This window comes from Actinomyces capricornis (assembly GCF_019974135.1).
Classification (GTDB): domain Bacteria; phylum Actinomycetota; class Actinomycetes; order Actinomycetales; family Actinomycetaceae; genus Actinomyces; species Actinomyces capricornis.
In genome coordinates this window covers 230,686-288,356 of record NZ_AP025017.1, presented here as the reverse complement: position 1 = coordinate 288,356, position 57,671 = coordinate 230,686, and the positions used below count along the sequence as shown (strand labels likewise).

The window sequence follows — 57,671 nt, the reverse complement described above, 5'->3', positions numbered from 1 at the left end:
GCCGACCCCGTGGCGGCCGTCAGGCAGGTCTCCCGCGACACCGCCCTGGCCACCACCCTGGAGCTGGCCGACGGCGGGCGCATCAGCCCCCTGGAGATCCTGGAGGCCTACCTCGACCGGGTCCGCTCCCACCTGGAGCGGGGCGGGATCGCCGCACCCCCGCCCACCGGCGACCCCCTGAGCCCCGACCTGGCCGCCCTGGCCGACGGCCTGGACACCCAGGGCCGGGAGACCGGGGCGATCATGGCCTTCTGGGAGGCGAGCCTGGAGACTCTGCGCGCCCGGCGCCGGGGCGATGCCGGCGCCGCGGGCCACCTGGAGTGGGTGGCCAAGGAGCAGCTCATCACCGCCACCGCCGCCCGCCACCCCGGCGCGCAGGGCCACGCCGTCCTGCACGCCGTGGACCTGTCCTGGTCCGAGCTGGGCCGCGCCCTGGCCGAGCGCGTCCCGGCGGGCGCGCTCGCCCGCTCCCGCCTGGGCCGCGAGCGCGTGGCCGCCGCCCTGGGCGAGCCGCCCGCCACCACCCGGGCCTGGCTGCGCGGGCGTCTCGTGGGATCCTTCGGGGCGCAGGTGGTGGCCGCCGGCTGGCACTCCATGGTCCTGGAAACCGGTGAGCGGCACCACCGCCGCCTGCCCCTGACCGACCCGCTGGCCTTCACCCGCCTCCAGGCCGGCCCCGCCCTGGAGGGGGCTCAGGACGTCCGCCAGGTCCTGGCCGCCCTCACCGGCGAGCCGGGCCTCGGCGATCCTGACCGCCCCGACCGCCCTGCGCACGAGCACGCAGGAACCATCTCATCCCAGGAGAGCACGCATGAGTGAGTTCGCCCAGCCATCCCGCAGCCGCCACGAGGACCCCGCCCCCGACGACGCCCCCGAGCCCGGTCCGGCCGGCCCGGCCCGCGGCCAGGGCCTGGAATCCGTGCTGGACATGATCGACGACGTCCTGGCCGTCGACGCCCAGGAGTTCGTGCGCGGATTCGTGCAGAAGGGCGGCCAGTGAGGACCCCGGCGCCCCGCGTCACCGGCCTGGAGACCGAGTTCGCCATCCTCTGCGCGCCCACGGGCCGCCAGTCCTGCGATGCGCCCCCGCCTCCTGATATCGAGGCCGCCGCCGCCCTGCTCTTCCGCCACCGGCCGGCGGGCTACCGCAGCAACAACCTCTTCCTGCCCAACGGCGGGCGCCTCTACCTCGACGTCGGCTCACACCCCGAGTACGCCACCGCCGAGTGCCTGGCCGTGCGCGACCTCGTGGCCCAGGACCAGGCGGGCAAGGCGATCCTGGCGACCATGGCCACCAGCGCCGAGGAGGACCTGCGCTCCCGCGGCCTGAGCGCCCGTCTCCACCTCCTGGCCAACAACACCGACTCGGCCGGTCACACCTACGGCTGCCACGAGAGCTACTCCGTTCCCCGCGACCTCGATGAGGGGGCGGTCCTGCCGGTCCTGGCCGCCTTCCTGGCCACCCGCCCCCTCCTGGTGGGCTCGGGCACCCCCCTGGCGGGCCCCGCCGAGGGCGGCCAGCAGGACCGGGCCGGTGCGGATCATGCGGATCAGGAGGATGAGGACCTGGCCTGGGCGCTGTCCCCGCGCGCCCCCCACCTGCGCGCCCTGACCTCCGCCGACACCACCGGCCAGCGGGCCCTCATCAATACCCGCGACGAGCCCCACGCCGACCCCGCCCGCCTGCGCCGGCTCCACGTCACCTGCGCTGACACCACCATCGCCGAGCCCACCACCGGACTGCGCTCCGCCCTGACCCTGGCCCTCCTCGACGCCCTGGAGGCCGGCCAGGACTTCTCCGACCTCGTCCTCGCCGACCCCCTGGAGGTGCTGGCGGCCCTGGGCGCCAGCTCCTGGGGGCAGGAGCCCGTGCGCACCCGTGATGGGCGCCTCCTGAGCGCCGTTGATATCCAGGAGTCCTTCCTCGAGCGCATCCTGGCCTTCGTGCAGCGCCACGACCCGCCCGCGGCCCTGGAGGGCGCCGGGCACCTCCTGAGCGACCTGGCTCCGCGGGTCATCACCGCCCTGCGCCGCCGTGACATCAGTGGCATTGACACCGAGATCGACTGGGCCATCAAGCGCCGCCTGCTGCGGGCCCAGCGCGAGCGCCACGGTGGGCTGGGCGGTGAGGCCCTGGCGGTCCTGCGCTCCCGGATCGACCTGGCCTACCACGACCTGCACCCGCAGACGGGCCTGGCCGGGCGCCTGGAGGCGCAGGGCGCCATGGCCCGGCTGTGCTCCCCCCAGGAGCGTCAGCGCGCCCAGACCGAGCCCCCCGCCACCCGCGCCCAGCTGCGGGGCGCCTTCATCCAGGCCTGCCTGGACAGGGGCGCCGACTTCTCCGTGACCTGGGAGGGCCTGCGGCTGGACTCCCCGCCGACCACCCCCGTGGACCTGCCCGATCCCCTGAGGGTCCAGGATCCGGGGGCCGAGAGCCTCATCGGGAAGGTCCGGTCCCTGCGGCCCGAGCAGATGCGCCAGATCGACCTGGTGGGCCGAGGCGGCCTGGGCGCACCGGGCTGAGGGCGGCACTGCCCCTCCCTGCGCCGAGCCCGAGCATTCCTCACCGGACCAGGCGGTAGCGCCGTCTGCCTCGGTGAGGAATGCTCGGGCTCGGCGTGGTTTGGTCGTGGCGCGCTTGACGATCTTGACGATAACGATCATCAGTACTAGTAAGTGTGCTGAGGGATCGTCGCCCCGCCGACGAGGTGCCGGGGTTCGGTGAGCGCCAGTGGGTGCGGCGGTCCCTTGTGGTGCTGTGGTGCCCGCAAGAGCCCTCCCGCCCTGGCGGATTCCCGGCGAAGAGGAGTATGCTTAGGCTGCCCTAACTAATTGGGGTCGCCACGGATCCTGCCCGCTCAGCACCGCCGCTCACGGACCATGCAAGGAAGTGCAAGGAAGAAGGACTCATGACCTCACAGGACTCCATCGGTGCCGTTCCCGCACCCGGCGAGGGCAGGGCGGTGCACTCCTCGGCCCGCGGGGGCCTGGCGGACTCCGCCCTGGGCACCCGCAATCTCATGAGGATCGCGGCCCTGGCCGTGGTGGGCATGATCCTCCTGCTCCCCCTGAACTACCTGGCGCCCACCGCCGTGGCCGACCCCAGGGCCCTGCTCATCGGCTGCTCCATCATGGGGCTGTGGGTGGTGCCCTACCTCCTTCCCGCAACCGTCGTGCGTCGCCCCGGGGCGGTCATGATCGCGGCCCTCATCATGGGCATCATCTCCGTGTTCACCACTCCGGCAGGGCCCAGCGCCATCATCGGCAACCTCCTGGGCGGCGCCTTCATCGAGATCCCCCTGGCCCTCATGCTCTACCGCGCCTGGACCTGGTGGTCCTACCTCATCGGCGCCGCCTGCTTCGGCCTCCTCAACGGCCTGCTCTACGTCTCGGTGCTCGGTGCCATCGGAGGCGTCGGGACCCCGGCACTCCTGGTGGCCGTCGCCGTCGGCTCGGCCCTGGCCGGAGGCGGGCTGACGATCCTGCTGACCCGCCTGCTCCACCAGGCCGGCGTCGCCATCGACCACCGTGCCTGAGGCACCCGCCCCCGCGGCGCCGGCACTCCTCGATACCGCCCCCGCCGCGCAGGGGGGACCGGCCCTCCCTGCCCCGCAGGCCCCGGGACCGCGCGTCCTGGTCCAGGCCGAGGCCCTCTCGGTGCACTACCTGGGCACCGGCAGGTGGGTGCTGGACGCGGTGACCATGGAGCACCTCAGCGGCGGGGTGACGGCGGTCGTCGGGCCCTCCGGATGCGGCAAGACCACCCTGGTGCGCGCCCTGTGCGGGCTCATCCCCCACAGCCTGCCCTCCCAGTACGCCGGCAGCCTGCGCCTGGCCGGCACCGAGATGGCCCAGGCGGGCATCGACTTCCTGTCCGAGCACGTGGGCTACGTGGGGCAGAGCCCGGATGCCGCTGTCGTCACCCGCACCGTCTACGACGACGTCGCCTTCCCCCTGCAGAACCTCTGCCTGGAGCGCGAGGAGATCGACCGGCGCGTGCGCGAGGCGCTGGCGCTGGTGGGGCTGAGCGCGCGCGCCTGGGACAGCCCCTGGCGCCTGTCGGGCGGCCAGCGCCAGCGCCTGGCCCTGGCCGTGGCACTGGCGATGCGCCCCGAGCTGCTCATCCTCGATGAGCCCACCAGCACCATCGACCCCGACGGCCGCCGGGATCTCTACACCCTCATCGCCGCCGTGGTGGGGCGGGGCACCGGCGTGGTCGTCATCGACCACGACCTCGACCCCATCCTGCCGGTGGTCGACCAGGTCCTGGTTCTGGACGCCCAGGGCCGCACCATCGCCCTGGGCCCGCCGCGCGAGGCGTTCCTGACCCATCGCCGCGAGCTCCAGGAAGTCGGGGTGTGGATGCCCCGGGCCCTGCGCGGTTCCGAGAGCGGCCGCTGCCCCGGCCAGGCGCGCCCAGGGGCCCCAGACCCTCAGGCACAGGATGCGGGTGCCACAGCGCTGACCTGCCAGGAGGCGGGCATCACCATGCCGGGCCTCGAGCGCTTCTGCGAGTCCGACCAGGTCGCCTACTACCGGCGCGGCCCGCGAGGCTGGGAGCGGGTCCCCCGCCTCGACACCCTGGCGGGGCGGGGCCCCACCCCGGCGCCGACGGACCGCGAGGGCGCCGCTGCCCCGGCCGGCACCACTGGGCCCGACGGCGGTGCCGCCCCCGGTCAGAGCCCTACTGCCGCTACGGCCACGGATCGGAGGGCCGGCCCCGGGACGGCGGAGGACCAGGAGGAGCCCGCCGCCGCCCAGAGCCCGGAGCCGGGCCCGGCCCTGGTGGACCTGGAGGCCCTGGAGGTCGAGGGGCGCTGCCCACCTGTATCCATGCGCCTGGGAGGCGGCGAGCTCGTGGCCGTCGTCGGCCCCAACGGGGCGGGCAAGTCCTCCCTCCTCTCAGCACTGGCCGGCCTGATCCCCTCGCGCTCGGCGCGGGCGGCCGTGCGCGGCAGGCCGGTGCGGCGCGGGCGCCACGAGGTGGGCTACGTCTTCCAGAACCCCGAGCACCAGTTCGTCACCTCCAGCGTTAGCAAGGAGCTCGCGCTGGGTGGCACCGGGGCGCAGCGGGTCGAGCGGCTCATGGAGCAGTTCCACCTCGCCGGGCACCGCGACCAGCACCCCATGACCCTCTCAGGGGGCCAGGCCCGGCGCCTGTCCGTGGCCACCATGGTCAGCGAGGAGCGCGAGGTGATCGTCCTGGACGAGCCCACCTATGGCCAGGACTGGGCCTGCACGCGCGAGCTCATGGCCTTCATCGCGCACCTGCGCTCCCAGGGCCGTACCGTCATCATGGCCACCCACGACCTCGAGCTCGCCATGGAGCACTGCAGCGCCATCGTGGCCCTGCCCCACGGCCACGGGCCCACCACGAGAACCCCCGGCGCCGAGGCCGCGCGGCGCACCGCCCCGGACCCGGGGCCGCGCCCCACCGGGCGTCGCGGCCTGCTCACCGGACTCAACCCCCTGACGCCCCTCATCGCGCTCCTGCCCGCCATGGGCCTGGTCCTGGCGCTCAAGAGCACCGGCGTCAACCTCGCCCTCCTGGTGGCCACCAGTGTGCTCATCGTGGGGGCGCGGGCCGAGCGTCGCCGCACCCTGGCGGCCCTGATCGGCCCCTGGGCTCTGAGCGCCCTCCTGGTGCAGCTGCTCTCGCGGACCAACGCCATGGCCTCCGCCGAACGGGTGATCGACCTGGGATCGGCCAGCGCCACCGGTACCGCGATCGGGGCACTGGTGGGCATCGCCCTGGCCAGCGGCATCGCCACCGCGCCCGAGGCCCTCATCCGCGCCCTGACCGGTACCCTGCGCATGCCCTACCGGCTGGGCGCTGCCGGCACCGCGGCCGTCGCCTTCATCACCCGCTTCCACGAGGACCTCCGCCTGCTGCGCACCGCACGCGCCCTGCGCGGGGTGGGACGGCGCTGGGGGCCACTGGCGCCCCTGGTGCGCTGGGCCGGCTCCATCGTGCCCCTGATGATCCTGGCGATCCAGCACGCCGAGCGCGTCTCGCTGTCCATGGACTCGCGCGCCTTCGGCGCCCACCGCCGCCGCACCGAGATGGTCCAGGAGGCCTGGTGCCTGCGCGACTGGCTGGTGGTGGGCCTGACCTGGGCGGTCCTGGCCGCCGTGTGGAGGGCGGTGCCATGAGACGCAGCGCCCACGGCGTCGTCGACGGGCCGGCCGGTGCCCCCGCCGGGCGGGCGCCGCACGGCCCACCGGGTGGGCGCCAGGCCCCTGCACGCCATGGCCGCCATCCGGCTGGGGGACAGCGGTTTCACCGCCGCCCGCACCGAGTTCTCGCGCCTGTCCTACCGGTGGGCCTCGGGTCGGGGTGGGCCATGAGCCTGCTGGGCGCCCTACTGCGCCCCTCCACCGTCCTCGCCTGCGTGGCGCCCCTGGCGGTGCTCTTCACCTCCCAGGGCTGGACGCAGCTGTCGGCCACCCTGCCCTAACCTCCTGCTGGCGCCCGGGCTGCCCCGTGCTGCGGGACGTGTCCCTGGTGGCCCGGCCCGGGACCGTCACCGCCCTGGTGGGGCCCTCCGGGAGAGGCAAGTCCACCCTGGCCCGCCTCATCATGCGCTTCTACGACGTCGATGAGGGCGCGGTGGGGGTCAGCGGCGTGGATGTGCGCGAGGCCGGCCTGCCCTGGCTGCTCTCGCGCGTGGCCATCGCCCGGGCCGCCCAGCGCGGCAGGCCCGAGGCCCTGGCTCAGGTGGAGGGATCCTTCCGCAACGTCATCGAGGCCTTGACGGGCTCCTCCTGATGGCATCTGTTAGGCCTGTGATACTTCGATACTTCCTGTCTCCTCGCAACAGGCCCGGTACTCCTGACCGAGGCTGGTAGTCCCGCGGTCATGCCGTCGGGCCCGGCGGGAGCCTGGTGGGGTAGGGCTCAGGAGCCCAGCTCGCGGTCCCGGGCCACAGTCGCCTCGAAGGCGCGCACGACGGCGTCGGAGAAGCCCGCCCGCTGCAGGGCCACCACCCCGGCCACGGTCGTGCCGCCCGGTGAGCAGACGGCGTCGATGAGATCGGCGGGCGTGCGGGGGCGGCCCTGGGCCGCATTGGAATCGGCCTCGGCCTGGAGGAGGCGTGCCGTGCCCAGCACCGCCTGGGTGACGATCTCCACCGCCTGGGCCCGGGGGATGCCCCCCAGGACGCCGGCGCGGGCCAGGGCGTCGATGAAGGTCAGCACGAAGGCGGGGGAGGAGCCCGCCAGGCCCACGAAGGCGGGGAAGTCCTTGTCGGCCAGGACCACCGTGCGCCCCACCGCCCCCATGAGGTCCTCGACCGCCGCCAGATCCTCGGGGCTCACCGGGGCGCCGGCGGCCAGCGCCGTCATGGACTGCCCGACGCCGGCGGCGATATTCGGCATCGCCCGCACGATCCGGGTGCCGGAGGGGGCCAGGCCCTCCAACCGGGCCAGCGACAGGCCCGCGGCCAGGGACACCACCAGGGGGGAGTGCTCGGCCAGGGGGACGGCCAGCTCATCCAGAAGGCCGGGGAGCGTGTAGGGCTTGACCCCCAGGACCACCATGTCCGCATTGGCGACGAGCTCGTCATTGCTCTGGCAGGAGGCCGCCCCGACCTCCTGGGCCAGGGCGCGTGCGCTGGCCCCGCCAGCGCTGGTCAGTAGGAAGCCGGAGGTCTCCCGCCCGGCTGCGGCCGCACCCCGGACGATGGCCCCCACCATCGATCCCGCCCCGATGAACCCGATGCGCAGTCCCGGCATCTCTCCTCCTGAAGCACTCGCTGAAGCACTCGGCCCCGGCGGCCAGGTGCCACCGGCCCTGGCCAATCTACCCGTCGACCCGGTCGCCGCCCAGGCGATCCTCGGGCGCGGCCCCGATTCCGGCTCTGGCGGGTGTCCTTCGTCGAGGGTGGTGGCCGGGGCCGGTGGGTGGCGCCCCTTCTGACCCGGGGCGGTCCGATGTCGTTTCGCGGAAGAGGCGTCACTTCGCGGAATGGACGTACCTTGCAGGCGTCGCCTTGGTCGCGAAGTGACGCCTGCGTCGCGAAGCGACGTCCCATCGCATCGCCGCCCACTGCCGGCCCCTGCCCGCGGAGCTGCCGCCGTACTGGGCCCCGAGGAAGTGAAGCGCCCCGAGGATCGTGCTAGAGCACCATGGCGGCGATCCACCCGGCGATGAGCAGGGGGATGTTGAAGTGCAGGAAGGTCGGGATGACCGAGTCGCGCATGTGGTCGTGCTGGCCGTCGGCATTGAGGCCCGCCGTGGGGCCGAGCGTGGAGTCCGAGGCCGGCGAGCCGGCGTCGCCCAGGGCCCCGGCCGTGCCGATGAGCGCCACCGTCGCGGTGGGGGAGAAGCCCAGGGCCATGCACAGGGGCACGTAGATCGCCGAGATGATCGGCAGGGTGGAGAAGGACGAGCCGATGCCCATGGTGATGACCAGCCCCACCAGCAGCATGATGACGGCGGCCGCCGCGCGGTTGCCGGAGAACAGCCCGGCGGCGGACTCCACCAGGGATGGGATCTGGCCGGTGGTCTGGAGCACCTGGGCGAATCCCTGGGCGGTGATCATGATGAGGCCGATGAGGGCCATCATTCGCATGCCGCCGGTGAAGACGTCGTCGGCCTCCCTCCAGCCCACCACCCGGGTGGCCATGAACAGGAGCAGGCCCGCCAGGGTGCCGATGAGCAGCGGGTCGGCCTTGGAGTCCAGCATCGTCAGGGCGGTCTGGATGGCGAAGCAGGCCACCACGGCCACCAGCGCCACGGCGATCCTGCGCCGATCGATCTGCGCGGGGGCTGCGGTATCGATCCGAGCCTCGACGTCGTAGGCCCGGGGGCGCCGGTAGGTCACCAGCAGGGCGATGAGCAGGCCGACCGCCATGCCCAGGGCCGGCAGCCACATGGCCCCGATGGGCGAGATGCGCGAGACGTCCAGGCCGGCGCTCTCGATATTGGCGTAGAGGATGTCGTGCAGGAAGACCCGTCCGAAGCCCAGGGGCAGGAACATGTAGGTGGTCACCAGGCCGAAGGTGATGGCGCAGGCCACTGCCCGGCGGTCCATGCCCAGGCGGCTCATGACCACCAGCAGGGGCGGGATCACCAGGGGGATGAAGGCGATATGCACCGGGATGAGATTCTGGCTCATGATCGCCATGGCGACCACCCCGCCCAGCAGTGTCCAGGAGGTGGTGCGCACGATCCTCTCCGAGGTGCTGGCATCCCCGGCGTCCAGGCGGGTGATGAGCCGGTTGGCCAGCAGCTGGGGCAGGCCCGAGTGCGCCACGGACATGGCGAAGGCCCCCAGCAGCGCGTAGGACAGGGCGATCTTGGCGCCGTTGGCCAGCCCCTCCTGGAAGGCGACCATGGTGCCCTCGATCCCCAGGCCGGCGCTCAGCCCGCCCACGAGCGCCCCCACGAACAGGGCGAGGACGACGTGCACGCGCAGTGTCGCCAGGAGGAGCATGACCAGGACGGCGAGGAGAACGGCGTTCATCGGTGGCCTTCTTCCGCTGGGGGAGGCTCGGCAGGAGCCGGGGTGGGCGCGACAACCCTAGAGGCATGCACGGAAGCGGCGTCAAGCCGTCTCTGCCGCCGCTCAACCGGCCTGCCGCACCGCGGGGGCAGGAGGCGCGGGGGCCTCGGCCGCGGGGGCGCCTGCGGCCAGTGGGTCTGGGCGCCGCCTCAGACGAGCACGCTGCGCAGCAGCAGGGAGGTCTCGGAGCGGTAGACCCCGTCCAGGGCGCGGATCCGGGTCAGGACGTGGTCGACCTCGGCCAGGGTGGCCACTGTGATCTCGGCGATGAGGTCCCACTCGCCGTTGGTGGCGTGCAGGCCCGTGATCGCCGGCAGTCCGCGCAGCGCCACGATGGCGGCGTCGGTGTTGTGCCCCTCGATCGCCAGGTGGCAGATGGCGCGGATGGCGGAGTCGTCGGCGTCCTGGGCCACGATGATGGTGAAGCCCTGGATGATGCCGCGGGCCTCCAGGCGCTCGATGCGCTTGGTGATGGTGGCCCGGGTGGTGCCCAGGTCTCGCGCCAGTTCAGCCACTGGTTTGCGGGCGTTCTTGCGCAGGGCTGCGATGAGCCCACGGTCCAGATCATCAAGCACATCTGTGGGGGACATGGGCACATTGTGCACGATATGTACCCTGACTGTCATGAAGTCGTGTGCAAAATGCGCAGCATGTCTCTTGAAGGCGTACAGGCCCGGGGCGTACCTTGAAGGTGTGGAATCTGGGTCCTTGTGCCCTGGAATCCCTCATCCTCACCCGTTAAGGCCCTGCATGGGCCTAGATCTCTTAAGGAGGCAGCCATGCGTTTCGTCGATGTCCCCCACATGGTCCGGTGGATCGAGCACACCGGCCCTCAGGCCATCATCTCCGGCATGATCGACGCCATGGAGCTGGACTTCGCCCGCTGGCACTCCTTCGAGCTCGCCCCCCGCGTGCCCTCCCACTCCGAGCTCGGCGTCATCGAGCTCATGCCCACCTCCGACGGGCGCACCTACAGCGTCAAGTACGTCAACGGCCACCCCTCCAACCCGACCCGCGGCTACCAGACCGTCGTCGCCTTCGGCGTGCTCTCCGACGTCGACAACGGCTACCCCAGGCTGCTGACCGAGATGACCCTCCTGACCGCCCTGCGCACCGCCGCCGCCTCGGGCATGGTCACCCGCCTGCTCGCCCCCGCCGACGCCCGGTGCCTGGGGATGATCGGCGCCGGCTCGCAGTCCGAGTTCCAGGTGCTGGCCAACATGGCGGTCCGCCCCATCGAGCAGGTCCGTGTCTTCGACGTCGACCCCGCCGCCAGCGAGAAGCTCGCCGCCAACCTGGCTCCCCTGGGCATCGAGGTGCGCATCGCCTCCAGCGTCGCCCAGGCCGTGGCCGACGCCGACATCATCACCACCTGCACCGCGGACAAGCGCAATGCCACCGTCCTGCGCCGTGAGGACGTGCGCGAGGGCGTGCACATCAATGCCATCGGAGGGGACTGCCCGGGCAAGACCGAGCTCGACCCCGCCATCCTGGACATGGGGCCGGTCTTCGTGGAGTACAGCCGCCAGACCCGGATCGAGGGCGAGATCCAGGCCAAGCCCCCCTACTTCCCGGTCACCGAGCTGTGGGAGGTCATTACCGGGGCCCGGCCCGGCCGCACCAGCCAGGACCAGACGACGATCTTCGACTCCGTGGGCTTCGCCGTCGAGGACTTCTCCGCCCTGACCTACCTCGACCGCTGCCTGACCGCCCCCGGCGGCGAGCGCTTCTTCACCGGGATCGACCTGCTGGCCGACCCGGCCGACCCCAAGGACCTCTTCGGCATGCTGCGGGGCGGCTCGGTCATGCACGAGCCCCGGATCGCCGAGGACCTCGTCGGCCTCGTCCGCTCCGCCTGAGCCCGCCCCCGGCCCGGGCGCGCCCGAGTGAGGCGCGCCCGGGCGGGTGCTCGCGGCCGCACCGGTGCGGTGGGAGGATTGAGCAATGAGCCTTTCTGCATCCACCAATCCTCCTCGCGCCCTGGTCACCGGTGCCTCCACCGGGATCGGCGCCGCCACCGTCAGACTCCTGCGCACCCACGGCTGGCGGGTCGTGGCCACGGCCCGTCGCCAGGAGCGGCTGGAGGCCCTGGCCGAGGAGACCGGGTGCACCTGGGTGGTCGCCGACCTGCAGAGGGACGACGACGTCGCCCGGCTCGCTGAGGAGGTCCTGGCGGAGGGGCCCGTGGATGCGGTGGTCAATAACGCCGGCGGCGCCCTGGGTGCCGATCCGGTGGCCCAGGGCCGGGTCGAGGAGTGGGCCACCATGTACGAGCGCAACGTCCTGGCGGCGCTGCGCGTCAGCCAGGCTTTCCTGCCCCAGATGCGCGAGCGCGGGGGCGACCTGGTCTTCCTCACCTCGACGGCCGCCCATGCCGCCTACCCCGGAGGGGGCGGGTACGTGGCCGCCAAGCACGCCGAGCGCATCATCGCCGGCACGCTGCGCCTGGAGCTCGTGGGCGAGCCGGTGCGGGTCATCGAGATCGCCCCGGGCATGGTCGCCACCGAGGAGTTCGCCCTCAACCGCTTCCATGGCGATGCCCAGGCCGCCAAGAGGGTCTACGACGGCGTCGCCGAGCCGCTGAGCGCGGAGGATGTGGCCGAGTGCATCGCCTGGGCGCTGGAGCGGCCCGCCCACGTCAACATCGACTCCATGATCGTGCGCCCCCGCGCCCAGGCCTCCAACACGCTCATCGCACGCGACTCCTGAGTGCTGCGCCCGGCGCCGTGATGCCGCAGGCCTCGGGGAGGTCACTGGCTCCACAGGCCTTGCTCTCTGGCCGCACTCCTGCCCTTGACGAGGCAGACCTCCCCCTCTACCCCCGGCGATCCGCGTCGTCGAGGGCGCGGCAGGCGCGGGGGAGGGACGGGGCGCCGGGCGGGCCGAGGGCTTGAGAGGCCCGAGGGGGCCGGCGAGGCGGCGCCGGGGGCTGCCGAGGCTCCCCATCATCACAGGTGGGGCACAGTCGGTGCCTGCCTGGGCCATAGGGGTCCTTCATAGCCTCGGGGCAGCGCCCGGTCAGCCCGGGAGCCTAGAGCATGAGAGGACCGACATGAACGAGCCCACCACGCCCACCCCTGCGGACAGCCCCCGCAGCGCTCCCGGCGACGCCGCCATGGCCGCCCAGGCCCCCGAGGTGATCCCGGCCCAGACCACTGCCGCGAAGGACACCGAGGTCCTCGTGGGCCAGGGCTCCCCGGACACCGAGGTGATCGCCGCCCGGGCCGCCCCGCCCCAGTCGGCCGACCAGGCCGGCCCGCAGGCCGGCGCCTTCGCGGCGGGCCCGGCGATGAGCGCCGCAGCAGGGCCCTTAGGCCCGGCCCGCTCCGACGCCGTCGGCGCCGCAGGCGGGCATCAAGCCCCGGCATGGACCCACCCCGCCGCCGATGCGGAGTCCGCCCCCGGGGGCGATGGCCATTCCGCGCACCCTCTCGGGGCGGCCGATCGGGCGGCTGGCCGGGGATCCGGGAGGAGGGGGCCCAAGTGGCCCAGCCTGGGGCGCCGGGTGGTCGGTGCCGCCGTTGCCGGGATCCTCGCAGTGGGTGTCTTCGGGCTCGGCTGGGCGGCCCACGGACTCCACGACTCCCATGAGGGCTGGTCCCGGGAGGCCGGCACGCGGTCCCAGGGCGGCGATGCCCCGGCGGAGGACGGTATGCGTGCCCCCGGCCCGGGCGGCCCCGCTGACCCCCAGGGATCGGAGCGCTCCGGGCAACGCTCAGGGGGGCCATCAGGGGGCTGACGCACTCCCGCCCTTGACGGCGCAGACCTCCCCCTCCGCCCCCGGCGATCCGCGTCGTCAAGGGCAGGACCGCGGCGGGTGTGGGAGCAGCGCGGTGTGGGCAGGACAACGCCGACGGCGGGGCCCCGCGGCTGGTCCCGCCGTCGCAGCGCCACTACAATCCCCGGCACAAGGCATTGACCCGGCTATCACCGGTGAGCCTCCGGAAGAACAGGGCCGCTGGCGCCAGCGCCGTCGGCCCCCAGTAGAACCGGACGGGACAGCCCGTGACAGCTGGCAACGAAGCGGTCGCACCCGCCCTGCTGGGCCGGGGAAGCGGCAAGCGAGGTGGTACCGCGGCGCGGTGCCCCCGGCGGGCCGGGTCGCACCCAGGCCCACCGGGGCGGCGTCGTCCTCGTCCGGCTCCTGGCACCCGCCAGGGGCGTGGAGCAACGAGCAAGACGAGGCACACCAGATGGCCGAGCACACCGAGCAGACCACCGCGCAGCGCACTGAGCACACCGGCGCCGCCTTCTACCCCCTGCACCGCCCGGGCGAGCATGTCGCCCCCTCGCCCTCCTTCCCGGCCATCGAGCAGGACGTCCTGGCCTACTGGAAGGAGGACGGCACCTTCCAGGCCTCCATCGAGGGCCGCAACGAGCCGTGCGACGAGTTCGTCTTCTACGACGGCCCGCCCTTCGCCAACGGCCTGCCCCACTACGGCCACCTGCTCACCGGCTATGTCAAGGACGCCGTGGGCCGATACCAGACCATGCGCGGCAAGCGGGTCGAGCGCCGCTTCGGCTGGGACACCCACGGCCTGCCCGCCGAGCTGGAGGCCCAGCGCCTGCTGGGCATCGACGACATCTCCGAGATCACCCGCCCCGGCGGCATGGGCATCGAGCGCTTCAACGCCGAGTGCCGCTCCTCGGTGCTGCGCTACACCCGCGAGTGGGAGGACTACGTCACCCGCCAGGCCCGCTGGGTGGACTTCGACAACGACTACAAGACCCTGGACCCCTCCTACATGGAGTCCGTCCTGTGGGCCTTCAAGCAGCTGTGGGACAAGGGCCTGGCCTACCAGGGCTACCGGGTGCTGCCCTACTGCTGGAACGACCGCACGCCCCTGTCCAACCACGAGCTCAAGATGGACGACGACGTCTACCAGGACCGCCAGGACAACACCGTCACGGTGGGCCTGCGCCTGGAGGCGGCCCTGCGCGAGGGGGCCCAGCGCCCCGAGCTGCTCCTCATCTGGACCACCACGCCCTGGACCCTGCCCTCCAACCTCGCCGTGGCCGTGGGCCCCGAGGTCGAGTACGTCACCGTCCACGTCGAGGAGGAGCTGGACTCCCCGGTGGCCGGCCAGGACGTCATCATCGCCAAGGACCTGCTGGGCTCCTACGCCCGCGAGCTGGGGGAGGCGCCCCAGGTGGTCGACACCCGCACGGGCGCCGAGCTGGTGGGCCTGCGCTACCACCCGATCTTCGACTACTTCGACGACGAGGAGCACCGGGCACAGGGCGCCGCCCCCGGGCCCCGGGCCTGGACGATCATCGCCGCCGACTTCGTGACCACCTCCGACGGCACCGGCCTGGTCCACATGGCCTCGGCCTTCGGTGAGGACGACATGATCGCCTGCACCCAGGCCGGGATCGAGACGGTCGTGCCCGTCGACGACGGGGGCTGCTTCACCCCCGAGGTCTCCGACTACGCCGGGCTCCAGGTCTTCGAGGCCAACAAGCCGATCGTGGCCGACCTGCGCGACGCCACCGGCCCCCTGGCCCGCCGCAGTGAGGATCAGCGCGCCGTCCTGGTGCGCCAGGCCTCCTACGTCCACTCCTACCCGCACTGCTGGCGCTGCCGCAAGCCGCTCATCTACAAGGCCGTGTCCTCCTGGTTCGTGCGGGTCACCGCGATCCGCGACCGGATGGTCGAGCTCAACCAGGAGATCGACTGGTTCCCCGGGCACATCAAGGACGGCATCTTCGGCAAGTGGCTGGCCGGGGCGCGCGACTGGTCGATCTCCCGCAACCGCTTCTGGGGCGCGCCCATCCCCGTGTGGGTCTCGGACAACCCGGACTACCCGCGCACCGACGTCTACGGCTCCTACGCCGAGCTCGAGCGCGACTTCGGGGTGGAGGTCACCGACCTGCACCGCCCCTTCATCGACACCCTCGTGCGCCCCAACCCCGATGACCCCACGGGGCGCTCGATGATGCGCCGCATCCCCGATGTGCTGGACTGCTGGTTCGAGTCGGGGGCGATGCCCTTCGCCCAGGTGCACTACCCCTTCGAGAATGTCGAGTGGTTCGAGTCCCACAACCCGGGGGACTTCATCGTGGAGTACATCGGCCAGACCCGCGGCTGGTTCTACACCCTCCACGTCCTGGCCACGGCCCTGTTCGACCGGCCCGCCTTCACCTCCTGCGTCTCCCACGGGATCCTCCTGGGCAACGACGGGGCCAAGATGAGCAAGTCGCTGCGCAACTACCCGGATGTCTCCATGGTCTTCGACCGCGATGGGGCCGATGCCATGCGCTGGTTCCTGCTCTCGGCGCCGGTGATGCGCGGGGGCAACCTGGTGGTCACCGACAAGGCCATCCGCGACACGGTGCGCCAGGTGATGCTGCCGCTGTGGAACACCTGGTACTTCTTCGCCCTCTATGCCGGCGAGGTGGGGCAGGGCGGCTACGTCTCCCGGGGCGTGGACCTCCAGGACCCCTCCCTGTTCGCCAACCGCGGCGGGCTGCATGTCATGGACCGCTACATCCTGGCCCGCACCCGGGACCTGGCCGAGACCGTGGGCGCCCAGATGGACTCCTACGACATCACCGGGGCCTGCGCCACGATCCGCGACTTCATGGATGTGCTGACCAACTGGTACCTGCGCACCTCGCGCCAGCGCTTCACCGAGGGGGAGACCCCCGCCTTCGATACGCTGCACACGGTGCTGCGCACCCTGACCGAGGTGATGGCCCCGCTGGCGCCGCTGGCCGCCGAGGAGATCTGGCGGGGCCTGACCGGTGGGCGCTCGGTGCACCTGGCCGACTGGCCGGTGCTGCCCGCGCACGTCTCCAACGCCCCCCTGGTGGCGGCCATGGATGAGGCGCGCGCCGCGGTCTCGGCGGCCCTGGGCCTGCGCAAGGCCGAGAAGCTGCGAGTGCGCCAGCCGCTGCGCTCCCTGACCATCGCCACCGCCGACCCCGCGGGCCTGGCGCCCTTCAAGGAGCTGGTGGCCGAGGAGGTCAACGTCAAGGAGGTGCGCGTCCTGGACGCGCAGTCGGCCGGTTACGAGGCCACCACGGACCTGGCCCTCAACCCGCGCGCCTTCAGCCCCGAGGTCCGCAAGCTCACCTCCAGGCTCTTCGCCGCCGTCAAGGCCGGGGAGTGGGAGCTGACCGAGGACGGCGATGTGCGCTTCGAGGGGGTCCTGCTCGACGGCGTCCCGGTGGTCCTGGAGGCCGAGGAGTCGGCCTTCACCGTGACCAGCCGTATCGAGGTCGACGACGACGCCCTGGCGGCCACGATGCTGCCCTCGGGCGCCTTCGTCATCCTGGACACGGCCCTGGATGAGGCCCTGGAGGCCGAGGGTTGGGCTCGCGACCTGGTGCGCCTGGTCCAGGACGAGCGCAAGGCGGCCGGACTGCACGTGGGCGACCGCATCCGCATGGAGCTGCGGGTCCCGGCGGACAAGGACGCGTGGACCGGCGCCCACATCGAGTTCATCAAGGGCGAGGTGGGCTGCGCCCAGGCCGCCATTGTCGCCGAGCCCGGCCTGAGCGAGCCCGTGGTGAGCGTGACCAGGGTGGAGGCCGAGGGCTGAGGCTCCCGGCGCCCCGCCGCGGTCGTCGTCGGCCTGCCTACCGGTGGCCGACGACGACCGGGCCTCAGCGCTCGGCCTCGACCAGCTCGATGAGCTCGCCGACCCCCTCGTGGATGCCGAAGGGCCGGAAGGGGAAGGTCTCGATCTGCTCCAGGCGCGTGGAGCCCGAGAGCACCAGGTGGGTGCGCAGGCCCGCCTCGATGCCGGCCTGGATGTCGGTGTCCATGCGGTCGCCCACCATGGCGGCGGCCTCGGAGTGCGCCCCGATCCGGTTGAGCCCGGCGCGGATCATCACCGGATTGGGCTTGCCGATGAAGTAGGGGGCCCGGCCGGTGGCCGCCTGGATCATCGCCGCGATCGAGCCGGTGGCCGGCAGCGCTCCCTCATCGGAGGGGCCGGTGACATCGGGGTTGGTGGCCACGAACTTCGCGCCCGCCTCGATGAGTCGGATCGCCTTGGCCAGGGTGGAGAAGTCGTAGGAGCGGGTCTCGCCCAGCACGACGTACTCGGGGTCCTGATCGGTCATGATGTAGCCCGCCCCGTGCAGGGCGGTGGTCAGGCCCGCCTCCCCGATGACGAAGGCCGTGGACTGCGGGGACTGCTGGGCCAGGAAGGCCGCCGTGGCGTTGGCCGAGGTCCAGATGCGCTCCTCGGGCACGTTGAGACCCGAGCGGGCCAGGCGGGCCGAGAGGTCGCGGTTGGTGAAGATCGAGTTGTTCGTCAGCACCAGGAAGGGCATGTCCTTGCGCTTGAGGGCGTCGAGGAACTGCTGGGCGCCGGGCAGGGCCCGGTTCTCCTTGACCAGGACGCCGTCCATGTCGGAGAGCCAGGCGGTCACGGGTGGGAGCTCGTTGAGGGGCAGGGGCGAGTCGAGCACGGGATTCTCCTCACGGACGGGTGGCAGGCCAGGGGCTCCTGGACGGCCGGATCGATCTGGAAGGCCTGTGGCTCCCACTGTAGGCAAGAAGCCCTGGGCCGTGGCGTGCGCGGCGCGGCAGGGGCCCGCCGGTCATGGTTCCGGCTCCGCCCGGGCCGCAGGCCTCGCCAGGGCTCCGGCCTTGTGCGGTTGGTCCGTCGTCCCGGTGAACGCGGAATCACGTGCAGCCGGGCCGAGGCACTGAGCCGATGGCGGTGGGAGGCCTCACGACGACCAGGCGATGAGGGGATCAGGGGCCGAACAGCCTGCTCGTGTCCGCCCCCTCCATCTCCAGCAGGCGCCGCTTGTTGCCGATGCCCGAGGCGTAGCCGGTCAGGCTCCCGCTGGAGCCCACCACCCGGTGGCAGGGGATGATGAGAGAGATCGGGTTGCGCCCCACGGCGCCGCCCACGGCCTGGGCCGAGACCCGCTCCCGCCCGGTGCGCTGGGCCACCTGCGCGGCGATCTGGGCGTAGGTCATCGTCCGGCCCGGAGGGATGGATCGCAGGATCTCCAGGACCATCCTCCTGAAGGGCGACCCGTCCACGGCCAGGGCCGGGGCAGTGGGGAGCTGTGAGGAGGGCTGCGGGTCTCCGGCCGACCCGCTGAAGTAGGCGTCCAGCCACCGCCGGGTCTCCTGGAGGATCGGCAGGTCCTCGTCCTGCACGGAGTGATCGTCGAGGGTGGCGCGATCGTGCTTCTGCCCGTCGAACCACAGGCCGGTCAGGTGCTCGCCGTCGCTGGCCATCGTCATGGGCCCCAGAGGCGAGTGGTAGTGGCTGTAGTAGTGCATGTGACCCCCTGTGCGCGGCACTGCGGCGAGCCCGGTGAGGTGCCCGGCCCTCCGACGCTCCCAGGTCGGTGGCCGCTGCGCAAGCCTGTCACCCCAGGGCGGACGGCGCCGGAGCGCCGCTGCACATCTTCAGGCGCCGATCCACCTGCCAGTCTCGGCTGGCCCGCAGGATTCCGCGGATCTGCTCCATCGGGCCGGGCTGAAGATGTGCAGCAACCGGGGCGGCCTGGGTGGGGCGGGTCCTGCGATCCCGTGCAGCCCGTCGTCCCCATCGCCCTGCTGAGGAGGGCCCGAGCAGGGATGAGGTCTCGGCGCTGGCAGGGCTGCTTCCGAGCGGGCGCCGGTGTGCTCCAGGGGCGGGGTGCCGGGGTGCGGTAGTGTGCACGGGCCCAGGCAGGCGTGCAGAGGGAGGATGCCGCGATGAGTCAAGAGAAGAACCGGCCCGAGGACGGGGCCGACCACCCGGGAGCGGCCTTCGGCATCCCCAGGGGGGCCACCGGTGAGGAGGTCGTCGACGCCGTCTTCGGGCAGGGCGTCGGAGCGCCGGGAGCCGGGGGGGCGGAGGGCATCGACCCCGAGCTCCTGCCCTACCTGGAGGCTGCGGGCACCGAGGGCGCCAGGATGTCCCTGACCGAGGCCGAGCAGGAGGCGCTGGAGGCCCAGGCCGCCGCCGAGGCCCAGGAGCAGGAGGACCGCGAGGCGCTGCGCGCCCTGGTGGCGGCCAACCTCATCCCCGGAGGGGACATGGACCGCCTCGAGGAGCTCCTGGCCCAGGCCGACGCCGATGACAGCGACGACTGGGAGTCCTGGGAGCCCCAGCTGCCCGAGGCCCCCGCCCCCGGGCTCAGCGAGGAGGAGGTCCACCGCCGCGAGCTCCAGGAGGCCGCGCGCTCCATCGAGGTCGCCGAGCGCATGCGCCAGGTCGAGGCCCAGATCCTGGCCCGCGCCCCCGAGCACCAGGTCCAGCCCTCCCTGGAGCGGGTCGAGATGGTCCTGGACATCCTGGGCAATCCCGAGCGCGGCTACCGCACCGTCCATATCACCGGCACCAACGGCAAGACCTCGACGGCCCGCATGGCCGAGCGCCTCCTGGCGGCCACCGGTATGCGCACCGGCCGCTTCACCTCCCCCCACCTGGCCTCCATCCGCGAGCGCATCGCCCTGGACGGCGAGCCGATCAGCCCCGAGGGCTTCATCGCCGCCTGGGAGGACGTGGCCCCCTATATCGAGATGGTCGATGAGCGCTCCCAGGCCGCCGGCGGGCCGCGCCTGTCCTTCTTCGAGGTGCTCACGGTCATGGCCCTGGCGGCCTTCGCCGACCATCCCGTGGATGTGGCCATCATCGAGGTGGGCATGGGCGGGCGCTGGGACGCCACCAATGTCATCCCCGCCGATATCGCCGTCATCACGCCGGTGGGGCGAGACCATGAGCGCTGGCTGGGCGCCTCCCTGAGCCGGATTGCCGCGGAGAAGGCGGGTGTCATCAAGGAGGGCGGCTGGCTCGTCACCGCCCACCAGGTCCCGGAGGTGCGCGCCGAGATCGAGGCGGCGCTGGCTGCGCACCGCGCGGTGGAGTGGCGCGAGCTCGACCCCCAGGAGGATCCCGCTGAGGCGGGGCCGGGCACCATGGAGGTGGGGGAGCGTCAGGTGGCGGTCGGCGGCCAGCTGGTCACGCTGCGCACGCCCGCGGCGGTCTACCAGGATGTCTTCGTGCCCCTGCACGGGGAGTACCAGGCCCACAACGCCCTGCTGGCCCTGGCGGCCGCCGAGGCGGTCTTCGGCGGCTCGGCGCTGGCGCCGCGGGTGGTGGAGGAGGGCCTGTCCTCAGTGACCAGCCCCGGGCGCCTGGAGGTGCTGCGCTCCTCGCCCTCGGTGCTGGTCGACGCCGCCCACAATCCGCATGGGGTCGAGGCCCTGGTGGCGGCGGTGGAGGAGGTCTTCGGCTTCCGTCATCTGGTGGCCGTGGTGGGCGCGATGGCCGATAAGGATGTCGAGGGGATCCTGGCGGGTCTGGAGCCGGTGACCGATGCCGTCGTGTGCGTGCCCATCGATACGCCGCGGGCCATGGAGGTCGCCGATCTGGCCGAGATCGCCCGGGAGGTCTATGGCGCTGAGCGCGTCGTGGTCGCTGAGACCCTGGGGGAGGGGGTGGAGCAGGCGGTCTCGCTGTCCGAGGGCTTCGATGCCCCGATGACGGCCTCGGGCGTGCTCATCGTGGGCTCGGTGATCCTGGCGGCGCAGGCCAGGGCCCTGTTCGGCTGCGCCTGAGGCGCTGGTGTCGCAGGCGCGGGTCGGCCCCTGTGCCGGGCCGTGCAACCGGTGCGCCCAGAGGGCCCACCGGGTACACGGCCCGGTGGTGATTCCAGGAGCGGGCTGCGCCCCTGAGTGGATGTGTCGCGGGTCATAGGACGCAACCCTTCCCCGCTTGTGCACACAAGTGCATACTTGTGTGCACAAGCGGTTCGGGTGGGTGTCCGCCCCGGGCCTCCAGCCTTCCCCCAGGAGAGCAGCCCCATGTCCTTCCACGACAAGGTCGTGTACCAGATCTATCCCAAGTCCTTCAAGGACACCACCGGCAATGGCGTCGGCGACCTGCGCGGCATCATTGACAAGGCCGACTACATCGCCTCCCTGGGCGTGGACATGGTCTGGCTCAACCCTTTCTTCCCCTCCCCGGGCAACGACAACGGCTACGACGTGTCCGACTACTGCGCCATCGACCCGGCCATGGGCACCATGGAGGACTTCGATGAGATGGTCGCCGCGCTGGCCCAGCGCGGCGTCGGCGTCATGCTCGACATGGTCCTCAACCACACCTCCACCGAGCATGAGTGGTTCCAGCGCGCCCTGGCCGGCGACCCGCACTACCAGGACTACTACATCCTGCGCCCGGCCAAGGAGGACGGCTCGGCCCCGACCAATTGGGTCTCGAAGTTCGGCGGCCCGGCCTGGGCCCCCTTCGGGCAGACCGGGCTGTACTACCTGCACCTGTTCGACACCACGCAGGCCGACCTCAACTGGCGCAACCCCGCTGTGCGCGCCGAGGCCGCCCGTGTGGTCAACTTCTGGCGCGCCCGGGGCGTGCGCGGCTTCCGCTTCGACGTCATCAACCTCATCGGCAAGGACGAGGTGCTGCGCGATGCCCCGGCCGGAACCGACGACCGCGCCATGTACACCGACGGCCCCCTCGTCCACGACTACCTGCGCGAGCTGGCCGCCGCCAGCTTCGGTCAGGACCCCGAGGCCGTGACCGTGGGGGAGATGTCCTCCACCAGCGTCGAGGCCTGCGTGGGCTACTCCAACCCGGACAACCGGGAGCTGGACATGGTCTTCAGCTTCCACCACCTCAAGGTCGACTACGCGGGCGGCGCCAAGTGGACGCGCATGCCCTACGACCTGGCCGCCCTCAAGCGCATCATCGACCAGTGGGCCACCGGCATGCAGGACGGCGGGGGGTGGAACGCCCTGTTCTGGAACAACCACGACCAGCCCCGCGCCATCGACCGCTTCGCCGACCCCCACCACTACCACGCCCGATCGGCCACCATGCTGGCCACCGCCATCCACCTGCTGCGCGGCACGCCCTACATCTACATGGGCGAGGAGATCGGCATGACCGACCCCGACTACCTCACCATCGAGGACTATGTCGACGTCGAGGCCCGCAACGCCTACGACGAGCTCATCGCCGGGGGGATGGAGCCGGGCGAGGCCTTCGCCACCGTCCACGCCAAGGCCCGGGACAATGCCCGCACCCCCATGCAGTGGGACTCCTCCCCGGGCGCGGGCTTCACCCAGGGCACCCCCTGGCTGCGACCCACTAACCAGGAGCGCATCAACGTCGCCGACCAGGAGCGCGAGGGGGTGATCCTGCCCTACTACCGCCGCCTGGTGGCCCTGCGCAAGCAGTACCCCGTGATCGCCCACGGCCGCTACGAGCCCTGGGCCGCCGAGCACCCCGACGTCCTGGCCTACACCCGCGAGCTGGACGGCACGCGCCTGCTGGTGCTGTGCAACTTCCGCGGACATGAGACCAGTGTCGAGGTCCCCCGGGACCTCGCCGGAGCACAGGTGCTCCTGACCAACACCGAGGACCGCGAGCGCCTCGACCGGGCTCCCGCCGCGGGGAGCCTGACCCTGGGCCCCTACGAGGCCCTGGCGCTGATCAGCTGACAACGGCTGACGACGACCGACGGCGCACGACCGGGATCGGCGCCGCATCGGAGGCCTGGCGCCTCCTCCCACCCCACCCAGACCCACCGCCTGTGCCGCGGTGCCCCCGTGCCAGCGAAAGGAACCTGTCATGTCCCACCCCGCAACGGACCGCCAGGTCCGGATCGTCTCCCCCGTGGAGGGAACGGTCCTGGACCTGGGCGATGTCCCCGACCCGGTGTTCTCCTCCAAGGCCGTGGGCGATGGGCTCGGCGTCGAGCCCGACCCCGCCGCCGCCAGCGTGGAGATCCTCTCCCCGGTGCAGGCCACCGTCACCATGGTGGCGGGCACCGGCCACGCCGTCGGCATGAAGACCGACTCCGGCCTGGAAGTCCTCCTCCACCTGGGAGTGGACACCGTCGAGCTGGAGGGCAAGCCCTTCAACCTCAGCGTCAGCGTGGGCGACACGCTCGAGGCCGGCCAGCGCCTGGGCACCATGGACCTGGCCGCCGTGCGCGAGGCCGGCAAGGCCACCACCGCCATCGTGGTGCTGACCAACACCATGACCCACCTGGGCTCCCTGGAGGTGAGCACCGGCGCTGCCAAGGCCGGTGACGCCGTGGCCACCGCCACGCTCAAGGGCGAGGAAGCCGAGGATGCCCCCGAGGCCTCCGGCGCGGCAGTGGCCGCCAGCGGCGAGCGCACCGATGGGCTGACCGGCTTCGACGCCACCGCGGCCGACATCATCGCCGGCATCGGCGGGGCTGAGAACGTCCGCAACGTCATCCACTGCATCACCCGCGTGCGCTTCTACCTTAAGGACGAGTCCATCGCCGACGATGCCGCTGTCTCCGGCCTCGACGACGTTATCGACGTGGTCAAGTCCGGCGGCCAGTACCAGGTGGTCATCGGCCCCGAGGTGGTCGACGTCTACGAGGCGGTCGTCGCCCAGCTGCCAGGCATGGGCGCGGCAGCCGAGGAGGATGTGGAGGTCGTCGAGCGCCCCTCGACGCCGTGGGGCTGGGTCAAGCTCGGCTTCTCCTCCCTCATCGGGGTCATCACCGGCTCCATGATCCCGGTGGTCGGCATGCTGGCGGCCTCCGGCATCCTCAAGGGGATCCTGGCGCTGCTCACCCAGTTCGAGCTCGTTGTCTCCGACTCCGACACCTACCGGCTCATCGATGCCATGAGCTCCTCGATGTTCTTCTTCCTGCCCATCATCGTGGGCTTCACCGCCGCCCGGCGCCTGGGCGCCGACCCCATCGTGGTGGCCATCATCGGTGGCGTGCTGTGCTACCCCTCGGTGGTGGGCATGTCTAATCCGGACAATGTCACGAAGGTCGTCGGTGAGGACGGCTCGGTGACATACGAGGAGACCTACCACGTGATCGCGCAGGTCGGTCAGACGGTCTTCAATGCCGAGTTCTTCGGCATCCCGGTGTCCCTGCCCGAGGGCAACGCCTACGCCTTCTCGATCTTCCCCATCATCGTGGCCGCCTGGCTGGCCTCCAAGATCGAGCCGGTGCTCAAGCGGATGATCCCCGCCGTCGTGCGCTCCATCTTCATGCCGCTGATCGAGATCTTCGTGGTCTCCTCCCTCGTCCTGCTGGTCTTCGGACCCATCGTCATGTTCATCTCCGGTGGGATCGCGGCCCTGATCAACGCGGTGCTGTCCTTCAACTACGCCCTGGCTGGCCTGCTCATCGGGGGCTTCTACCAGTGCCTGGTCATCTTCGGCCTGCACTGGGCGGTCATCCCGCTGATCTCCTCGGAGCTGGCCGCCACCGGCAGCTCCCACCTCAACGCCATCGTCTCGGCCACGATGATCGCCCAGGGTGGCGGCGCCCTGGCCGTGTGGGCCAAGATCAGGAAGGCCAAGATCCGCGGCATGGCGGGCACGGCCACGATCTCCGCCTTCTGCGGGGTCACCGAGCCGGCCATGTACGGCCTCAACCTCAAGTACGGCCGGATCTTCATCACCGCCTCCCTGGGCGGTGCCGCCGGAGGCCTGCTCACCGGCCTGCTGGGGGTCAACATGTACGGCTTCACCGGCGGCTTCGTCGGATTCCCGTCCTTCGTCAACCCCGAGGGCATCGACGCCGGCTTCACCGGTTACTGGATCGCCTCGGCCGCCGCCCTGCTGGTCTCCTTCCTGGCCACCTACTTCTTCGGCTTCAAGGAGGCCGACTTCGAGACGGCCAGGGAGGTCAAGAAGGTCCGCCTGGGCAACCGCGAGCCGGTCGCCAAGTAGCACCCGCGGTACTACCCGCCGCGCCTGCCGTGTCCTGGGATCGCGGGCCGCAGCCACATCGGCTGCGGCCCGCGACCGCGTTGTTGCCGGTGCTGTGCCCCGTGGGTGCCTCGGGGGCGCCGGGCGGCCTACTGGCCGTGGTGGAGGGGCAGGCGGTGGGCGGTGGCCTGGAAGGTGAAGTCCACGGGGGAGTGGCGCGAGCGGGTGTACTCAAAGGGCCTGCCGGCCGAGTCGAAGACGGTGGAGGCCACCACCACCACGCAGTCCATGCCTCCCAGGTGGAGGAATTGGCGGTCCTGGGGGCTGGCGTGGTCCACTCTGACCTCGCGGCTGGCCGTGGCCACCCGGATCCCCAGCTCGCCCTCGATGTAGCGGTAGACCGAGGCCTCCACGATCTGCTGGGACAGGCCCGGCACCATCTCGGCCAGGAAGCAGCTGCGGTCGCGGATGAGGGGGACGTTGTCGATGAGCCGCAAGCGCTCGACGACGGTGATCGGCGCCCCCTGGGCCAGGCCGCTGGCGGCGGCGAGGTCGGGGTCCACTGTGGTGCGCTCCAGGGAGATCATGTGGGTGGCGAGTGTGATGTCCAGGCGGGAGGCGGCCTCGCTCATGGACTCGATGCCACCGATGGTGAAGGTCGAGGCCGGGCGGGAGCGGTGGATGACCTGCACCCCCCGGCCCTGCATGGTCTGGACCAGGCCCTGGGCCACCAGCAGGGCGATGGCCTTGCGCACGGTGTTGCGCGTGCAGTCGAACTCCTGGGCCAGCGCGTTCTCCGAGGGCAGGTACTCCAGGAAGCCGTAGTAGCCCGAGGTGATGCGCTCATGGAGGTCCTGGAAGATCTGATCGTACTTGGCCTGGGCCACCGAGGGCTCCTCCTGCTGCATGCGGCGGACGTGCCGGATCGGCACTGGGGTTGTGCGCACAAGTATGGTGCTCCGGGCGCTGCCCGGCGGCACCGACACGACCCGCACGAAGAGCGCATACAGGTCTGTGACCCCCGCGTTCCCAGCACGTGACCTGACCCTTGGGCGACCCGTCTGCGGACCGCCGGTGGCCCGCACCGCCCAGCCGGCCCTGCGCCGCCCGGTACCGGTCCCGTGCCGGCTCTGGCGGCCGCCCCGATGGCATGCACTTGCGCTGGTGGCGGGCCCGTGCGCACCATGACGCCACTGCCCTGCCCCACGCCTGGGCAGGCCGCCCCCAGGCTCGGCGGGCCACGGCCACCGAGCGGACCCCGAAAGGACAGCCCCATGCCCCAGCCCACCGGCCGCATCCTCATCCTCATCAAGCCCGACGCCGTCGAGCGCCGACTCACCGGTGAGATCCTGCGCCGCATCGAGGCCAAGGGCTACGACCTGACCGCGCTCAAGGTCGTCACCCCCACCCCCCAGATCCTGGCCGAGCACTACGCCGAGCACGTGGAGCGCCCCTTCTACCCCGGCATCGTGGAGTACATGACCTCCGGGCCCGTCGTGGCGGCCGTGGCCGAGGGCCACCGCGTCGTGGAGGGCGTGCGCTCCCTCATGGGCCCCACCGACCCCACCACCGCCGCCCCCGGCACCATCCGCGGCGACCTGGGGCGCGACTGGGGCACCAGCGCCATCAAGAACCTCGTCCACGGCTCGGACTCCGAGGACTCCGCCGCCCGCGAGATCGCCATCTGGTTCCCCGAGCTCGACAGCTGATCCCTGATGGGGCCCCGGCGGGGCCGGGCCGGGCCGGCGCCGTGGCTGCCCGCCCGGCCCCGGCCCGCCCGCTATGGTGGCCCCGTGCATCTCAAGACGTTGACGATCAAGGGATTCAAGTCCTTCGCCTCGTCAACCACCCTCCGCCTGGAGCCGGGTATCACCGCGGTGGTGGGCCCCAACGGCTCGGGCAAGTCCAATGTCGTGGACGCCCTGACCTGGGTGATGGGGGAGCAGGGGGCCAAGAACCTGCGCGGGGGCTCCATGGCCGACGTCATCTTCGCCGGCGCCGGATCCCGGCCCGCCCTGGGGCGCGCCGAGGTGTCCCTGACCATCGACAACTCCGACGGCGCCCTGCCCATCGACTACACCGAGGTCACCATCTCGCGCACCCTCTTCCGCGGCGGAGGCAGCGAATACCACATCAACGGTACCCAGTGCCGCCTCCTGGACGTCCAGGAGCTCCTGTCCGACACCGGCCTGGGCCGCCAGATGCACTCCATCGTCGGCCAGGGCCAGCTCGACGCCGTCCTGAGCGCCACGCCCGAGGACCGGCGCGGCTTCATCGAGGAGGCCGCCGGGGTCCTCAAGCACCGCAAGCGCAAGGAGCGGGCCCTGCGCAAGCTGGAGTCCATGAGCGCGGACCTGTCCCGCGTGGCCGATCTGGCCCAGGAGCTGCGCCGCCAGCTGGGCCCCCTGGCCCGCCAGGCGGCCGTGGCCCGCCGCGCCCGCACCATCCAGGTCGAGGTCCGCGACGCCTCGGCCCGCCTGCTGGCCGACGACGTCGTCCAGGCCCAGTCCCTCCTGGAGGCCGGACAGGAGGACTCCGCCGTCCTGGACCGCCGCCGCGCCGAGGCCCAGGAGGCCGAGACCGGCGCCCGCGCCCGCCTGGCCGCCCTGGCCCAGGACGAGGCCGCCTGCGCCCAGCGGCTGTCCCGGGCCGCCGAGGTGTGGCAGGACCTCACCGGTGCCGCCCAGTCCCTGGCGGCACTGGAGCAGGTCGCCGCCGAGCGGGTGCGGCTGCTGGCCTCGGCCACCGCCCCGCCGCGGGGAACCGACCCCGCCGAGCTCGAGCGCCGAGCCCAGGAGGCCGCACAGGAGGAGGACGACCTGGCCCAGGCCGTCCAGGAGGCCGGCGCCGCACTGGAGCAGGCCGAGCGCCGGCGCAGCGAGGCCGAGGCCGCCGAGGCCCACACCGAGCAGCGGCTGGTCGCCCTTCAGCGCCAGGCCGCCGAGCACCGCGAGACCCTGGCCCGCGCCGGGGGCCGCCTGGCCTCGGCCCGCAGCCGCCACGAGGCCTCCCAAGCCGCCCTGGACCATGCCCGCGCCTCCCTGGAAGCCGCCCAGGAGCGCCAGGCCCGCGCCGAGGCCGAGCTCGCCCAGACCCGGCACGACCAGAGCGGCGGCGCCGCCGAGGACGGCGCCGAGGACGCCAGCGGGCCGGGCCCCGGGAGCCGAGGCGGCCCTGACAGTGGCACCGACAGTGGGGCAGGCTCCCCCGGGGAGGGCGTCGCCGGGGCCGGCCTGGCCGCAGCCCAGGCCGCCGCCGCCCACGAGCAGGCCACCGCGGAGGTGGCCCGCGCCCGCCAGGCCGTCTCCCAGGCCACCGACGCGCGCCGGGAGGCCGCCTCGGAGCGGGCCACCTGGACCGCCCGGCGCGACACCCTGGCCCTGTCCCTGCGCAGCCAGGACGGCACCGAGGCGCTCCTGGAGGCCGGCATCGGCGGAGTGCTGGGGCCCCTGGCCGAGCACATCGAGGTCGAGCGCGGCTGGGAGAACGCCGTGGCCGCGCTCCTGCGCGACCTGGCCGGGGCGGGGCTGGCCCGGGACGCCGCCACCGCCTACGCCGCCCTGGAGCGCTCGCGGGAGGAGGACATGGGGGCAGTGAGCCTGGTCCTGGCCGCCGATGACCTGCCACCAGGACCCCCGGCGCCCGCCGGCGAGCCCCCGGTGCCGGGGAGCCGCCCGGCCGCTGGACTGGTCAGTGCCGCTGACCGGGGGCTGGCCCAGGTGCTCGCCCACCTCCTGGCTGGCGCCTGGGTGGTGGAGGACATGGAGGCCGCCCGGGCGCTGCGCGAGCGCGTGCCGAGCGCCGTGGTGGCCACCCGCGCCGGGGACGTGCTGGCCCCCGGCTGGGTGGTGGGCGCCGGCCGGGGGGCCTCCTCCATCCTGGAGCTGGCCGCCGCCCATGAGGAGGCCCAGGCCCAGGCTCAGGCCGCGGCCCACGCCGAGGCCCAGGCCGATGAGGAGCTGGTGCGGGCCCGGCAGGCCGAGGAGGCCGCCCGCCAGTACCTGGGCGAGGCGCTGACAGCCCTGCGCCGGGCTGACGCCGAGGCCGCTCGCGCCGCCGAAACCATCGCCCGCCTGACCTCCGCCGCCCACGCCGCAGGACAGGAGACCGAGCGCGCCCAGCGCGTCCTGGAGCGGGCCCGGGATGAGGCCGCCACACGCACCGCCGAGCTGGCCGCGGCCACCACCGCCCTGGCCGAGATCGAGGACCGGCAGGACGGGCAGGGCCAGCAGGCCGATGGGGCCCTGGAGGAGGCGGGCCGGGCCCGCCAGGAGGCCGCCGCGGCCGCCAGGCAGGCCAGGTCCCAGGAGACCGAGGCGCGTCTGGCCCTGCGCACGGCCGAGGAGCGCGAGCGCTCCCACCGGGGCCGGGCCGACTCGCTGCGCGCCGCGGCCCGCCGCGAGCGCGAGGCGCGCCTGGCTGCCGAGCGGGCCGCCGCCCAGCGCTCAGCCCAGCTGGAGGTGGCCGCGCAGGTGCGCGACCGGGCCCGCGCCGCCGCGCAGGTGGCTGATGACAGCGCCCGCCAGGCCGCCGAGGAGCGCCGCGCCGCCCAGGACGAGCGCACCCGGGTGGCGGCCGAGACCAGCGGGGCCCGCGAGGAGATCGACGCCCTGGTCAAGGAGCTGGCCATGCTCACCGACGCCGCCCACCGCGAGGAGGTGGCCCGTGCCGAGCAGCGCATGCGCCTGGAGGCACTGGCCGAGCGGGCCATGAGCGAGCTCGGCGTGGAGATCGAGGCCCTGGTGGAGGAGTACGGGCCGCATATGCCGGTGCCCGACGTCGTCGACGCCCCGGATGAGGATCCGGGTGGTGCCGGGGCGCAGGAGACCGAGCGCCAGCGCAGTGGCCGGCCGGATGACCAGCACGGGGGCCTGGCCGAGCAGCGGCAGGCGGGCAGGGAGTCGGCCCGCGGCGCCGGCAGGCCCTATGTGCGCGCCGAGCAGGAGAAGCGCCTGGCCAGGGCCACGCGCGACCTGGCCCGGCTGGGCCGGGTCAACCCCCTGGCCCTGGAGGAGCATGCCGCCCTGGAGCAGCGCCACCAGTTCCTCGCCGAGCAGCTGGCCGACCTCAAGCGCTCCCGCGATGACCTGCTGAGCATCGTCGAGGAGGTCGATGCCCGCGTCCAGGAGGCCTTCGCCCTGGCATACCAGGACACCGCCCGGGAGTTCGCCGGCGTCTTCGACCGGCTCTTCCCCGGGGGGCAGGGGCGCCTGGTGCTCACCGACCCCCAGGACATGCTCACCACCGGCATCGAGATCGAGGCCCGCCCCGCCGGCAAGAAGGTCAAGCGCCTCTCCCTGCTCAGCGGCGGGGAGCGGTCACTGGCGGCGGTGGCCCTGCTGGTGGCGATCTTCAAGGCCCGCCCCTCGCCCTTCTACGTCATGGATGAGGTCGAGGCGGCCCTGGATGACACGAACCTGGGCCGGCTGCTGGAGATCTTCACCGAGCTGCGCGCCTCCAGCCAGCTCATCATCATCACCCACCAGAAGCGCACCATGGAGGTGGCCGATGCCCTCTACGGCATCACCATGCGCGAGGGCATCACCAAGGCCGTCTCCCAGCGCCTGGCCCGGCAGTGAGCAGCGGCGCTGGTGAGCCAGTGGGCAGCGGGTGGCAGTGCGTGGCGGGGTGCGAGACCGGCCCGCTGCGGCGGGGCGTTGATCCTGCCACAGCACAAACTGAGCGAACCCTGGGATTGTGGCATTGGAATGCTGAAAGATGACCAAGTGCTCCCAGGGCAATCATGAGTGGGACTCAGGTATTTATCAGGAGAGGCTGTTTGTTGCTCGACATCTGCGGGTAAGGCTTGGGTTTTGGGTGAAGCCAGGGCACAATCCTACCTATGGGTGCCATGATCATTCCGCTCGCCGTTGTCCTGGTGGCGGGGCTCATTGTTCTGGGTCTCGTCGTCGCCGACCGATATCCGATCTCCACCTGGCCTGCGCGCATCCGCCGCCTCGTTGAGGATGCCCGCCAGGAGGAGGAGCCCGTGGAGGTCGTGCCCCAGGAGGTGCGCCTGTCCGACCTCATGACCCGCGAGGGCCCCTCGGCCTACACGCGCACCGACTCCTTCGAGGGCCTGGTCTCCGTGGTCGACCGCGCCCTGGACACCGCCGAGAGGGCCAAGGAGACCGCCGGCACCAAGGCCCAGGAACTGGAGGCGCGCCGCCAGGCCGCCCGGCGCGCCAAGGCCCAGGTCCCCCAGCACTCCAGGCCGGTCAAGGGCTGAGCCCCCTGCCCTGCGGCGGCGCGTCCGCCCGGCTGGCGCGGCATGAGGCATCCATATGAGGCATCCATGGCGCCCCGGGCGAGCATCCCGCCGCAAGGGGCGCCGCGCGCCAGTCGGTGACGTCCGGCCAGTGAACCCCTATCAGTGAACATCGGGCGCAACCTCTGCCAACACCCTGCCCGCCCCCGCGGGGATCGTGCATGATGAGGCCATGGAGCCCATCCTCATCGTTGCCGTTGTCCTGGCCGTCCTCGCCCTGGTAGGAGGTCTGTGGCTCTTCGTGGGCCGCAGGCGTGGAGGCCGGGTCCCCGAGGAGATCAGCGCCCACAAGCCCACCAGGCTCGACGACCTCTTCCCGCCCGAGGGTGAGCCCGCCGCGGGCGAGGAGGCTGCCGGGGAGACGGCCGAGGGCGCTGCGCAGGCGCCCGCCGCCACCCTGGAGCGGCCCGAGTCCATCCCCGGGCGCATGCAGCGCCTGCGCGCCCGCCTGGCCGGCTCCGGCGGCTTCGGCAAGGCGATCCTCTCAGTGCTCTCGCGCGGTGACCTGTCCGAGACCGACTGGGAGGAGATCGAGGACACCCTGCTGACCTCCGACCTGGGCATCGAGGTCACCACCGCGCTCATGGACCAGTTGCGCACCCAGGCCAAGGTGCTCGACACCTCCGATCCGCAGGCGGTGCGCGAGGTCCTGCGCGCCGAGCTGCTGGCCCTGGTCGACCCCTCCCTGGACCGCTCCTTGAACCTGGAGCGCCCCGGTGCCCCGGCGGCGCAGGCCGGTGACCCCTCTGAGGCCGAGGCCCTCGATGCCGGCGCCGATGACGCCGATGACCAGGCCGCCGAGGATGTTCAGGCCCCCGCTGAGGCGGAGGAGCCAGCGCAGGACGGTGAGGCAGGGGCGGTTAAGGATGCCGGTGCCGATGATGCCCGCGCGGCGGACCGGTCCGAGGGCGCCGCGGCCCCCGGGGCCCAGGGCGGCCCGGCCGCCGCCATCCTCATGGTCGGGGTCAACGGCACCGGCAAGACCACCACCTGCGGCAAGCTCGCCCGCGTCCTGGTGGCCCAGGACAAGACCGTCGTCCTGGGTGCCGCCGACACCTTCCGGGCCGCCGCCGCCGAGCAGCTGGCCACCTGGGGGGAGCGCGTGGGCGTGGAGGTCGTGCGCTCCGAGCGCGAGGGCGCCGACCCCGCCTCGGTGGCCTTCGACGCCGTGCGCCAGGCCGCCGACCAGGGGGCCGACGTCGTCGTGGTCGACACCGCCGGGCGGTTGCAGAACAAGGCAGGCCTCATGGACGAGCTGGGCAAGATCAAGCGCGTCATGGAGAAGGTCGCCCCCGTCGGCGAGGTCCTCCTGGTCCTGGATGCCACCACCGGGCAGAACGGCATGCGCCAGGCCCAGGTCTTCTCCGAGGCGGTGGGCATTACCGGCATCGTGCTGACCAAGCTCGACGGCACCGCCAAGGGCGGCATCGTCGTCACCGTGCAGAAGGAGCTGGGCGTGCCCGTCAAGCTCGTCGGCCTGGGCGAGGGCGCCGACGACCTGGCGCCCTTCGACCCCGAGGGCTTCGTCGACGCCCTCCTGGGCTGAGACCCCCACCCGATCGCCGGCCCCGCGAGCACCGCGGGGCCGGCGATGTGCTGCCGGGCGCAGGAGCCTGCGCTAGCATAGACGGCGGACACGGGGTGCGCGCCCCGACGCCATGCGGGCGTCGCAGTCGCGCTGAGATCACACCCGTGGAACCTGATCTAGCTCGTACTAGCGAAGGGAATGTCCGCATGACACCCGTACCCGCCCTCGTCCCCCGCGTGCTGTCCATCGCCGGCACCGATCCCTCCGGTGGCGCCGGAACCGCCGCAGACACCAAGTCGATCACCGCCGCCGGCGGCTACGCCATGGCCGTGGTCACCTGCCTGGTGGCGCAGAGCACCCGGGGGGTGCGCGAGGTCCACACCCCGCCCACCGCCTTCCTGCGCGCCCAGCTCGACGCCGTGGGCCAGGACGTGGCCATCGACGCCGTCAAGACCGGCATGCTCGGCACCACCGAGATCATCGAGACCGTCTGGGCCTGGCTGGAGGAGCTCGGGTCCCAGCCCGCCCAGCACGCTGCTCGCCGCGCCCAGGTGGCAGGCCCCGGCGGCAGGCCGCCCCTCCTGGTGGTCGACCCGGTCATGGTGGCCACCAGCGGCGACCGCCTCCTGGAGCCCCAAGCCGAGGCCGCCATGACCGCCCTGTGCCAGCGGGCCACCGTCATCACCCCCAATATCGCCGAGCTGGCGGTCATCACCGGGCAGGAGCCCGCCACCACCGCCGAGGAGGCCCTGGACCAGGCGCGCGCCTGGAGCCAGCGAACCGGCACCGACGTCCTGGTCAAGACCGGGCACCTCAGCGGCGAGATGGCCACCACCTTCTGGGTGGGCCCGGACGGCGTCCTGGCGCAGGTCCCCACCCGGCGCCTGGCCACCACCTCCACCCACGGCACCGGCTGCTCGCTGTCCAGTGCCCTGGCCGCCCGCCTGGCCGCCGGGCAGGAGCCCGCCCAGGCCCTGGCCTGGAGCTGCCACTGGCTCCATGAGGCCATCGCCCACGGCGCCGAGCTGGGCGTGGGCCAGGGCCATGGCCCGGTCGACCACTCCCACCGCTCCCGGCGCCTGGCCCTGGCCGCCGACACCGCCCCCTGGGTGCCGCGCGATGCCGTGCCCCCGGCCCTGGAGCACCCCGATGAGCTCCGGGCCGTGGCGGGCGTGCCCGGCCTGCCCTCCCCACCCGCCGCCCATCCCGACCGGGCCGTACCGCCCCAGGGGCCCTGGACCCGGGCGCTGTGGCGATCGGCCGGCCCCCTCATCGCCCAGATCCAGGACAGCGGCTTCGTGCGCGCCCTGGTCGAGGGCACCCTGGCCGCCCCGGAGTTCGACTTCTACCTGGCCCAGGACACCCACTACCTGGCCCGCTACGCCAAGGCCCTGGCCACCGTCTCCACCCGGGCCCCCAGCGCCGCCCAGACCGCCCAGTGGGCGCGGACCGCCGCCGCCGTCATCGACGACGAGGCCGAGCTCCACCGCACCTGGCTGGCCGGGCGCGAGCTGCCCGCCGAGAGCCCCGTGTGCCTGGCCTACACCGACTTCCTCCAGGCCACCGCCTCGGTCGAGCCCTACGCCGTGGCCGCGGCGGCCCTGCTGCCCTGCCCCTGGCTCTACGCCCACATCGGGGCGGGCATGCCCCACCCCGGCCCCGACCACCCCTACGCCGCCTGGCTGTCGACCTACCACGACCCCGTCTTCGCCCGGATGTCCAACCAGGCGGCCGCCCTGACCGAGCAGGCCATGGCCCAGGCCACGCCCACCGAGCGCTCCCGGGCCGCCCGGGCCTTCCTCATCGCCTGCCGCCACGAGCTGGAGTTCTTCGAGCAGGCCCGGCGCCTGGGCGACATGCAGGCGGGCGGGGCTGCGGTGGGCCAGATGCAGGACGGCGGGGCACCGGCATGAGACGGGCCCAGCCGGCCCCCGACCCGGGGCCGGGCCCCCGACCTGCCCCCGCTGACGGCGCGCCGGGGCCAGCAGCCGAGCAGCTGCCCCCGCAGGGCCGGGCGGCGCTGCGCGCCGGCGTCGTGGGCAACTGGGTGGACAACCTCCACGTCTTCGCCCCGCTCATGGCCCTGGCCCCGGCCCTGCCCGAGCTGGCGGGGCCCGGCCGGGAGCTGGGAGCCGGCGCGCTCATCGTCGTGGCCATGCTGCTGGGGCGCCCCGTGGGCGGGGTGCTGCTGGGGAGGGTCTCGGACCGCCTGGGGCGCACCCGCACCACGCGCCTGGCCATCGCCGGCACCGCCGCCTGCTCCCTGCTCATCGCCGTCCTGCCCGGCCACCAGGTGCTCGGAGCGGGCACCATGGCGGCGATCCTCGTGCTGCGCCTGGCCGGCGGGGTCTTCGTGGCCGGGGAGTACTCCGCGGCGATCCCCCTGGCCATGGAGTGGAGCCCCGGTGGGCGCAGGGGCCTCATGAGCGGGGCGATCCTGTCCATGGCGCCCCTGGCCCAGGCCACCATCGCCTTCGCCACCGCCGGCCTGCTCAGCCTCCTGGGCCCCCAGGCCTATGCGGCCTGGGGGTGGCGCCTGGTCTTCGCCGCCGGTGGCCTGGCCTCCCTGTCCATGCTCGCCTACTACTCCCACCGGGTGGTCGACGCCCCCATCTTCCACCGCCAGCGCGCCCAGGCCGGCCCCGGATCGCAGCCGGGGCCGGAGTGGTCGGGCGAGCCGGCGCAGCCGGGACGGGGGCGCGGCAGGTCGGCGCGGCCGGGCCCGTCCGACCGGGGCCGGCTGCGCGCCCTCCTCCACGGGCCCTGGGCGCCCCGGTTCTGGCAGTGCATGGTCCTCATGACCGGCCTGTGGTGCCTGACCGTGGCCGCCGTCCTCCTGCTCAGTGCCCGCCTGCCGGCACTGACCGGCCTGAGCGCCGCGGAGGTCTCAGTGGCCATGGGCATCGCCTCCGTGGCCCAGGCGGCCGCCATGGCCTGGGCCGGGCACCTGTCCACCCTGGTGGGGCGGCGCTGCCTGCTCATGGCCTGGGGCGCGGTGGCAGGGGCGGTCGGGCCGGCGGCATGGTGGTGGGCGGCAGGGGCCACCACCCCGGCCCAGGCCGCCGTGGCCGCCGGCCTCACCCAGGTGGCGACCGTCAGCGCCTACGGCCCGGTGGCGGCCTACCTCTCCGAGCGCTTTCCCACCCCGGTGCGCTCGACCGGATACGGATCGGCCTACAGCCTCTCGCTCATCGGCCCCTCCCTCTACCCCTTCTACCTGCCGGCCCTGGAGGCCCGGGCCGGGGAGGGCGTGACCATCACCGGCCTCATGGCCCTGGGCGGAGCGCTCGTCATCCTGGGGGCCCGCCTCGGCCCCGCCCTCAGCGGGGAGCAGATCCGGGACGATCTGGACCGCGCGGCCCTGGGGGAGGACCGCGCCGGCCCCCGTTGCGCATCCTCGGACCGGGGCGGGATCAGTCAATGGCGTGATGGCGCCGCACTCGCCACGGCCGGGTGCCGTGAACGCACTGAGGATGCGCCACAGGCGCCGCAGGACCGGCGGGCCGGGGGAGGACCGGTGGAGAGCGGGCGAACAGGACGGGCAGAGCCTCTATGAGCACGGCAGGAGAGCAGACCAGCAGGACCGAGGCCGCCGGGACGGGCCCCGGCGATAACCACCCCGCCCTGCAGGAGGCGCCCTCGCCCCCGAGCTGGGATATCGAGCAGGCCGCGCCCACCATCGCCGCTGTACGCCGCACCCAGCCCCTCGTGCACTGCCTGAGCGCCACGGTCTCCATGGGGATCGTGGCCAACGGCCTGCTGGCCGCCGGCGGGCGCCCCATGATGACCGAGACCCTCCAGGAGGCACCCGCCATCACCGCCCTGGCCGACGCCCTCCTGATCAACCTGGGCACCCTGAGCACCGACGGCGCCGTCGGGATCCCCGCCACCGTCGCCGTCGACCCCGGCCGGCCCTGGGTGCTCGACCCCGCCGCCGTGGGGGCCGCCCCGGTGCGCACCGCCCTGGCCCGCCACCTGCTGGCCAGCCGCCCACGGATCGTGCGCGCCAATGCCAGCGAGGTCAGGGTCCTGGCCGGGGCCTCCACCGGCGGGCGCGGCGCGGACTCCGTGGATGCGCCCGAGGCCGCCCGCACCGCCGCCGTGGAGGTGGCCCGGTGCACCGGGGGAGCGGTGGCGGTCTCGGGGGAGCGCGACCTCATCGTCGATGAGCAGCGCGCCGTCGTCGTCGAGCGGGGCAGCGCCATGCTCACCCGCCTCACCGGAACCGGCTGCCTGCTGGGGGCCCTGAGCGCGGCCTGCCTGGCCGTCCAGCCCGACCCGCTGGCCGCGGCCGCCGGCGCCAGCCTCTGGCTCGCCCTGGCCGGGGAACGGGCCGCCGCGCGCTCGCGGGGACCGGGAGGCTTCGCCACCGCCCTGCTCGATGCCCTGGACGAGGTGGGCAGGCAGTGCGAGGGCGCGGAGACCGTCCCGGCCCCCGCCCGCTCGACCGCCCGGAGGGGAGAGCCCCTCGACCTGCGCTGCTACCTGGTGACCTCCGGCAGCGGGCCCCGCACCGTGGAGGTGGCGGCCGCCGCTGCGGGGGCCGGGGCCGGCGTGGTCCAGGTGCGCGCCAAGGATCTGGAGGCCGCCGCGCTGCTGGAGCTGGTGCGGGCGGTGGCCGAGGCGGTCCAGCGGGCCCGGTCCGCCACCCGCGTCCTGGTCGATGACCGCAGCGACGTGGCCCTGGCGGCGATGCAGGCCGGGGCGCATGTCCACGGGGTCCACCTGGGGGCCCAGGACCTGCCGGTGCGCGCGGCGCGCCAGATGCTCGGGCCCGAGGCGATCATCGGCCTGACCACCGGCACCCTGGAGCTGGTGGAGGCGGCCAATGAGGTGGCCGGGGCCATCGACTACGTGGGGGCCGGGCCCTTCCGCCCCACCCCCACCAAGCGCTCAGGACGCCGGCCCCTCGGCGTGGAGGGCTACCGGCCCCTGGTGGCCGCCAGCAGGGTGCCGGTGGTGGCCATCGGGGATGTGCGCCCCGACGACGCCGCCGCCCTGGCCCGCAGCGGCGTGGCCGGGGTGGCGCTGGTGCGCGCCCTCATGGAGGCCTCCGATCCGGCCGTGGTGGTCGCCCGCGTCCTGGAGGGCTTCCGGGCTCCCGGCCCCCACCCCCGGCGACCCCGCCCGCGCTGACGGCGCGGACGGGGCAGGGGACGTCTCACCGCCGTGACAGTGCTCGCAGGCAGATCACCAGGCTCACGGCCGCCCACACCAGCAGGACGATGAGATCCCTGACCTGCCAGGTGTAGTCGCCCGAGGCCAGCCCCGCGCGCAGCAGGTCGGCTGCCGGGCGGATGGGCAGCCAGTCGTGGAGCACCTCCAGCCATCGGGGCAGGTGGGATGCGGGGAAGGTCACGGGCGAGAACAGGAGGATGAAGAAGATGAGCGCCTGGGTGGCCGCTTGGGCCACCATGGGGCGCAGTGCCACGGCGATCGCATAGCCGACGGTGGCGGACACGCTGCTCACCAGCAGCGCTGCGCTGACGAGCAGCGGCCAGTGCGGGTCCAGGGACAGGTCGAAGCGCAGCAGCGCCACCGTCAGGGAGGCGGCGAGTCCGGGCAGGGCTATCACCGCCCACATGGTGAGGTCGGCGATCAGGAGGATCGGGCGAGGCACCGGCAGGCTGCGCATATAGGCGAAGGTTCCGTTGTTGCGCTCCGTGGCCACGGCCTGGGGGACCATGACCAGCCCGACAGTCAGGAGCTGGACGGTGGGCGCTCCGGTCGACATGTGCAGGGCGATCCCCGGCAGGTCATCGATGCCGGGGATGAGCAGGGCGAACCCGAGGATGATCCCGGCGGCCATGAAGATCTGCAGCACGATGACCACGGGGAGCATCGGCCCCACGGAGAGCAGCTTCCACCGCAGGATGGTGAGGTAGAGGGACCGGGCGCCCGGGGCGCGGGCCGACAGCGGGCGGCCCGTCCCGGCGGGCTCTGGGGCGGTGGTGGTCGGAGTGGTGGCTGGGGTGGCGGTGGTCATGCGGCGATCTCCTCGGTCTGGTCGTCCTGCTCGGAATCGGGGGCCTGGGTCAGGCCCAGGTAGGCGTCCTCCAGGGTGCTGGGGCTCAGGGCGTAGGTCTCGATGGCCCCGCTCTCGCGCTGGCCGGTGGCCCACTCCACGCAGGCCGCGGCGTCGGCGGCGGGGATCGTCAGCAGGAGCCGGCGCCCGGTGCGCACCGCCTGCAGCGGCTGTGAGGGCAGGGCGGGGCGGGTCTGGGGCCCCTGGGTGCGCGCCTGCGGGGAGGCGGCGTCCAGGGGGCTCTGCGCGCCCGTCGCCAGGTGCAGCTCGAGACGCAGGGCGCCCTCGCCGCCGCGCAGGCTCGCGGGCGTTCCACTGGCCACCACCCGGCCGCGGTCCAGGACGATGACCTCGTCGAGCACCTGATCGGCCTCGATGACGTTGTGGGTGACCAGGAGGACCCCCGCCCCGGCGTCGGCGCGCCGTCGCACGGCGTCCCACAGGAGGCGGCGGCGCGAGGCGTCGACGTCGTTGGTCGGCTCATCGAGGATGAGCAGCGGCGTGGGGGCGACGGCGGCCATGGCGAAGCCGACGAGCCTGCGGATCCCGCCCGACAGGCCGCCGCCCTCGGGCAGGGCGCGGCGGGTCAGCCACGGCCCGTAGTCGAGCTCCTCGGCCAGCGCCAGGGAGGCGGCCCGGGCATCGCGGGCGGACAGCCCCCGCAGCCGTGCAGCGATCTCAACGGCCTCGCGCGGGGTCAGCCCGTCGATGGGGGACTGGGCCTGGGGCTGGATCGCGACGGCGCGCCGTGCCGCGGCCGGGTGGGCGACGGCGTCGAGGCTCCCGATGCGGATGTCCCCGGAGTCGGGCCGCAGCAGGCCGACCACTTGGGAGACCAGGGTGGTCTTGCCGGCACCGTTGTGGCCCAGGAGGCCGACGACGGTGCCGGGCTCGACGCTCAGATCAACGGAGTCGTTGGCGGTGACGGCGCCGAAGCGGCGCGTCAGACCGGTGATGCTCAGACTGGGGGAGGACATGATCGCCTTTCAGATACTCTCGGTATGTGCATACCGAGAGTATCTGGGGGTGGGCTCGGGTGCAAGCCCTCCCTGGCGCTACGATCGGCAGGTGCACGACCTTCCCGACCCGATCAGCCGTAGGGACCGCCAGAGGCAGACCCGCGAGGCCATCGTCCTTGCCGCCCGCGCCTCCTTCGCGCGCGACGGCTACCACGGCGCGCGGCTCGATGAGATCGCGCGCGCGGCGGGCTTCTCCAAGGGCGCGGTCTACTCCAACTTCGCGAACAAGGCCGAGCTCTTCCTGGCGATCATGGACATGAACATCGAGCAGTCGCTGACCGCGGGGGGGCGCACCCTGTTCGAGATTCCATCGGCGGAGCTGTCCGACGACAGTGATGCCGCCCGCGCCGTGCGGAACTTCGCGCTCGCCACCCTGGAGTTCGTCGCTGTGGCGGCCAGGGACGAGGTCCTGAGCGTCGAGGTGGCACGGCGCATCGATCTTCAGCTCCTGGGCTATGCGGCGCTCGACGAGGCGGTGCGTGCGGCGCGGTGCGAGCGCGGCGAGGCCGTCGATGATGATCTCGACGCCGAGCAGGTCGGCGCCCTCCTGTCCGCCCTCTATCAGGGTGCGGCCGCGCTGAGGCTCGCCGGGAGCAGGGCCTTCGACGGCGAGCTGCTCAAGGCGGGCAGGGCGCGGCTGCTCCAGCCCGGCGGCCTCTCGGTTGACGAGATGTCGGAGGTCCTGGCCCGGGCGCAGCGCCTCCCGCTGGTCGAGCAGCGCATGGCCGAGGCGGTGCGCGACTGGCGGGCGAGCCGCCAGGAGGGGCAGGAGTAGTCCTCACCGCCGGCTCGGCGCCGTCGGCTCGGCCGTCATGGGCGGGCGTCGCCTATCGGCACGCCGCCCTCGGCGGATGATCTGGAGGCGCAGGACAGGCGCTGGCTATGCCGTGGGGTGATCCGCTGGGCCCCTCACCCGGGAGGCGGCCCCGTGGGCGGGGGCCGGCCTGGCCGTCGCAGGCGGGGAGCACTCGGTGAGGGGCCGGCTTGCCCGGCCCGCTATCCTGGCCCCGGCGTGCGCTGCGCCTAGGCCATCCTGCCCCGACCCAGAAGGACCCCTCGTGTTCGGCAACCTCTCCGACCGGCTCACCGCCTCCTTCAACCAGCTGCGCGGCAAGGGCCGCCTGACCGAGGCCGACGTCGATGCCACCGTCGGCGAGATCCGCCGCGCCCTGCTGGAGGCCGACGTCGCCCTCCCGGTGGTGCGCGCCTTCACCGCGGCGGTGCGCGAGAAGGCCACCGACGCGGCCCGCTCCCAGGTCCTCAACCCCGGCCAGCAGGTCGTCAAGATCGTCAACGAGGAGCTCGTCGAGATCCTGGGCGGGGCCAGCCGCGAGATCAACTGGGCCGACCGCGGCCCCACCATCATCATGCTCGCCGGCCTCCAGGGCGCCGGCAAGACCACCCTGGCCGGAAAGCTCGGGCGCTGGCTGCGAGACCAGGGCAAGCGCGTCCTGCTCGTGGCCTCCGACCTCCAGCGGCCCAATGCCGTCACCCAGCTGAGCGTCGTGGCCGAGCGCGCCGGGGTGCACGTGTGGGCCCCCGAGCCCGGCAACGGGGTGGGCGACCCGGTGGCCGTGGCCCGCTCCGGTGTGGAGCGCGCCCGCGAGAACGGCTACGACGTCGTCGTGGTGGACACCGCCGGGCGCCTGGGCGTGGACGCCGAGATGATGGACCAGGCCATCCGCATCCGCGACGCCGTCAGCCCCCACGAGATCCTCTTCGTCCTGGACGCCATGGTGGGCCAGGACGCCGTCAACACCTCGGTGGCCTTCCGCGACGGCGTGGGATTCACCGGCGTGGTGCTCTCCAAGCTCGACGGCGATGCCCGGGGCGGTGCGGCCCTGTCCGTGCGCGGGGTGACCGGTGCCCCCGTCCTGTTCTCCTCCACCGGTGAGGGGCTGGGGGACTTCGAGCGCTTCCACGCCGACCGCATGGCCTCGCGCATCCTGGATATGGGGGACCTGCTCACCCTCATCGAGCAGGCCGAGCGCACCATGGACCGCCAGGAGGCCGAGGACGCGGCCGCCAAGCTGGCCAAGGGCACCTTCACCCTCGACGACTTCCTGTCCCAGCTGCGCCAGATCCGCAAGATGGGATCGATGAAGAAGCTGCTGGGCATGATGCCCGGCATGGGGCAGATGCGCGAGGCCCTGGAGAGCTTCGATGAGCGCGAGGTCGACCGCATCGAGGCCATCGTGTGCTCCATGACCCCGGCCGAGCGCAAGGACCTGTCCATCCTCAACGGCTCGCGCCGCTCGCGCATCGCCAAGGGCTCGGGCACCACCGTCCAGGCCGTCAACGAGCTGGTGGAGCGCTTTGAGCAGGCCAAGAGGATGATGGAGGCCATGGCCTCCGGCGGCATGGACGGGCTGGGCGCCGGGGGAGGGATGCCGGGCATGGGCTCCCTGCCCGGCACCGGCAAGCACTCCAAGGGGCGCCAGGCCCCCAAGGCCAGGAAGAAGGGCAAGGGGGGCTCGAAGAAGGGCCGCTCGGGCAACCCCGCCAAGGCGGCCCGCCAGGCCAAGGAGTCGGCTGCCCGGGCCGAGGAGGCCGCCCAGGCGCCCGCGCCCGTGGCCGGCTCGGCCTTCGGGCTGGGCGGGGCGGCTGGCTCCTACGGGATCATGCCCGAGTCCTCCCCGGCGCCCGAGGCGCCCTCGCAGGCCGGCGCCGAGGAGGTCGTGTCCGCCCTGCCCGAGGACCTGCGCCGCCACCTGGGGCTGTGAGCCGGCTGGGGGCTGCGGGGCCCGGTGCCGGGGCGTCCCCCGCGACCGGGGTGCCGCTGACCCGGCGGGCCGGGGAGGGCTACGTCATCCCCGGCGGGCTGGTCGATGTCCACTGCCACATCGGGCTGGGGCCCGGCGGCGCCGTCGACCGCCCCACCGCCCTGGCCCAGGCGCGCGCCGCCGCGGGGGCCGGTATCGGGCTCATCCGCGACTGCGGGGCTCCCACGGACACCCACTGGCTGGAGGATCCCGACCAGGTGGTCGCTGCGGGGCCGGCTGTGCGGGGGGCGGGCGGCGCCGATCCCGATGGCCGTGACGCTGATCGGGACCTGGGGCCGGGGGCTGTCAGTATGCCGCCGCTGCCGCGCCTCATCCGCTCCGGGCGCCACCTGGCCCGCCCCAAGCGCTACCTGCGCGGCTTCGCCGAGGAGCTGGGCTCCCCGGGCGACCTGGTCGAGGCGGTGGCCCGCCAGGCAGGGTCCGGGGACGGGTGGGTCAAGATCGTCGCGGACTGGATCGACCGCTCCCAGGGGGCCGATGCGGATATCGCGCCCCTGTGGCCCGCGCCGGTGCTGGCCGAGGCGGTGGCCGCCGCTCACGAGGCCGGGGCACGGGTGACCGCCCACACCTTCAGCCGTGCGGCACTGGGGCCGCTCATCGAGGCGGGGGTGGACTGCCTGGAGCACGCCACCGGCGCCGGCCCCGAGGAGATCGCCGAGATCGCGGCCCGCGGCATCGCCGTGACGCCCACCTTCCTGCAGGTCGACTACTTCCCGTCCTTCGCCGAGCAGGCGGGGGGCAAGTACCCCCGCTATGCGGCCACGGTCACGGCCCTGCACGCGGCCCATGACGAGCAGGTGGCCGCCATGCACGCCGCCGGGGTCCGGCTCCTGCCCGGCTCCGACGCCGGAGGCACCCTGCCCCACGACTCCCTGCCCGCCGAGCTGCTGGCCTGGCGCCGGGCGGGCCTGGCCGACGCGCAGATCCTGCACCTGGCCACTCTCAGCGCCCGGGAGTTCCTGGGCGTGCCGGCCGACCCCGGGCAGGCCGGGCCCGTGACCTACCCCCGCGACCCCGCCGAGGACCTGGCCGCCCTGCTGGAGGCGGGGCCCGCGGCCTGAGCCGGGCGCGAGGCGCGCCAGGCGCCCGGGGTGGCTCGGGGGACTCGGGGAGGGGCGTGCCGTCCTCGTTGGTTGGTGGCCGATAGGCTGAGGCCATGAACACCACCTCAGGGGCGCGCATCCGGCGGCTGCGGCTGACGAACTACCGCAGTGTCGCCTCCTGCGATCTGGCACTGGGAGACCTGGCGGTGCTCGTGGGCCCGAACGGGGCAGGGAAGTCGAATATCCTCGACGCCCTCGCCTTCCTCAAGGAGGCGCTCTCCAGTGGCTTGGACGAGGCCATCGATGATCGTGGTGCGGACCAGATCGCCTATCGAGGCTCACGCAGGCTGCAGGCGCCCCGCGTTGAGGTGGAGGTGGAGATCGAGGGTCTCCCCGGCGGTGGCAGTTGTACGTACTCGGTGTCCTTCACCGTCACACCGACCATCGCACCAGTGATCACGGTGCACTCCGAGAAGTGCACTGTGCGCACCGCGGACGGCGCACACTGTGCTGGCTTCTCCACCGAGACAAGCATGGCCGAGGTCGATGGCGTGCGGATACCTGTGCCCGCGATTGAGGGCTCGTCCCTGATCCTTGGGGCCTTGGCAGGGTATGACCACTTCGCGGCCGTCCGCAGGGCCCTGCTCTCCACAGCCGTGAGTGCGCCCCGGCCTGATGCGATGCGCCTGGTGACGCATCATGGGGTGGGCAAGGGGCTTGAGCGCGAGGCCGGGAACCTGGCCGCAGTCCTGCTCTGGCTCCAGCAGGAGATGCCGGAGATCAAGGGCAGGATCGAGGACTATCAGAGGCTCATCGTGCCGGGCCTGCAGACGGTCAGTCCGCGCGAGGCCGGGGGTGCCTATGTCCTCGACTTCGAGCTCGGCTCCCAGGGATCGGATGACGCCTTCCCGCTGCTCGCCGGCGTTATGAGCGACGGAACGCTCCGTGCCCTGGGCATTCTCACCGCCCTCTTCGCACCCCAGGGGGATGGGGTCCTCGGGCCAGTCGTGGTCGAGGAGCCTGAGACCGCGCTGCATCCCGCTGCCGCGGGCATTCTCTTCGACGCCCTCCGGGACGCCTCCTACAGGCGTCAGGTGCTGGTGACCACTCACAGTGGTGACCTTCTCGATGCTGGCGACCTTGCTCCCTCCGAGCTGTTCGCGGTCCGATCTGAGGCCGGGGGCACTCATGTGGGGCCACTGGACGCCGGCGGTAGGCTGGCCCTGGATGAGTCGCTGTTCAGCGCCGGGGAACTCCTGCGCACCGACCAGCTCCAGCCCGCTCCGGATTCCCTGTCATGACAACGATCGTGGGCTCCGTCGTCGAGGGCCATGGTGAGGTCAAGGCGCTTCCGGAATTGCTGCGCCGAATCGCCTATGAGGCCACCATCTTCGATATCGAGGTGCGTCAGCCCCATCGAGTGGGGCGCGATTGCATGCGTTCCACCGAAGTGCTGAGCGCGGTGAGAGTTCAACGCGCCGGGATCGAGGAGCGTGGTGGCATCGGCGTGATCATCGTTCTCTATGACTCGGATGATGACGACCCGGAGGAATGCGCGGAGGCGACCCGCACTGCGCTGGAGGGTCATGGGGCCGTCGTGGCCGTGGCGGTCCGCGAGTACGAGGCATGGTTCCTCGCGGGGATCGAATCGCTTCGCGGCCATCGGGCGATCAAGGATGACGCCGTCTATGACAAGGACCCTGAAGTGAAGCTGGGAGCCAAGGAGGCCCTTGAGAAGCAGATGGTCGAGAAGTATGTGGAGACGCGCCATCAGGTCGCCTTCTCAGCAGAACTGGACTTGGATACCGCCGCTCAGCGCTCGCCCTCCTTCGCGCGTTTCCGGGAGCAGTACCTCGCAGCGCTCGCAGAAGTGACAACGGTTCACGCGTGAAACGCGAGTGCGGGGTACAGAATGCGATGACCCCGCACTCGCATTGTGCACCCCGCACTCGCATGTCAGGCGCTGATGACTTCGATGGGGCAGCGTGTGCCCGGGGCCGCGGCGATGCGCGCATCGGCGGTGACCAGGGTGCAGCCCTCCGCCTCGGCCAGCGCGACATAGGCGGCGTCATAGGAGGAGAGGTTATCCTTGAGCTCCCAGATCCGGCTCACCAGTGGCGCCGCCGGCCGCTGATCGATGTCCATGGTCCCCAGGGCCAGCAGGGCATCGAGCGCGGCGGCCTCAGTGATCCGCCCTCCCAGGCGGTGACCGCGGATGGCGGAGAGGACCTCGACGGTGAGGTGGTCCGGCGCGATCCAATGCGGATCGAGGCGGAGACGATCGCGCGTGGCCGTGGTGATCGGCCCATGGGGGAGGAGGACCGCCACGAGGGCCGACGCATCGATGACGATCACGACGATGCCGGACCCAGGTTCTTGCGGTCCTGCTGCGCCCGTGCAGCATCGAGGACCCCCAGGGTCTGGGAAGGGTCGAGCCGTGCCGACGGCTCCTGACTCGCCAGTCGCTCAAGGGCCTCGATGTTGCGGGCCCTGCTGTGCTCCCGGGTCACCAGCTCCAGGAGGTAGGCCTGGAGGGACTGCCCGCGACCCCTGGCGCGCTCAGCCAGGGCCTGGCGGACCTCCTCAGGGACATTGCGGATCTGCAGGGCAACCATGCATGCATTTTACATGCACGACATGCACTACATGTCAGAGCAGGCGGTGCGGGCATGAGCACAGGCAGGCGAGTGCGCGGTCGGTGGGTGGGCGCCTCACAGCCAGCCGTTGGTCTCGGCGGTGCGGGCCGCCTCGGTGCGGTTGCGGGCATGGGTCTTGGCGATCGCACTGGACAGGTAGTTGCGCACCGTGCCCTCGCCCAGGTGCAGGGCCTGGGCGATGCCGTGCGCATCGGCGCCCCGCGCCGCCAGGCGCAGCACCTCCTTCTCCCGCTCCGTGAGCGGATTGGGGCCCAGAATCACCGACTCCTGGGCGAGGTCGGCGTCGATGACCCGCCCGCCGGCATGGATCCGGCGGATCGCCTCGGCCAGCTCCTGCGGGGGAGTGTCCTTGACCAGGAAGCCGCTGGCCCCCGCCTCCAGGGCCCGCGACAGGTAGCCGGGGCGCCCGAAGGTCGTCACGATGAGGCTGCGGCAGCCCAGGCCCAGGGCGTCCAGCTCGGCGGTCGCCGCCAGGCCGTCCATATCCGGCATGTCGATATCCAGCAGGGCCACGTCGATGGCCTGGCTGCGCGCCGCGGCGACCGCCTCGCGCCCGGTGCCCGCCTGGGCCACCACCTCGATGTCCTCCTCCAGCCCCAGCAGCGTGGCCAGAGCCCCGCGCACCAGCGCCTGGTCGTCGGCGATGAGCACGCGGATCGGCCCGTGCACCGACTGCGCCGACGGCACCGATGACGGGGCGCCCGGCGTGCGTGGGCCGGGGGCCTGCGGGTGCATCGGCGCCGTCATAGCCGGACCTCCAGGGCCGTGCCCGCACCGCCGCCGTCCCCCTCGGCGGGGCTGAGCAGCCGCAGGGCGCCCCCGGCGCCCTCGACCCGCTCGCGCAGCCCCCGCAGCCCATTGCCCAGGGGCGCATCCCCCATCCCGGAGCCGTCGTCGACCACGCGCAGCAGCCCCGGGGCCAGCTCCAGGCGCACCCGCTGGGCGCCGGCGTGCCGCAGGATGTTCGTCGTCGCCTCGCGCAGCGCCCAGGCCAGCAGTTCGCGCTGGGCCAGGGGGACCGAGGCCGCCGCCCCCTCCACGCCCACCGCGATCCCGGCCGCGGTGAAGGCCGTGCGGGAGGCCTCCACCTGGCTGGCCAGGTCCGGGGTGCGCAGGCGGTTGACGGTGGCGCGCACATCGGCCAGGGCGCCCCGGGACAGCTCGATGATCGCCGCCAGTTCCTCCTGGGCCGCCTGCGGGTCGCGGGGCACGAGGCGCTGGGCCACCTCCGCCTTGAGGGTCAGGACCGTCAGGGAGTGGCCCAGGATGTCGTGGACGTCGCGGCCGATCTCCTCGCGCTCCCGCAGCGCCGCCAGCTCGGTGTCGCGGGCCAGCTCGCGCTCGCGCGCCAGGAGCCGCTGGTGGCTGCCCTCATCCCCGATGCGCGAGAGCAGCACGAAGACCGCCGAGACGCAGCAGCCCAGGACCGCCTGCAGGTAGTGGCCCGGCGCCCGCACCGCGAAGGCGAGCAGGAGGCAGCCCAGGCAGAGCGCGCTGACCGTGAGCGCCCCGCTGCGCAGCGGCAGGACCCACAGGATGACGGCGCAGAAGTAGGGGATGTAGAAGACGTACCACAGGCCCAGGACGGGCAGGGTCAGGGCCGCCAGGAGCGCCATGGCGCCCAGCCGGGCCAGCAGCATCCTCAGGCGGGGCGCGACGCCGCCCGCCTCCGGCTGCTCGAACCAGGCCGTCATCGTCGAGACCGCCCACATGTAGACGCCGGCGAAGCCGATGAAGCCGATGATCGTGGTGGTCTTGGCCGCCAGTGGGATCGCACTGGCGATCGTCACGGACATCGGGACCAGGAGCAGGACCACCCAGAAGGAGGCGTACCAGTCGATGCTGCGGTACCAGGGGCCGCGCCGGGCGGCGGCCCTGCGCGCCTGGCGGCGGGTGCGGCCGGCAGCCTCGGCAGGGCCCTGGGCGCCCACGGCGACGCCGCCCGCGGGGGACGGCTCCTGTGCCCCGCCCATCGCGCCCCCGACGGCGGGGCCCGCGCCGTCCGCGTCGTTCGTCGTGTCCATGCTGCCCGCGGGGCTCATGGCTGCCGATGCTGCCGATGCTGTCGATGCCATGGCGCTCAGCGCCGGGCCGTCGAGCGGCGCATGGAGGCCAGGCAGACCAGGGCCAGGATGAGCGTCCATGCCACGAGGTTAGCGAGTTGGAGCCACATGCCCTCCCTGATCGGCCCGGTGGCCGTGACCACCATGTCGTCCAGGATCGGGCGCTGGCTCAGACCCGCCGCCCCGTAGAGCGGCGTGGCGTGGGCGATCGTGAACAGGGTGCCGCCCAGCGGCATGAAGATATTCGACAGGAACCCCCACACCGACACCGATGCCGAGGCGATGCCCACAGCCCCCTGGGAGGGGAACCACAGGCCGATGGCCAGGCCGTAGAGGGAGAAGGGGATCGTCGGGGTCAGGCACAGCAGGTAGGAGCCCGCCCACACCAGGGGGCTGTCGCACCTGGCGCCCAGGAGGGCCCCGGCGGTGAAGATCAGCGTCACCGGCACCAGGGACAGCAGGACCGCCGCGGCGGTCTTGACGAGCATGTAGGAGCGCATGCCCCCCGGTGTCAGGGCCATCTGCCGCCCCCAGCCCCCGGCCAACTCGACGGCGGAGGTCCCCGCCACGCTCGTGGCCGCCATGGCCGTGGAGAACACCGCCATATTGACCATGACAACGGCATTGACATTGCCCCGGCCGGCGTCGAAGTCGCCATAGGAGGCCATGGCCCCGAACATGAGGTAGAAGGCCAGCGGCATGATGATGATGAAGATGATGGTATCGGCCCGGATGACGGTGTTGCGCAGCTCGGTGACGATATAGGGCACCAGGCTCGGGCGCTCCCGGCTAGCGGCGCTGGCAGTGCCGGGGGTGGGGACGGCAGGAACGGCGGGGGCGGTCATGATGCTCTCCGAATCTTCTTGGGTGGTTTTCTTGGGTGGCTGGGATGCGGTTCTCGGATGACTGGCGGTTTGTCGGCGGCTGACGCCGGGGAAGTCCGGGCCGGCCGGATCAGGCCGCCTGCGCGGGGTCCTCTGCCGGATCCTCGGCGGGGGAGTGGACGAGCTCGGCGAAGACCTCGTCTAGGCTCAGGGCGGTGATGCCCAGGTGGTGGCAGGGAGTGCGGGTCAGCAGGAGGCGGGCGACGTCGTCGGGCGCGCTGGTGCGGATCTCCAGGTGCTCCCCGTGCACGCGGGAGCCCAGAACGGCCGGGCCCGCCTCGGCCAGCGCCTCGCGCAGCTGCGCGGCGCCGGCCAGCCCCGGCCAGGTGGCCGTGATCGTGGTGCCCTGGCCCAGGGCCCGCACCTCATCGACCGAGCCGGCCGCCACGATGCGGCCATGGCTGATAATGATGATGCGGTCGGCGAAGTCCGCCGCCTCCTGGAGGTAGTGCGTGGCGAAGAGGACGGCCCTGTCGCCCGCGGCGCGCTCGCGGATCGCGGCCCAGAAGGTCCGGCGCGCCGTGACATCCATGCCTGCCGTGGGCTCATCGAGGACCATGAGGTCGGGGTTGCCCAGCAGGGCCAGGGCCAGGCGCAGGCGCTGGCGCTCCCCACCGGAGCACTTGGCCACCTTGCGGCGCAGGATCGGCGTGATCCCCGCCAGCCGGGTGACCGCGGCGATGTCGTGGCGGGCGCCGCGCATGGCGGCCACGATGCTGATCGTCTGGCTCACCGTGTAGTCGGGCAGGAGGCCGCCCTCCTGGAGGATGGCACCGGTGCGCATCCGCCTGGCGGCCTGGGCGGGCGCGGCGCCGAAGACCCGGGCAGTGCCGGTGTCGGCCGCGGTGAAGCCGAGGATGATGTCCAGGGTGGTGGACTTCCCGGCCCCATTGGGGCCCAGGAAGGCGACGATCTCCCCAGGGCGCACGGTCAGGTCGATGCCGTCGACCGCCCGGAGGCTCCCGAAGGTCTTGACCAGGCCGGTGATCTCCACGGCGGGGCCGGTGCTCGTGGCGGGCGGTGCGCCGGGGCCGGCCTGCGTGGAGGCGGTGGCGGGATGGGCGGGGCTGTTGCGGGTGGGGGCTGTGGTGCTCATGGCCCCAGGGTGATCCGCCGGGGCGGGAGCCGGTACTGAGCACTGTCACCGCCTGGGGATGACAGGTGTCATGGGTCGGTCGCCGGTGGCCTGCGGGCGCCGTAGCCGTGTCAGTAGCGAGCCGGGAGTACCGGATGGCCGGTTACTGAACGGGCCTGTAGCCGACGACCTCGGATCCCTCAATCGTGAGGATGAGCTCCTCATCCACCCTGGACGTCCCTCGCCTCAGATGGGAGGAGGCGTGAGCGGGGACTGTGGCGGTGCCAGTCTCGATATCGATGAGAATGACGGTGCTGATGGTATTGCGCTCAGTCCTGATCAAGAGCGCGTGGCGATCCGCGCTGAGCGTGGCAAGTCCCTGGTAGGCGCCATCATCAACGCCCTGCCAGCTGAAGGACTCTCTCGGCAGGGCGATCGGTGAGCCATTGAGGGTGCACTCGAAGAGATCCTCGCAATGCAGCACCGTGTCGGCCCAGGAGGTATCACCGGACTCGTAGGCCCGCCGGAACTGGTCCACCGTCGGTTCCTGGCCATCGACGAGCAGCAGTGCATCCGGGGTCCTGGAGATGGTGAAGGTCTCGCCTTCGCGGCCCTGAGCACCGATGGCCGTCGCCTGGGTGCGAGACTCGTCCACGCGCACCCATCCGTCCGAGGCTGGGATATAGGCCGCCGGGGACTCCTGGCCCTCAATCCTCGTCGGCCACCCCCCTCGTACCGTGCCATCAGCCAATGACATGAAGGACACTGTGCGCCCAGCGTCCGTGGACACGACGACCGAGCCCTGGTCGGGGCCGCCGCCCACCCCGTGCCCGCGAAACGGTGTGACGTCCTCGCTATCCGTGTAGGTCCTTGACCAGCGCTCGCTGGGACTGCCCTCATTCCACTCCCAGGCACTGCAGGTGGGGGGCTCGGTGCTCACCGCGCTCGGGCGGCCGCATACGACGATGAGCTCCTCGTCGATGGGCACGGCGTTCCGGCTCCCGGTGGGCCAGGGAGCGTCGGAGACCTCCCCTGTCGCAGGATCCAGGAGTCCTTCGTAGACGGGGATCCTGCCACCCCACCAGGGGAGCCCCTCATAGATCTCACTGATATCGGTGTCCCGGGACTCCCAGAGCTGTACCGGCCCGCTCTCGGTGATCCGGTACCCCCGGAGGAGCGTCGTCGAGCTCTCCTCCCGAGTGGACAGGATCAGGCAGTCGCCCTGGGAGAAGACGGTCCAATCGGGACTCTCGAACCAGTCGCCGGCGCCACTGTCCATGCGCCACGACTCCTCCCACAGTCGCAGATCCTCGGAAACTCCGAGGCTGGCTGACGCTGAGCAGCCTTTGTCGGCCTGGCTGTCCGTTGCGGTGGCGGTCGGCGCGTGCGAGAGGAGCAGGGAGCGGATCGCATGGGCTCCGGCCAGGGCCAGGGAGATCACGACAGCGCAGATGGTGGCTCCGATGATCAGGCGCGGGACGGGGCGCCCCGATCCGCCCGGAGGCCTGGTCGCGCCCGGCCTTCCCAGCGCTCTGGGGGTATCGGGGTTCTTCGGCGGCCGGATCGAGGTGGGTGCGCCCGGCGGCCTGATGGAGCGGGGGCGGGGTCTCACAGGAGGATTATCCCCTCATCCTGCTCCCGGGCCTGGGCTTTGGCGCGCCCAACCCCAGTCGCGTGAGGATCCCACCGGTTCAGCGGTGAGACGAGATGAGACGATGGGATCGCGCGGGGAGGGATGGGATGGGGCATGGGGCCCGTGACGGGCGCTCGAGCCCTGTGGGCGATCTCGCACGGTGGACGGGCGGATCGGAGCGCGGGGAGGTGGCGGCCACCGCCCGCCCTCTGGCAAAATCTCCCGCTGTACTCGGCTGGACGTCGGTCCCTCTCCCGGCCCCGGTCGCGTCTCGGCTCACGCCGGAAACCGTTGCTTGACCCCACCGGGGACCAGCGCGCGCCAAACCATCCAGAACCAGGAGTTCCACCAAGTGGCAGTCAAGATTCGCCTCAAGCGCATGGGCAAGAAGTTCGCCCCCTTCTACCGGGTCGTCGTCCTCGACTCCCGTAAGAAGCGCGACGGCCGTGTCATCGAGGAGATTGGTCTGTACGACCCGATGCAGGAGCCCTCGCTCATCCGCATCGACTCCGAGCGCGCCCAGTACTGGCTCGGCGTGGGCGCCCAGCCCACCGACGCCGTCTTCAAGCTGCTGAAGATCACCGGCGACTACCAGGCCTTCAAGGGCCTGGCCGGTGCCGAGGGCACCTTGAAGGTCAAGGACGCCGAGGCCGCCTCGGTCGCCAAGCAGGAGGCCGTCAAGGCCGCCGCCGCCGACGCCGAGAAGCGCAAGGCCGCCGCCGCGGAGGCCAAGGCCAAGGCTGAGAAGGAGGCGGAGGCCGCGGAATCGGCCGAGGCCTCCGAGCAGCCCGAGCAGACCTCCTCCGAGGACGGCGCCGAGGCGTCCGAGGAGGCCTGAGATGCTGGCTGACGCCCTCGAGCACCTCGTGCGCGGCATCGTCGACAATCCCGACGACGTCACCGTCACCTCCCGCTCGCTGCGGCGCGGCGACCTGCTCGAGGTGCGGGTCAACCCCGAGGACCTCGGCCGCGTCATCGGCCGCTCAGGGCGCACAGCCCGGGCCCTGCGCACCGTCGTGGGCGCCCTGGCCGACTCGCCGGTGCGCGTCGACGTCGTCGACACCGACCGGCGCTGAGCCCAGCCCGACATCACCGCAGTGCCCGGCCCCTGCCCAGGGGCCGGGCACTGCGCGTGTGCTGCCCTAGGCATGGCCGGGCGCTGCCCGGGCTGCCCGCGCCGAGCCTGCCGACTGTGCCGGCAGTGGCGGCCCGGTCCCGGCCCTGTGCTCTGAGACCTCCCACGCCCCCGCCCGCGGCCGGGCCTCCGGACCCGGCCGCAGGGCGAGCAGGGTGGGGCAGGCCGCATCGCGGATACCTCACACCCGCCCAGCGCGGCCCACCGGCCCGGGCACGGTAGGTTGGGGCCAGTCCATCCGCCTGCACGCATTGGAGACCAGGTGCTGCTCACCGTCGCCGTCATCGGCCCGGCCCACGCCCTCAAGGGCGAGGTCCGCCTTGAGATCCGCACGGACGATCCCGCCGGGCGCCTGGCCGAGGGGACCAGCCTGCCCACCGACCCCGCCTCGGCCGGGCCCCTGACGGTCTCCCGCCTGCGCTTCGACGGCACCCGCTGGTTCGCCGCCTTCGACCAGGCCCGCGACCGCACCGCCGCCGAGGCCCTGCGGGGAGTGCGCCTGCTGGTGGACACCGATGAGGAGAACGACCAGGACGACGAGGAGTCCTGGTACCGCCACCAGCTCATCGGCCTGCGCGCCCTGTCCACCCAGGGGGAGCACATGGGCGAGGTCGTCGACCTGGAGCCCGGCGTGGCCCAGGACCGGCTCGTCGTGCGCACCCCCCGGGGCCGGCGCGTCGCCGTCCCCTTCGTCGCCGCGCTCGTGCCCCAGGTCGATCCGGAGGGCGGAACCGTCACCCTCGACCCGCCCGGCGGCCTGTTCCCCGAGGATGATGACGAGACTGATGAGGCTGCTGGGGACGCCTCCGGCACCGGGGGGCGCCGGTGAGGATCGACGTCGTCACGATCTTCCCCGACTACCTGCGCGCCCTGGACCTGTCCCTCATCGGCAGGGCCGCGGCCGGTGGGGCACTCGACCTGACCGTCCACGACCTGCGTGAATGGACCACCGACCGCCACCGCACTGTTGACGACACCCCGATCGGCGGGGGAGCGGGCATGGTGATGAAGCCCGACATCTGGGGTCGGGCCCTCGACGACATCCTGGTGGCCCCGGGCCCCGATGCCGCCGATGGGGCACCGCCCCGGCCGGTGCTCATCATCCCGACCCCGGCCGGCGAGGTCTTCACCCAGCGAACCGCCGAGGAGTTGGCCGGCGCCCAGCACCTGGTCGTCGCCTGCGGGCGCTACGAGGGCATCGATGGGCGCGTGGCCCGCCACTACGCCCAGCAGGGAGTGGAGGTGCGCGAGCTGAGCATCGGGGACTACGTCCTCAACGGGGGAGAGGCCGCCGCACTGGTCATCATCGAGGCCGTCGCCCGCCTGCTGCCCGGGGTCCTGGGCAACCCGGACTCCGTGGTCGAGGAGTCCCACGGGGCCTCGGGGCTGCTGGAGTACGAGGTCCACACCCGCCCCACCACCTGGCGGGGCCTGGAGGTCGACCCCGTCCTGCTCAGCGGGGACCACGGGCGCATCGCCCGCGCCCGCCGCGACCAGTCCATCGCCCGCACCGCCGCGCGCCGCCCCGACCTCATTGCCGCCCTGGACGCCGCCGCCCTGGACGCCGCCGACCGCGCCGCCCTGGCCGCCCACGGGTGGCTCGCGCCCCGCAGCGCGGCCCACCCGCGCCCGGTGACGATCCGGCCCGCCCGACCTGCGGATGTGGACCGTCTCGTGGCCCTGGCGGCCCGCACCTTCCCCGACGCCTGCCCCGGACACATCCCGCCGGAGTACATCCGCCGGCACGTGGAGACCCACCTGACCTCCGAGCTGTTCGCCTCCTGGATCGAGGACGAGCGCGTCGGCCTCTTCGTCGCCGAGCTCCCGCACAGCCCCCCGCCGGCCGGGCTCCCGGCCGAGGCCCCGGCCCCGCAGTGCCCTCTGGTGGGCTACAGCGCGGTCATCATGGAGGCCCCCGATGACAGCGGGGCCATGCCCCGCGGCCTGGATGAGTGCCCGCCCGGCCTGGCCGCCGGGCCCCAGGAGCTGGTCGCCGAGCTGTCCAAGGTCTACGTCGATGCGGCCATGCGCGGCTCCGGACTGGCCTCGGCCCTCCTGGAGGCCGCCGTCGCCCACGCCGCGGACCGCGGCGCCGACCTGGTGTGGCTGGGCACCGCCACCGGCAACAGGCGCGCCCAGAAGGCCTACCGGCGCTCGGGCTTCACCGCCGAGGGTGCGCGGGACTACCGAGTGGGGGAGCAGGTGTGCCGCGACGTCGTCATGGTCCGCCGGCCCGAGCCCACCGCGGCGTCGACGGCGGGGAGCACCAGGGGCACCGCGTGAGACGGGATGAGGACGGCACTGAGAACGCGACTGAGGATGGCAGCAGGGACCGCATGATTGAGACGCATACCGACAGGGCCAGCGCAGCCGGCAGTGCCGATGAGGCCGATCGGGCCGGTGAAAGTACCGACCAGGAGCGGGACGCCGCGGAGGCTGGTGACCAGGAGCAGGGCGCCGGGCCGGCCCTGGGCCCCGTGCAGGCCCGCCTGGTGCGCTGGGGGATCACCGCCATGTACGTGGTGGGCGCCGTTGTCATCGTGGCCCTGGTGCGGACCTTCATCGTCCAGACCTTCATCATCCCCTCGGGCTCCATGGAGGACACCCTCGTGGAGGGGGACCGCGTGGCGGTGACCATGTACGACGCCGAGCGGATCGAGCGGGGCGATGTCGTGGTCTTCACCGACCCCGACAACTGGCTGGATGTCACCGAGCCCACCGGCCTGCGCGGCCTGGGCCAGGACATCCTGGAGGCCGTGCGCATCCTGCCCCGGGACGCGGGCCACCACCTCATCAAGCGCGTCATCGGCCTGCCCGGGGATCATGTCGTGGCCGACGGCGAGGGCTCCCTGAGCGTCAACGGCGTCCCCGTGGACGAGTCCTACCTCAAGCCGGGCCGCCTGGCCTCCGAGGTGCCCTTCGACGTCGTCGTGCCCGAGGGGCACGTGTGGGTCATGGGGGACAACCGCTCCAACTCCGCCGACTCCCGCTTCCACCGCACCGACGCCCACGGCGGCTTCGTCCCCCTGGGCAACGTCATCGGCGTGGCCAAGTCCGTGGTCTGGCCGGTGGGGCACTGGGCGGGCCTGTCCCAGGGGGAGCAGGCCTTCTCCGAGGTGCCCGACGCCGAGGCCCCCGCCCCCGCCGGTGCCTCCGAGGACCCCACTGCACCATCGGCCGTGGTCGGTGCCCCCGCAGGCGTGAACTCCGGCACGTCGGTCCCGGGGGTCTCGCCGCTCCCCGGGCGCCTGTGGCACACTGAGCGGGCTCTGGGGCTCCGCACGGCCTCCGCCACTGGGGCGGCTCTGCACTCAGGAGACTCTCGGGCATCCTGATCTCGGCGCGAGCCGGCCCTCTGCGGTCCGTGGCATACGCGCCGCCGGACAAGCACCCCTGACCAGTGGCACGGGTGTGGAGAGAACCATGAACCTGATCGACCAGATCAACCAGGCCTCCCTGCGCGACGACATCCCGTCCTTCCGCCCCGGTGACACCCTCAAGGTGCACGTGCGGGTCGTGGAGGGCTCGCGCAGCCGTGTGCAGGTCTTCCAGGGAGTCGTCATCGCCCGCCAGGGCTCGGGCGTCTCTGAGACCTTCACCATCCGCAAGGTCTCCTTCGGCGTCGGCGTCGAGCGCACCTTCCCGGTCCACACCCCCTCCATCGACAAGATCGAGGTGGTCACCCGCGGCCGCGTGCGTCGCGCCAAGCTGTACTACCTGCGCAACCTGCGCGGCAAGGCGGCCAAGATCAAGGAGCGCCGCGAGGACTGAGCCCTCGCCTCCGGTAGCGCCCCGGGGCCGGCCAGGCCCCGGGGCCGCCTGCATCAGCGGCCCGTCGCACCACCCCACCAGGCGGCCCGCCCCCGGCGTCCCAACGCCTGGGCGCCCCCCACCCCCGACCCGACCAACTGAACCCAGCACAGGACCAGGCCGCCCATGACGAGGAAAGGGAGACGGTGAGAGCACCGCACGACGATGCCCCCGGCAGCCCTCCCGCGCCTGCCCGCCCGGAGCTGGCCCCCACCCTCGATGAGGACGAGGCTCCCGTCCGCACCGCGGCCAGTGCCCCCACCAGCCCCTCGCCACAGGACGCGGCCGACCCGGGCGATGACCAGCCCGATGGCCCAGATGGTCCGGAGGGCGCCGAGCACCTCGAGGAGCTCGCGGCCCCCGCCGTCCTGCCCCCCTCCATCCCGCCCCGACGGCGCCCCGTGCCATCCATCGCCCCGGCCGCCCCCGAGCCGCGCCGCCCACGCCTGCGCTTCCCCTCCACCCTGACCGTCTTCGTCGTCATCCTGCTCCTCGCGGCGCTGTTCAAGACCTACGTCCTGCAGACCTATGAGATCCCCTCGGGCTCCATGGAGGACACCCTGCGCTCAGGGGACCAGGTGGCGGTGACCATGTACGACTCCGAGCA

At 72.8% G+C, this 57,671-nt stretch carries 46 protein-coding genes, 1 pseudogene and 1 riboswitch (2 of these 48 only partly in view); of the genes and pseudogenes, 32 read left to right on the top strand and 15 right to left on the bottom strand.

Annotation, left to right across the window (positions count from 1 at the left end; all coding sequences use genetic code 11):
• From MANAM107_RS01200 to MANAM107_RS01175, 6 genes and pseudogenes are all read left to right on the top strand, one after another.
• On the top strand, positions 1-819 hold the 3' portion of the coding sequence (locus MANAM107_RS01200; protein WP_223910076.1) for a proteasome accessory factor PafA2 family protein. It extends 978 nt beyond the left edge of the window; the window shows 819 of its 1,797 coding nt (coding positions 979-1,797); its start codon lies off the left edge, out of view; its stop codon occupies positions 817-819.
• Complete coding sequence (locus MANAM107_RS01195) at positions 812-1,000, top strand: ubiquitin-like protein Pup (protein WP_179899567.1); 189 nt, start codon at positions 812-814, stop codon at positions 998-1,000. The genes MANAM107_RS01200 and MANAM107_RS01195 overlap by 8 nt, the downstream gene beginning before the upstream one ends.
• Positions 997-2,523 (top strand): proteasome accessory factor PafA2 family protein, encoded by a 1,527-nt coding sequence (locus MANAM107_RS01190; protein WP_223910074.1) that lies wholly within the window; start codon positions 997-999, stop codon positions 2,521-2,523. The genes MANAM107_RS01195 and MANAM107_RS01190 overlap by 4 nt, the downstream gene beginning before the upstream one ends.
• A 386-nt stretch (positions 2,524-2,909) precedes the next feature.
• A complete protein-coding gene (locus tag MANAM107_RS01185; RefSeq protein WP_223910071.1) occupies positions 2,910-3,536 on the top strand; it encodes an ECF transporter S component in 627 nt (208 codons plus the stop codon).
• Between the two features lie 97 nt (positions 3,537-3,633).
• Positions 3,634-6,153: an ATP-binding cassette domain-containing protein gene (locus MANAM107_RS01180; RefSeq protein ID WP_223912678.1), complete on the top strand. Its 2,520-nt coding sequence runs from the start codon at positions 3,634-3,636 to the stop codon at positions 6,151-6,153.
• 75 nt (positions 6,154-6,228) lie between these two features.
• Positions 6,229-6,676 (top strand): annotated as a pseudogene (locus tag MANAM107_RS01175) (ATP-binding cassette domain-containing protein); the annotation flags it as partial.
• Between the two features lie 221 nt (positions 6,677-6,897).
• On the opposite strand, the gene proC reads toward MANAM107_RS01175, so the two are convergent.
• The 3 genes from proC to MANAM107_RS01160 form a co-directional block, all read right to left on the bottom strand.
• A complete protein-coding gene (gene proC, locus MANAM107_RS01170; protein ID WP_223912675.1) occupies positions 6,898-7,725 on the bottom strand; it encodes a pyrroline-5-carboxylate reductase in 828 nt (275 codons plus the stop codon).
• Positions 7,726-8,117: 392 nt separating this feature from the next.
• Complete coding sequence (locus MANAM107_RS01165) at positions 8,118-9,467, bottom strand: Na+/H+ antiporter family protein (protein ID WP_223910068.1); 1,350 nt, start codon at positions 9,465-9,467, stop codon at positions 8,118-8,120.
• A 188-nt stretch (positions 9,468-9,655) separates the two neighbouring features.
• Complete coding sequence (locus MANAM107_RS01160) at positions 9,656-10,096, bottom strand: Lrp/AsnC family transcriptional regulator (RefSeq protein ID WP_223910065.1); 441 nt, start codon at positions 10,094-10,096, stop codon at positions 9,656-9,658.
• Between the two features lie 189 nt (positions 10,097-10,285).
• Here MANAM107_RS01160 and ocd point away from each other — a divergent pair, with 189 nt between their 5' ends.
• From ocd to ileS, 4 genes are all read left to right on the top strand, one after another.
• On the top strand, positions 10,286-11,365 hold the full coding sequence (ocd, locus tag MANAM107_RS01155; RefSeq protein ID WP_223910062.1) for an ornithine cyclodeaminase: 1,080 nt from the start codon (positions 10,286-10,288) through the stop codon (positions 11,363-11,365).
• Between the two features lie 85 nt (positions 11,366-11,450).
• Positions 11,451-12,215: an SDR family oxidoreductase gene (locus MANAM107_RS01150; protein ID WP_223910059.1), complete on the top strand. Its 765-nt coding sequence runs from the start codon at positions 11,451-11,453 to the stop codon at positions 12,213-12,215.
• A gap of 343 nt (positions 12,216-12,558) precedes the next feature.
• Entirely contained in the window at positions 12,559-13,245 is a 687-nt protein-coding gene (locus MANAM107_RS01145; protein ID WP_223910056.1) for a hypothetical protein, read from the top strand.
• Positions 13,246-13,699: 454 nt separating this feature from the next.
• Positions 13,700-17,050 carry an isoleucine--tRNA ligase gene (gene ileS / locus MANAM107_RS01140; RefSeq protein WP_223910053.1) on the top strand — a complete coding sequence of 1,117 codons (3,351 nt, stop codon included), beginning with the start codon at positions 13,700-13,702 and terminating at the stop codon, positions 17,048-17,050.
• 64 nt (positions 17,051-17,114) lie between these two features.
• On the opposite strand, the gene MANAM107_RS01135 is transcribed toward ileS, so the two are convergent.
• Positions 17,115-17,867: an HAD-IIA family hydrolase gene (locus MANAM107_RS01135; protein ID WP_179900010.1), complete on the bottom strand. Its 753-nt coding sequence runs from the start codon at positions 17,865-17,867 to the stop codon at positions 17,115-17,117.
• A 349-nt stretch (positions 17,868-18,216) separates the two neighbouring features.
• Positions 18,217-18,759, bottom strand: coding sequence for a methylated-DNA--[protein]-cysteine S-methyltransferase (locus tag MANAM107_RS01130; RefSeq protein WP_223910049.1), 543 nt, complete (start codon positions 18,757-18,759; stop codon positions 18,217-18,219).
• Positions 18,760-19,179: 420 nt separating this feature from the next.
• On the opposite strand from MANAM107_RS01130, the gene MANAM107_RS01125 reads away from it, so the two are divergent.
• From MANAM107_RS01125 to MANAM107_RS01115, 3 genes are all read left to right on the top strand, one after another.
• Complete coding sequence (locus MANAM107_RS01125) at positions 19,180-21,027, top strand: bifunctional folylpolyglutamate synthase/dihydrofolate synthase (RefSeq protein ID WP_223910046.1); 1,848 nt, start codon at positions 19,180-19,182, stop codon at positions 21,025-21,027.
• A 246-nt stretch (positions 21,028-21,273) separates the two neighbouring features.
• On the top strand, positions 21,274-22,932 hold the full coding sequence (gene treC, locus MANAM107_RS01120; RefSeq protein ID WP_223910043.1) for an alpha,alpha-phosphotrehalase: 1,659 nt from the start codon (positions 21,274-21,276) through the stop codon (positions 22,930-22,932).
• A 130-nt stretch (positions 22,933-23,062) separates the two neighbouring features.
• Complete coding sequence (locus MANAM107_RS01115) at positions 23,063-25,162, top strand: PTS sugar transporter subunit IIABC (RefSeq protein ID WP_223910040.1); 2,100 nt, start codon at positions 23,063-23,065, stop codon at positions 25,160-25,162.
• Between the two features lie 128 nt (positions 25,163-25,290).
• Here the strand turns inward: MANAM107_RS01115 and MANAM107_RS01110 are convergent, their stop codons facing one another.
• On the bottom strand, positions 25,291-26,088 hold the full coding sequence (locus MANAM107_RS01110; protein WP_223910037.1) for a UTRA domain-containing protein: 798 nt from the start codon (positions 26,086-26,088) through the stop codon (positions 25,291-25,293).
• Positions 26,089-26,415: 327 nt separating this feature from the next.
• On the opposite strand from MANAM107_RS01110, the gene ndk reads away from it, so the two are divergent.
• The 7 genes from ndk to MANAM107_RS01075 all read left to right on the top strand — a co-directional run bounded on the left by ndk (position 26,416) and on the right by MANAM107_RS01075 (position 38,073).
• The gene (gene ndk / locus MANAM107_RS01105; RefSeq protein WP_124933293.1) at positions 26,416-26,850 is read left to right on the top strand and encodes a nucleoside-diphosphate kinase; all 435 of its coding nucleotides are present in this window, start codon (positions 26,416-26,418) and stop codon (positions 26,848-26,850) included.
• A gap of 84 nt (positions 26,851-26,934) precedes the next feature.
• On the top strand, positions 26,935-30,720 hold the full coding sequence (locus MANAM107_RS01100) for an AAA family ATPase (RefSeq protein ID WP_223910032.1): 3,786 nt from the start codon (positions 26,935-26,937) through the stop codon (positions 30,718-30,720).
• 263 nt (positions 30,721-30,983) lie between these two features.
• Complete coding sequence (locus MANAM107_RS01095; protein ID WP_179899928.1) at positions 30,984-31,370, top strand: hypothetical protein; 387 nt, start codon at positions 30,984-30,986, stop codon at positions 31,368-31,370.
• Positions 31,371-31,581: 211 nt separating this feature from the next.
• The gene (ftsY, locus tag MANAM107_RS01090) at positions 31,582-32,955 is read left to right on the top strand and encodes a signal recognition particle-docking protein FtsY (protein WP_223910029.1); all 1,374 of its coding nucleotides are present in this window, start codon (positions 31,582-31,584) and stop codon (positions 32,953-32,955) included.
• Between the two features lie 81 nt (positions 32,956-33,036).
• Positions 33,037-33,153: riboswitch (TPP riboswitch) on the top strand.
• The gene (locus MANAM107_RS01085; protein ID WP_223910026.1) at positions 33,144-34,850 is read left to right on the top strand and encodes a bifunctional hydroxymethylpyrimidine kinase/phosphomethylpyrimidine kinase; all 1,707 of its coding nucleotides are present in this window, start codon (positions 33,144-33,146) and stop codon (positions 34,848-34,850) included. Its footprint overlaps the riboswitch before it by 10 nt.
• Positions 34,847-36,493, top strand: a complete 1,647-nt coding sequence (locus tag MANAM107_RS01080; RefSeq protein WP_223910023.1) for an MFS transporter — start codon at positions 34,847-34,849, stop codon at positions 36,491-36,493. The genes MANAM107_RS01085 and MANAM107_RS01080 overlap by 4 nt, the downstream gene beginning before the upstream one ends.
• Positions 36,490-38,073, top strand: a complete 1,584-nt coding sequence (locus MANAM107_RS01075; protein ID WP_223910020.1) for a thiamine phosphate synthase — start codon at positions 36,490-36,492, stop codon at positions 38,071-38,073. Before MANAM107_RS01080 ends, MANAM107_RS01075 begins: the two co-directional genes overlap by 4 nt.
• Before the next feature lie 25 nt (positions 38,074-38,098).
• On the opposite strand, the gene MANAM107_RS01070 is transcribed toward MANAM107_RS01075, so the two are convergent.
• Positions 38,099-38,923: an ABC transporter permease gene (locus tag MANAM107_RS01070; protein ID WP_223910016.1), complete on the bottom strand. Its 825-nt coding sequence runs from the start codon at positions 38,921-38,923 to the stop codon at positions 38,099-38,101.
• Positions 38,920-39,939: an ABC transporter ATP-binding protein gene (locus MANAM107_RS01065; protein WP_223910013.1), complete on the bottom strand. Its 1,020-nt coding sequence runs from the start codon at positions 39,937-39,939 to the stop codon at positions 38,920-38,922. The genes MANAM107_RS01070 and MANAM107_RS01065 overlap by 4 nt, the downstream gene beginning before the upstream one ends.
• A 91-nt stretch (positions 39,940-40,030) precedes the next feature.
• Here MANAM107_RS01065 and MANAM107_RS01060 point away from each other — a divergent pair, with 91 nt between their 5' ends.
• The 5 genes from MANAM107_RS01060 (at position 40,031) to MANAM107_RS01040 (ending at position 45,698) form a co-directional block, all read left to right on the top strand.
• On the top strand, positions 40,031-40,756 hold the full coding sequence (locus MANAM107_RS01060) for a TetR/AcrR family transcriptional regulator (protein ID WP_223910011.1): 726 nt from the start codon (positions 40,031-40,033) through the stop codon (positions 40,754-40,756).
• 283 nt (positions 40,757-41,039) lie between these two features.
• Positions 41,040-42,704: a signal recognition particle protein gene (gene ffh, locus MANAM107_RS01055; protein ID WP_223910009.1), complete on the top strand. Its 1,665-nt coding sequence runs from the start codon at positions 41,040-41,042 to the stop codon at positions 42,702-42,704.
• Positions 42,701-43,825, top strand: coding sequence for an amidohydrolase family protein (locus tag MANAM107_RS01050; protein WP_223910007.1), 1,125 nt, complete (start codon positions 42,701-42,703; stop codon positions 43,823-43,825). The genes ffh and MANAM107_RS01050 overlap by 4 nt, the downstream gene beginning before the upstream one ends.
• A gap of 95 nt (positions 43,826-43,920) precedes the next feature.
• Positions 43,921-45,108, top strand: coding sequence for an AAA family ATPase (locus tag MANAM107_RS01045; protein WP_223910005.1), 1,188 nt, complete (start codon positions 43,921-43,923; stop codon positions 45,106-45,108).
• Entirely contained in the window at positions 45,105-45,698 is a 594-nt protein-coding gene (locus MANAM107_RS01040) for a DUF4276 family protein (protein ID WP_223910003.1), read from the top strand. The genes MANAM107_RS01045 and MANAM107_RS01040 overlap by 4 nt, the downstream gene beginning before the upstream one ends.
• A 65-nt stretch (positions 45,699-45,763) precedes the next feature.
• On the opposite strand, the gene MANAM107_RS01035 is transcribed toward MANAM107_RS01040, so the two are convergent.
• From MANAM107_RS01035 to MANAM107_RS01005, 7 genes are all read right to left on the bottom strand, one after another.
• The gene (locus tag MANAM107_RS01035; RefSeq protein WP_223910001.1) at positions 45,764-46,162 is read right to left on the bottom strand and encodes a type II toxin-antitoxin system VapC family toxin; all 399 of its coding nucleotides are present in this window, start codon (positions 46,160-46,162) and stop codon (positions 45,764-45,766) included.
• Positions 46,159-46,422, bottom strand: a complete 264-nt coding sequence (locus MANAM107_RS01030) for a FitA-like ribbon-helix-helix domain-containing protein (protein ID WP_223909995.1) — start codon at positions 46,420-46,422, stop codon at positions 46,159-46,161. The genes MANAM107_RS01035 and MANAM107_RS01030 overlap by 4 nt, the downstream gene beginning before the upstream one ends.
• A gap of 96 nt (positions 46,423-46,518) precedes the next feature.
• A complete protein-coding gene (locus MANAM107_RS01025; RefSeq protein ID WP_223912671.1) occupies positions 46,519-47,133 on the bottom strand; it encodes a response regulator transcription factor in 615 nt (204 codons plus the stop codon).
• Between the two features lie 74 nt (positions 47,134-47,207).
• Entirely contained in the window at positions 47,208-48,488 is a 1,281-nt protein-coding gene (locus MANAM107_RS01020) for a sensor histidine kinase (protein ID WP_223909992.1), read from the bottom strand.
• Between the two features lie 56 nt (positions 48,489-48,544).
• Positions 48,545-49,372 carry an ABC transporter gene (locus MANAM107_RS01015; protein WP_223909989.1) on the bottom strand — a complete coding sequence of 276 codons (828 nt, stop codon included), beginning with the start codon at positions 49,370-49,372 and terminating at the stop codon, positions 48,545-48,547.
• 109 nt (positions 49,373-49,481) lie between these two features.
• Positions 49,482-50,507, bottom strand: a complete 1,026-nt coding sequence (locus MANAM107_RS01010; RefSeq protein ID WP_223909986.1) for an ABC transporter ATP-binding protein — start codon at positions 50,505-50,507, stop codon at positions 49,482-49,484.
• Between the two features lie 142 nt (positions 50,508-50,649).
• Positions 50,650-51,765: a hypothetical protein gene (locus MANAM107_RS01005; RefSeq protein ID WP_223909983.1), complete on the bottom strand. Its 1,116-nt coding sequence runs from the start codon at positions 51,763-51,765 to the stop codon at positions 50,650-50,652.
• Positions 51,766-52,471: 706 nt separating this feature from the next.
• Here MANAM107_RS01005 and rpsP point away from each other — a divergent pair.
• From rpsP to lepB (MANAM107_RS00970), 7 genes are all read left to right on the top strand, one after another.
• A complete protein-coding gene (gene rpsP, locus MANAM107_RS01000) occupies positions 52,472-52,957 on the top strand; it encodes a 30S ribosomal protein S16 (RefSeq protein WP_179899937.1) in 486 nt (161 codons plus the stop codon).
• Position 52,958: 1 nt separating this feature from the next.
• Positions 52,959-53,195, top strand: a complete 237-nt coding sequence (locus MANAM107_RS00995; RefSeq protein WP_003786440.1) for an RNA-binding protein — start codon at positions 52,959-52,961, stop codon at positions 53,193-53,195.
• A gap of 321 nt (positions 53,196-53,516) precedes the next feature.
• On the top strand, positions 53,517-54,083 hold the full coding sequence (gene rimM / locus MANAM107_RS00990) for a ribosome maturation factor RimM (RefSeq protein WP_223909980.1): 567 nt from the start codon (positions 53,517-53,519) through the stop codon (positions 54,081-54,083).
• Positions 54,080-55,537: a tRNA (guanosine(37)-N1)-methyltransferase TrmD gene (trmD, locus tag MANAM107_RS00985; RefSeq protein ID WP_223909977.1), complete on the top strand. Its 1,458-nt coding sequence runs from the start codon at positions 54,080-54,082 to the stop codon at positions 55,535-55,537. Before rimM ends, trmD begins: the two co-directional genes overlap by 4 nt.
• Positions 55,538-55,590: 53 nt before the next feature.
• Complete coding sequence (gene lepB / locus MANAM107_RS00980) at positions 55,591-56,589, top strand: signal peptidase I (RefSeq protein ID WP_223909974.1); 999 nt, start codon at positions 55,591-55,593, stop codon at positions 56,587-56,589.
• A gap of 88 nt (positions 56,590-56,677) precedes the next feature.
• Complete coding sequence (gene rplS / locus MANAM107_RS00975; RefSeq protein WP_179899940.1) at positions 56,678-57,025, top strand: 50S ribosomal protein L19; 348 nt, start codon at positions 56,678-56,680, stop codon at positions 57,023-57,025.
• A 185-nt stretch (positions 57,026-57,210) separates the two neighbouring features.
• On the top strand, positions 57,211-57,671 hold the 5' end (the start) of the coding sequence (gene lepB / locus MANAM107_RS00970) for a signal peptidase I (RefSeq protein WP_223909971.1). It continues 514 nt past the right edge of the window; the window shows 461 of its 975 coding nt (coding positions 1-461); it begins with the start codon at positions 57,211-57,213; its stop codon lies beyond the right edge, outside the window.

Coding starts and splice junctions, on each gene's coding strand:
- MANAM107_RS01015 (WP_223909989.1), bottom strand. CDS start 49,372: ATGACCGCCCCCGCCGTTCCTGCCGTCCCCACCCCCGGCACTGCCAGC.
- MANAM107_RS01005 (WP_223909983.1), bottom strand. CDS start 51,765: ATGGACAGTGGCGCCGGCGACTGGTTCGAGAGTCCCGATTGGACCGTC.
- ndk (WP_124933293.1), top strand. CDS start 26,416: ATGCCCCAGCCCACCGGCCGCATCCTCATCCTCATCAAGCCCGACGCC.
- MANAM107_RS01130 (WP_223910049.1), bottom strand. CDS start 18,759: ATGCACTACTACAGCCACTACCACTCGCCTCTGGGGCCCATGACGATG.
- MANAM107_RS01150 (WP_223910059.1), top strand. CDS start 11,451: ATGAGCCTTTCTGCATCCACCAATCCTCCTCGCGCCCTGGTCACCGGT.
- MANAM107_RS00995 (WP_003786440.1), top strand. CDS start 52,959: ATGCTGGCTGACGCCCTCGAGCACCTCGTGCGCGGCATCGTCGACAAT.
- MANAM107_RS01045 (WP_223910005.1), top strand. CDS start 43,921: ATGAACACCACCTCAGGGGCGCGCATCCGGCGGCTGCGGCTGACGAAC.
- MANAM107_RS01085 (WP_223910026.1), top strand. CDS start 33,144: ATGACACCCGTACCCGCCCTCGTCCCCCGCGTGCTGTCCATCGCCGGC.
- MANAM107_RS01075 (WP_223910020.1), top strand. CDS start 36,490: ATGAGCACGGCAGGAGAGCAGACCAGCAGGACCGAGGCCGCCGGGACG.
- rplS (WP_179899940.1), top strand. CDS start 56,678: ATGAACCTGATCGACCAGATCAACCAGGCCTCCCTGCGCGACGACATC.
- MANAM107_RS01125 (WP_223910046.1), top strand. CDS start 19,180: ATGAGTCAAGAGAAGAACCGGCCCGAGGACGGGGCCGACCACCCGGGA.
- ocd (WP_223910062.1), top strand. CDS start 10,286: ATGCGTTTCGTCGATGTCCCCCACATGGTCCGGTGGATCGAGCACACC.
- MANAM107_RS01145 (WP_223910056.1), top strand. CDS start 12,559: ATGAACGAGCCCACCACGCCCACCCCTGCGGACAGCCCCCGCAGCGCT.
- MANAM107_RS01010 (WP_223909986.1), bottom strand. CDS start 50,507: ATGAGCACCACAGCCCCCACCCGCAACAGCCCCGCCCATCCCGCCACC.
- MANAM107_RS01065 (WP_223910013.1), bottom strand. CDS start 39,939: ATGTCCTCCCCCAGTCTGAGCATCACCGGTCTGACGCGCCGCTTCGGC.
- MANAM107_RS01080 (WP_223910023.1), top strand. CDS start 34,847: ATGAGACGGGCCCAGCCGGCCCCCGACCCGGGGCCGGGCCCCCGACCT.
- lepB (WP_223909974.1), top strand. CDS start 55,591: ATGATTGAGACGCATACCGACAGGGCCAGCGCAGCCGGCAGTGCCGAT.
- MANAM107_RS01160 (WP_223910065.1), bottom strand. CDS start 10,096: ATGTCCCCCACAGATGTGCTTGATGATCTGGACCGTGGGCTCATCGCA.
- MANAM107_RS01135 (WP_179900010.1), bottom strand. CDS start 17,867: ATGGACGGCGTCCTGGTCAAGGAGAACCGGGCCCTGCCCGGCGCCCAG.
- MANAM107_RS01095 (WP_179899928.1), top strand. CDS start 30,984: ATGGGTGCCATGATCATTCCGCTCGCCGTTGTCCTGGTGGCGGGGCTC.
- MANAM107_RS01020 (WP_223909992.1), bottom strand. CDS start 48,488: ATGGACACGACGAACGACGCGGACGGCGCGGGCCCCGCCGTCGGGGGC.
- MANAM107_RS01070 (WP_223910016.1), bottom strand. CDS start 38,923: ATGACCACCGCCACCCCAGCCACCACTCCGACCACCACCGCCCCAGAG.
- MANAM107_RS01115 (WP_223910040.1), top strand. CDS start 23,063: ATGTCCCACCCCGCAACGGACCGCCAGGTCCGGATCGTCTCCCCCGTG.
- MANAM107_RS01030 (WP_223909995.1), bottom strand. CDS start 46,422: ATGGTTGCCCTGCAGATCCGCAATGTCCCTGAGGAGGTCCGCCAGGCC.
- ileS (WP_223910053.1), top strand. CDS start 13,700: ATGGCCGAGCACACCGAGCAGACCACCGCGCAGCGCACTGAGCACACC.
- MANAM107_RS01185 (WP_223910071.1), top strand. CDS start 2,910: ATGACCTCACAGGACTCCATCGGTGCCGTTCCCGCACCCGGCGAGGGC.
- treC (WP_223910043.1), top strand. CDS start 21,274: ATGTCCTTCCACGACAAGGTCGTGTACCAGATCTATCCCAAGTCCTTC.
- MANAM107_RS01040 (WP_223910003.1), top strand. CDS start 45,105: ATGACAACGATCGTGGGCTCCGTCGTCGAGGGCCATGGTGAGGTCAAG.
- ftsY (WP_223910029.1), top strand. CDS start 31,582: ATGGAGCCCATCCTCATCGTTGCCGTTGTCCTGGCCGTCCTCGCCCTG.
- MANAM107_RS01195 (WP_179899567.1), top strand. CDS start 812: ATGAGTGAGTTCGCCCAGCCATCCCGCAGCCGCCACGAGGACCCCGCC.
- MANAM107_RS01165 (WP_223910068.1), bottom strand. CDS start 9,467: ATGAACGCCGTTCTCCTCGCCGTCCTGGTCATGCTCCTCCTGGCGACA.